This is a genomic window from Photorhabdus antumapuensis (assembly GCF_020387775.1).
GTDB lineage: Bacteria > Pseudomonadota > Gammaproteobacteria > Enterobacterales > Enterobacteriaceae > Photorhabdus > Photorhabdus antumapuensis.
In genome coordinates this window covers 21,831-79,501 of record NZ_JAHZMK010000009.1, presented here as the reverse complement: position 1 = coordinate 79,501, position 57,671 = coordinate 21,831, and the positions used below count along the sequence as shown (strand labels likewise).

Annotated in this window: 53 protein-coding genes, 1 tRNA gene and 4 pseudogenes (1 of these 58 only partly in view); 32 read left to right on the top strand and 26 right to left on the bottom strand. The window is 41.5% G+C overall.

The genetic code is table 11. From position 1 onward, the window contains the following. A protein-coding gene (gene ubiA / locus KZ793_RS02005; RefSeq protein WP_225813049.1) for a 4-hydroxybenzoate octaprenyltransferase crosses the window boundary here: on the top strand, window positions 1–216 show its final stretch. Its footprint begins 639 nt before the window's first position; 216 of the gene's 855 nt are visible here — the last part of the coding sequence; the start codon falls outside the window, past its left edge; its stop codon occupies window positions 214–216. 49 nt (window positions 217–265) lie between these two features. On the opposite strand, the gene plsB is transcribed toward ubiA, so the two are convergent. Beyond that, entirely contained in the window at window positions 266–2,722 is a 2,457-nt protein-coding gene (gene plsB / locus KZ793_RS02000; RefSeq protein ID WP_225813048.1) for a glycerol-3-phosphate 1-O-acyltransferase PlsB, read from the bottom strand. 129 nt (window positions 2,723–2,851) lie between these two features. On the opposite strand from plsB, the gene KZ793_RS01995 reads away from it, so the two are divergent. Beyond that, window positions 2,852–3,223 carry a diacylglycerol kinase gene (locus KZ793_RS01995; RefSeq protein WP_225813047.1) on the top strand — a complete coding sequence of 124 codons (372 nt, stop codon included), beginning with the start codon at window positions 2,852–2,854 and terminating at the stop codon, window positions 3,221–3,223. Window positions 3,224–3,342: 119 nt separating this feature from the next. Further along, window positions 3,343–3,948, top strand: coding sequence for a transcriptional repressor LexA (gene lexA, locus KZ793_RS01990; RefSeq protein WP_225813046.1), 606 nt, complete (start codon window positions 3,343–3,345; stop codon window positions 3,946–3,948). Between the two features lie 159 nt (window positions 3,949–4,107). On the opposite strand, the gene zur is transcribed toward lexA, so the two are convergent. After that, window positions 4,108–4,620: a zinc uptake transcriptional repressor Zur gene (gene zur, locus KZ793_RS01985; protein WP_225813045.1), complete on the bottom strand. Its 513-nt coding sequence runs from the start codon at window positions 4,618–4,620 to the stop codon at window positions 4,108–4,110. 344 nt (window positions 4,621–4,964) lie between these two features. Between zur and KZ793_RS01980 the strand changes: the two genes are divergently transcribed. Next, entirely contained in the window at window positions 4,965–6,107 is a 1,143-nt protein-coding gene (locus tag KZ793_RS01980) for a DUF1266 domain-containing protein (protein ID WP_225813044.1), read from the top strand. Between the two features lie 201 nt (window positions 6,108–6,308). Here the strand turns inward: KZ793_RS01980 and KZ793_RS01975 are convergent, their stop codons facing one another. Next, on the bottom strand, window positions 6,309–7,499 hold the full coding sequence (locus tag KZ793_RS01975; RefSeq protein WP_225813043.1) for a lactate oxidase: 1,191 nt from the start codon (window positions 7,497–7,499) through the stop codon (window positions 6,309–6,311). A 500-nt stretch (window positions 7,500–7,999) separates the two neighbouring features. On the opposite strand from KZ793_RS01975, the gene KZ793_RS01970 reads away from it, so the two are divergent. Both KZ793_RS01970 and KZ793_RS01965 read left to right on the top strand, forming a co-directional pair. Next, window positions 8,000–8,836: a gp53-like domain-containing protein gene (locus tag KZ793_RS01970; protein ID WP_225813042.1), complete on the top strand. Its 837-nt coding sequence runs from the start codon at window positions 8,000–8,002 to the stop codon at window positions 8,834–8,836. A gap of 2 nt (window positions 8,837–8,838) precedes the next feature. Continuing rightward, on the top strand, window positions 8,839–9,264 hold the full coding sequence (locus KZ793_RS01965) for a tail fiber assembly protein (RefSeq protein WP_225813041.1): 426 nt from the start codon (window positions 8,839–8,841) through the stop codon (window positions 9,262–9,264). A gap of 198 nt (window positions 9,265–9,462) precedes the next feature. Here the strand turns inward: KZ793_RS01965 and KZ793_RS01960 are convergent, their stop codons facing one another. Continuing rightward, window positions 9,463–9,780 carry a helix-turn-helix domain-containing protein gene (locus KZ793_RS01960; RefSeq protein WP_225813039.1) on the bottom strand — a complete coding sequence of 106 codons (318 nt, stop codon included), beginning with the start codon at window positions 9,778–9,780 and terminating at the stop codon, window positions 9,463–9,465. A 1-nt stretch (window position 9,781) separates the two neighbouring features. Then, a pseudogene (locus KZ793_RS22790) lies at window positions 9,782–9,901 on the bottom strand (type II toxin-antitoxin system RelE/ParE family toxin); the annotation flags it as partial. A 299-nt stretch (window positions 9,902–10,200) separates the two neighbouring features. Here KZ793_RS22790 and KZ793_RS01950 point away from each other — a divergent pair. From KZ793_RS01950 to dusA, 3 genes are all read left to right on the top strand, one after another. Next, complete coding sequence (locus tag KZ793_RS01950) at window positions 10,201–10,332, top strand: type II toxin-antitoxin system RelE/ParE family toxin (protein ID WP_225813081.1); 132 nt, start codon at window positions 10,201–10,203, stop codon at window positions 10,330–10,332. Next, window positions 10,329–10,613 carry a helix-turn-helix domain-containing protein gene (locus KZ793_RS01945; RefSeq protein ID WP_049582975.1) on the top strand — a complete coding sequence of 95 codons (285 nt, stop codon included), beginning with the start codon at window positions 10,329–10,331 and terminating at the stop codon, window positions 10,611–10,613. The genes KZ793_RS01950 and KZ793_RS01945 overlap by 4 nt, the downstream gene beginning before the upstream one ends. 289 nt (window positions 10,614–10,902) lie before the next feature. Continuing rightward, window positions 10,903–11,940, top strand: a complete 1,038-nt coding sequence (gene dusA / locus KZ793_RS01940) for a tRNA dihydrouridine(20/20a) synthase DusA (protein ID WP_225813037.1) — start codon at window positions 10,903–10,905, stop codon at window positions 11,938–11,940. Between the two features lie 287 nt (window positions 11,941–12,227). Here dusA and KZ793_RS01935 read toward each other — a convergent pair whose 3' ends face one another. The 3 genes from KZ793_RS01935 to KZ793_RS01925 all read right to left on the bottom strand — a co-directional run bounded on the left by KZ793_RS01935 (window position 12,228) and on the right by KZ793_RS01925 (window position 14,478). Beyond that, complete coding sequence (locus KZ793_RS01935) at window positions 12,228–13,445, bottom strand: serine hydrolase (protein ID WP_225813036.1); 1,218 nt, start codon at window positions 13,443–13,445, stop codon at window positions 12,228–12,230. A 334-nt stretch (window positions 13,446–13,779) separates the two neighbouring features. Then, on the bottom strand, window positions 13,780–13,998 hold the full coding sequence (locus tag KZ793_RS01930; protein ID WP_225813034.1) for a hypothetical protein: 219 nt from the start codon (window positions 13,996–13,998) through the stop codon (window positions 13,780–13,782). Window positions 13,999–14,151: 153 nt separating this feature from the next. Next, window positions 14,152–14,478, bottom strand: a complete 327-nt coding sequence (locus KZ793_RS01925; RefSeq protein ID WP_225813033.1) for a hypothetical protein — start codon at window positions 14,476–14,478, stop codon at window positions 14,152–14,154. Window positions 14,479–14,566: 88 nt separating this feature from the next. Between KZ793_RS01925 and KZ793_RS01920 the strand changes: the two genes are divergently transcribed. Beyond that, window positions 14,567–15,478, top strand: a complete 912-nt coding sequence (locus tag KZ793_RS01920) for a LysR family transcriptional regulator (protein WP_225813032.1) — start codon at window positions 14,567–14,569, stop codon at window positions 15,476–15,478. 557 nt (window positions 15,479–16,035) lie between these two features. Then, complete coding sequence (gene mrcB, locus KZ793_RS01915) at window positions 16,036–18,411, top strand: penicillin-binding protein 1B (protein ID WP_225813031.1); 2,376 nt, start codon at window positions 16,036–16,038, stop codon at window positions 18,409–18,411. A 277-nt stretch (window positions 18,412–18,688) separates the two neighbouring features. On the opposite strand, the gene KZ793_RS01910 is transcribed toward mrcB, so the two are convergent. Then, window positions 18,689–19,672, bottom strand: a complete 984-nt coding sequence (locus tag KZ793_RS01910) for a quinone oxidoreductase (RefSeq protein ID WP_225813030.1) — start codon at window positions 19,670–19,672, stop codon at window positions 18,689–18,691. Between the two features lie 169 nt (window positions 19,673–19,841). Here KZ793_RS01910 and dnaB point away from each other — a divergent pair, with 169 nt between their 5' ends. From dnaB to KZ793_RS01875, 7 genes are all read left to right on the top strand, one after another. Then, on the top strand, window positions 19,842–21,251 hold the full coding sequence (gene dnaB, locus KZ793_RS01905) for a replicative DNA helicase (RefSeq protein WP_011148449.1): 1,410 nt from the start codon (window positions 19,842–19,844) through the stop codon (window positions 21,249–21,251). A 39-nt stretch (window positions 21,252–21,290) separates the two neighbouring features. Beyond that, the gene (alr, locus tag KZ793_RS01900; RefSeq protein WP_225813029.1) at window positions 21,291–22,370 is read left to right on the top strand and encodes an alanine racemase; all 1,080 of its coding nucleotides are present in this window, start codon (window positions 21,291–21,293) and stop codon (window positions 22,368–22,370) included. A 53-nt stretch (window positions 22,371–22,423) separates the two neighbouring features. Beyond that, entirely contained in the window at window positions 22,424–23,623 is a 1,200-nt protein-coding gene (locus KZ793_RS01895) for an amino acid aminotransferase (protein WP_225813028.1), read from the top strand. 284 nt (window positions 23,624–23,907) lie between these two features. Next, window positions 23,908–25,722, top strand: coding sequence for a colicin-like bacteriocin tRNase domain-containing protein (locus KZ793_RS01890; RefSeq protein ID WP_225813027.1), 1,815 nt, complete (start codon window positions 23,908–23,910; stop codon window positions 25,720–25,722). Window positions 25,723–25,731: 9 nt separating this feature from the next. Further along, the gene (locus tag KZ793_RS01885; RefSeq protein ID WP_225813026.1) at window positions 25,732–25,986 is read left to right on the top strand and encodes a colicin E3-like toxin immunity protein; all 255 of its coding nucleotides are present in this window, start codon (window positions 25,732–25,734) and stop codon (window positions 25,984–25,986) included. A 704-nt stretch (window positions 25,987–26,690) separates the two neighbouring features. Continuing rightward, entirely contained in the window at window positions 26,691–27,782 is a 1,092-nt protein-coding gene (locus tag KZ793_RS01880; protein ID WP_225813024.1) for a PfkB family carbohydrate kinase, read from the top strand. Next, complete coding sequence (locus KZ793_RS01875; RefSeq protein ID WP_225813021.1) at window positions 27,779–28,717, top strand: pseudouridine-5'-phosphate glycosidase; 939 nt, start codon at window positions 27,779–27,781, stop codon at window positions 28,715–28,717. Before KZ793_RS01880 ends, KZ793_RS01875 begins: the two co-directional genes overlap by 4 nt. A gap of 119 nt (window positions 28,718–28,836) precedes the next feature. Here the strand turns inward: KZ793_RS01875 and uvrA are convergent, their stop codons facing one another. Further along, entirely contained in the window at window positions 28,837–31,671 is a 2,835-nt protein-coding gene (uvrA, locus tag KZ793_RS01870) for an excinuclease ABC subunit UvrA (protein WP_225813018.1), read from the bottom strand. Window positions 31,672–31,906: 235 nt separating this feature from the next. Here uvrA and KZ793_RS01865 point away from each other — a divergent pair, with 235 nt between their 5' ends. Both KZ793_RS01865 and KZ793_RS01860 read left to right on the top strand, forming a co-directional pair. Continuing rightward, window positions 31,907–32,437: a single-stranded DNA-binding protein gene (locus KZ793_RS01865; protein WP_225813017.1), complete on the top strand. Its 531-nt coding sequence runs from the start codon at window positions 31,907–31,909 to the stop codon at window positions 32,435–32,437. A gap of 1,100 nt (window positions 32,438–33,537) precedes the next feature. Further along, window positions 33,538–33,695 (top strand): annotated as a pseudogene (locus tag KZ793_RS01860) (IS3 family transposase); the annotation flags it as partial. Window positions 33,696–33,747: 52 nt separating this feature from the next. On the opposite strand, the gene KZ793_RS01855 reads toward KZ793_RS01860, so the two are convergent. Then, window positions 33,748–34,077, bottom strand: coding sequence for a hypothetical protein (locus KZ793_RS01855; protein ID WP_225813015.1), 330 nt, complete (start codon window positions 34,075–34,077; stop codon window positions 33,748–33,750). Between the two features lie 714 nt (window positions 34,078–34,791). Between KZ793_RS01855 and KZ793_RS01850 the strand changes: the two genes are divergently transcribed. Together KZ793_RS01850 and KZ793_RS01845 are read left to right on the top strand one after the other, a co-directional pair. After that, window positions 34,792–34,989 (top strand): hypothetical protein, encoded by a 198-nt coding sequence (locus KZ793_RS01850; RefSeq protein ID WP_225813013.1) that lies wholly within the window; start codon window positions 34,792–34,794, stop codon window positions 34,987–34,989. A gap of 721 nt (window positions 34,990–35,710) precedes the next feature. Then, a complete protein-coding gene (locus tag KZ793_RS01845; RefSeq protein ID WP_225813011.1) occupies window positions 35,711–37,144 on the top strand; it encodes a restriction endonuclease in 1,434 nt (477 codons plus the stop codon). A 23-nt stretch (window positions 37,145–37,167) separates the two neighbouring features. Here the strand turns inward: KZ793_RS01845 and KZ793_RS01840 are convergent, their stop codons facing one another. From KZ793_RS01840 to KZ793_RS01820, 5 genes and pseudogenes are all read right to left on the bottom strand, one after another. After that, window positions 37,168–38,043 (bottom strand): AvaI/BsoBI family type II restriction endonuclease, encoded by an 876-nt coding sequence (locus tag KZ793_RS01840; protein WP_225813009.1) that lies wholly within the window; start codon window positions 38,041–38,043, stop codon window positions 37,168–37,170. Between the two features lie 599 nt (window positions 38,044–38,642). After that, window positions 38,643–39,481: pseudogene (locus KZ793_RS01835) on the bottom strand (IS5 family transposase). A gap of 244 nt (window positions 39,482–39,725) precedes the next feature. After that, window positions 39,726–40,574 (bottom strand): S-formylglutathione hydrolase, encoded by an 849-nt coding sequence (fghA, locus tag KZ793_RS01830; RefSeq protein WP_225813007.1) that lies wholly within the window; start codon window positions 40,572–40,574, stop codon window positions 39,726–39,728. A 117-nt stretch (window positions 40,575–40,691) separates the two neighbouring features. Then, the gene (locus KZ793_RS01825) at window positions 40,692–41,801 is read right to left on the bottom strand and encodes an S-(hydroxymethyl)glutathione dehydrogenase/class III alcohol dehydrogenase (RefSeq protein WP_225813005.1); all 1,110 of its coding nucleotides are present in this window, start codon (window positions 41,799–41,801) and stop codon (window positions 40,692–40,694) included. A 508-nt stretch (window positions 41,802–42,309) separates the two neighbouring features. Continuing rightward, entirely contained in the window at window positions 42,310–42,639 is a 330-nt protein-coding gene (locus KZ793_RS01820) for a hypothetical protein (RefSeq protein WP_225813003.1), read from the bottom strand. Window positions 42,640–43,489: 850 nt separating this feature from the next. Between KZ793_RS01820 and KZ793_RS01815 the strand changes: the two genes are divergently transcribed. After that, a complete protein-coding gene (locus KZ793_RS01815; protein WP_225813001.1) occupies window positions 43,490–44,362 on the top strand; it encodes a phosphorothioated DNA-binding restriction endonuclease in 873 nt (290 codons plus the stop codon). Window positions 44,363–44,584: 222 nt separating this feature from the next. Here the strand turns inward: KZ793_RS01815 and KZ793_RS01810 are convergent, their stop codons facing one another. From KZ793_RS01810 to KZ793_RS01785, 7 genes are all read right to left on the bottom strand, one after another. Further along, window positions 44,585–45,400 carry a DUF6694 family lipoprotein gene (locus KZ793_RS01810; RefSeq protein WP_225812999.1) on the bottom strand — a complete coding sequence of 272 codons (816 nt, stop codon included), beginning with the start codon at window positions 45,398–45,400 and terminating at the stop codon, window positions 44,585–44,587. A gap of 310 nt (window positions 45,401–45,710) precedes the next feature. After that, a complete protein-coding gene (locus KZ793_RS01805) occupies window positions 45,711–45,929 on the bottom strand; it encodes a hypothetical protein (protein ID WP_225812998.1) in 219 nt (72 codons plus the stop codon). Then, window positions 45,929–46,294 (bottom strand): hypothetical protein, encoded by a 366-nt coding sequence (locus KZ793_RS01800; protein ID WP_225812994.1) that lies wholly within the window; start codon window positions 46,292–46,294, stop codon window positions 45,929–45,931. The genes KZ793_RS01805 and KZ793_RS01800 overlap by 1 nt, the downstream gene beginning before the upstream one ends. A 13-nt stretch (window positions 46,295–46,307) precedes the next feature. Next, window positions 46,308–46,487: a hypothetical protein gene (locus tag KZ793_RS01795; RefSeq protein WP_225812993.1), complete on the bottom strand. Its 180-nt coding sequence runs from the start codon at window positions 46,485–46,487 to the stop codon at window positions 46,308–46,310. Further along, window positions 46,480–46,653, bottom strand: coding sequence for a hypothetical protein (locus KZ793_RS01790; protein WP_225812990.1), 174 nt, complete (start codon window positions 46,651–46,653; stop codon window positions 46,480–46,482). Before KZ793_RS01790 ends, KZ793_RS01795 begins: the two co-directional genes overlap by 8 nt. Beyond that, a complete protein-coding gene (locus KZ793_RS22500; protein WP_255619125.1) occupies window positions 46,646–46,774 on the bottom strand; it encodes a hypothetical protein in 129 nt (42 codons plus the stop codon). Before KZ793_RS22500 ends, KZ793_RS01790 begins: the two co-directional genes overlap by 8 nt. A 407-nt stretch (window positions 46,775–47,181) precedes the next feature. Next, window positions 47,182–48,123: a hypothetical protein gene (locus KZ793_RS01785; protein ID WP_225812988.1), complete on the bottom strand. Its 942-nt coding sequence runs from the start codon at window positions 48,121–48,123 to the stop codon at window positions 47,182–47,184. 266 nt (window positions 48,124–48,389) lie between these two features. Between KZ793_RS01785 and KZ793_RS01780 the strand changes: the two are divergent. Then, window positions 48,390–48,485: pseudogene (locus KZ793_RS01780) on the top strand (ATP-dependent helicase); the annotation flags it as partial. A gap of 332 nt (window positions 48,486–48,817) precedes the next feature. On the opposite strand, the gene KZ793_RS01770 reads toward KZ793_RS01780, so the two are convergent. Then, window positions 48,818–48,894 (bottom strand) — tRNA-Arg (locus KZ793_RS01770). Window positions 48,895–49,090: 196 nt separating this feature from the next. On the opposite strand from KZ793_RS01770, the gene folD reads away from it, so the two are divergent. From folD to KZ793_RS01730, 8 genes are all read left to right on the top strand, one after another. Continuing rightward, window positions 49,091–49,966 (top strand): bifunctional methylenetetrahydrofolate dehydrogenase/methenyltetrahydrofolate cyclohydrolase FolD, encoded by an 876-nt coding sequence (gene folD / locus KZ793_RS01765; protein WP_225812986.1) that lies wholly within the window; start codon window positions 49,091–49,093, stop codon window positions 49,964–49,966. Further along, window positions 49,966–50,178, top strand: a complete 213-nt coding sequence (ybcJ, locus tag KZ793_RS01760; protein WP_118986624.1) for a ribosome-associated protein YbcJ — start codon at window positions 49,966–49,968, stop codon at window positions 50,176–50,178. Before folD ends, ybcJ begins: the two co-directional genes overlap by 1 nt. A gap of 760 nt (window positions 50,179–50,938) precedes the next feature. Further along, window positions 50,939–51,355: a DUF2170 family protein gene (locus KZ793_RS01755; RefSeq protein WP_225812984.1), complete on the top strand. Its 417-nt coding sequence runs from the start codon at window positions 50,939–50,941 to the stop codon at window positions 51,353–51,355. 20 nt (window positions 51,356–51,375) lie between these two features. Further along, on the top strand, window positions 51,376–52,059 hold the full coding sequence (locus tag KZ793_RS01750) for a PspA/IM30 family protein (RefSeq protein ID WP_225812982.1): 684 nt from the start codon (window positions 51,376–51,378) through the stop codon (window positions 52,057–52,059). 64 nt (window positions 52,060–52,123) lie between these two features. Next, the gene (locus KZ793_RS01745) at window positions 52,124–52,786 is read left to right on the top strand and encodes a YjfK family protein (protein ID WP_225812980.1); all 663 of its coding nucleotides are present in this window, start codon (window positions 52,124–52,126) and stop codon (window positions 52,784–52,786) included. Continuing rightward, window positions 52,787–53,224, top strand: a complete 438-nt coding sequence (locus tag KZ793_RS01740) for a DUF350 domain-containing protein (protein WP_225812978.1) — start codon at window positions 52,787–52,789, stop codon at window positions 53,222–53,224. Window positions 53,225–53,235: 11 nt separating this feature from the next. Then, window positions 53,236–54,117, top strand: a complete 882-nt coding sequence (locus KZ793_RS01735) for a DUF1190 domain-containing protein (protein ID WP_225812976.1) — start codon at window positions 53,236–53,238, stop codon at window positions 54,115–54,117. A 112-nt stretch (window positions 54,118–54,229) separates the two neighbouring features. Continuing rightward, on the top strand, window positions 54,230–55,396 hold the full coding sequence (locus tag KZ793_RS01730) for a glutathionylspermidine synthase family protein (protein WP_225812975.1): 1,167 nt from the start codon (window positions 54,230–54,232) through the stop codon (window positions 55,394–55,396). Window positions 55,397–55,555: 159 nt separating this feature from the next. Here KZ793_RS01730 and KZ793_RS01725 read toward each other — a convergent pair whose 3' ends face one another. Both KZ793_RS01725 and KZ793_RS01720 read right to left on the bottom strand, forming a co-directional pair. Further along, on the bottom strand, window positions 55,556–56,383 hold the full coding sequence (locus KZ793_RS01725; protein WP_225812972.1) for a nucleotidyltransferase domain-containing protein: 828 nt from the start codon (window positions 56,381–56,383) through the stop codon (window positions 55,556–55,558). A gap of 5 nt (window positions 56,384–56,388) precedes the next feature. Beyond that, window positions 56,389–57,615 carry an RtcB family protein gene (locus KZ793_RS01720; protein ID WP_317987435.1) on the bottom strand — a complete coding sequence of 409 codons (1,227 nt, stop codon included), beginning with the start codon at window positions 57,613–57,615 and terminating at the stop codon, window positions 56,389–56,391. Between the last annotated feature and the right edge of the window lie 56 nt (window positions 57,616–57,671).

The window sequence follows — 57,671 nt, the reverse complement described above, 5'->3', positions numbered from 1 at the left end:
TTACAACTCGCTATGTTACTGGTGCTGGTGCTGGTGGGTTATCTGATGAATCTGGGTGGTATCTACTATTGGTCATTGTTGCTTGCGGGCACGCTATTTATTTATCAGCAGAAACTGATTGCCGACCGGGAAAGAACACTGTGTTTCCAGGCATTCCTTAATAATAATTACGTTGGTCTGGTGCTATTCCTTGGCATCTTCTTTAGCTATGTCTGAAACATCTGGTGATAATGATGAATAACCATTATCACCAGTATTCAGAAGATTATCCTGCCTTAGCACTCTCTTCGGTATCGTTATGCTCTGGTGGCAAACTGACACTCTCGATAGTAAGACGAATCTCAGGTGACATCAGTTCACTTAATACCTGGTACAGCTCTTGGGTATTTGCTGTAATCGCATTACCACTGTCACTGATATAACCTTCTTCGCGCAGCGTATTTACCGACGTAGTAAATACTGCCTTATCAAAGAATTCAGGTGCGTTGATGCCATGCAATACAGATAAACGTTGCGCTAACATCCGACTCTCTTTTTCCAGCACTCCCCGGCTGACTACTGGGTTGGCGTTTAGTAAAGAGAGTGTGATGGCATAACGTTGCAGTGTTTCACGGATACCGGCTGCCAGCAATTGCAGGGGGCGGATACGCGCTGGATTAAGCACCAACATGCCATGCTCCTTGTTACAGATAAGGCACTGGCGGGTCAGTTCGTTGATCAGCGTATTAACCACTTCTGGCAGCTCTGCTTTGCTATAACGCATAAACAGCTCGGCTTTAAGTAGTGGATAAATGATCGCGACCTGGCTTAATAACGCTTCGCGGCTGATACGGCGATGATGAATAACGATACAGGCAATCAGTGATGGCAGTACTAATAGATGTTGAATATTGTTGCGGTAGTAGGTCATCAAAACTGCACGATCACGTGGCAGAATGATAATGTCGCCCATACTGTCTTTGTCTACCTCGAACTTATCCATTTGCAGAGCGTGTTCTAGCAACTCCTCCGCGGCTTTCTTTGGTACAGTGACATCGGCAGCGTAGGGCGCATTGTGCATGAGCTGTATATAACAATCCAGTTGCTCAAGCAGTTGCTCACGAGTGAGTGCTCGCTGACGTGACGCAAGCAGGGCAGTTGAACACAAGTTAATGGCGTTAGCCGCCGCCGTGTTGTTGATGTTTACCATAATCTTCTCAGACAGTTGACTGACTGTCGGATTGAACCATTCGGGGCGATGGAATTCTATTGGATCAATAGAATCGCGCCAGCTAGGAACATGATTATTAAGGTATTGGATCAACGGGATGGGTTCGCCAAAGTTCACGTAGCCTTGCCCCAGATTACGAAGTTTGCGCAAACCGCGTATCATCTGGAAAAAGCCCTCTTTCTCTTTGGTTGCACCACGCAGCTCTTTGGCGTAGGTGGCAACTTCCATCACATGCTCGTAGCCGATATAAATCGGGATAATAGTAATTGGGCGTGATTCGCCTCTCAACAGCGCCTGTAACGTCATGGACAGCGTACCCGTTTTGGGATCGAGTAGACGACCTGTCCTGGAGCGACCGCCTTCCATAAAGTATTCAACAGAATAACCGCGGGCAAATAATTCACCTAGATATTCCCGGAATATCGTGGCGTAGAGTTTATTACCCTTGAACGTGCGGCGGATGAAAAATGCACCAAGGCGGCGGAATATTGGCCCTGCTGGCCAAAAATTCAGGTTGATGCCAGCGGCGATATGGGGCGGTACTAAACCCTGATGATAGAGCACGTAGGAGAGCAGTAAATAATCCATGTGGCTACGGTGGCAGGGCGCATAAACCAGTTCGTGACCATCCTGTGCCAGACGGCGGATGCGTTCAGCATTGTGAACATTGATCCCTTGATACAGGCGGTTCCAGGTCCAACCTAGTACACGGCCTGACAGCCGTACCGTTTCATAAGAGAAATTCGCAGCAATCTCTTCCATCATGTTAATGGCATTCTGTCGGGCTTTCTCATGTGAGATTTTCTTGGTACGGGCCTCATCAGAGACTGCTTTTTCTATTGCTTTTGAAGCCAGCAATTTGTTAAACAGTTCTTGCCGAACTGGCAGGCGTGGGCCAACGGCTGCCAGGCGTTGACGTGAATAGTGCATTCGTGCCACACGAGCCAGCTTATGGGCAATAGTCTTGTCAGTGCCATGCTCAGTTGCCATATAGCGTAGAGATACTGTGTTTGAAAAACGTACAAAACTATCTCGGCCTAGCCAGAGAATGGCAAAGAACTTTTGGATACCATTGAGTAGCTGCAAGTGTGGGGTGCTCTGCCCTTCACGTCCGGGGGAACGGCCGAACATGACAGAAACTGGCAGCATTTGAATATCCAAATTTGGATTATTGCGATGCAGATCTAGATAAGCATGGAAAATTTTTACGGATTCCTGCTTTGGTGCACAATAGCGGAATACACGTGGGCCATTATCGATAAATACATAGCTGGGAAGTTCAGTGTCACCGATCTCCAGTGAATTTAATGGGTCCGGCAGATCCTGCTCAAGACATTGCTGACGTAATGCCAGTAAGTCTGCTTTAGAGTGATACGGCAGCACGTACAGAATCGGGCGTGTCGTATCGAGCCGCAATTCAGTAATAGGATCTGTGGGGATAAGTTTGCTCTTTACCAGTATTTTTAGTGGTAAATTCAATAATTTATAATATATTTTACGCCAACTTGACATAAATATCTTAAAGCCTCTTGTTAGCAACACGTTGCCAGCATATCAGAAACGGGGGTTGAGATCTGTTGTGTTAAGGCAATAATAAGAGTGGAAAGTGTCAAATAACCTCATATTTGGTGTGAATAATTTATGGCGAATCAATCCAAGGGCTTGGCCCGTATCATTAAAGCAATCGTATATTCGGTGAAGGGCATTAGGGCGACATGGCAAAATGAAGCGGCTTTCCGTCAGGAAATAATTTTAGCGATATTGGCTATGATGGTTGCATTTTATCTGGATATCGGCGCCATTGAGCGCATTTTACTGATTGGTTCAGTGATGCTGGTGTTGATTATGGAAATCCTGAACAGTGCTATTGAAGCAGTTGTTGACCGTATTGGCAGTGAGTTCCATGAATTGTCCGGTCGCGCGAAAGATATGGGATCGGCGGCTGTCTTTCTAACGATGATATTGTCATTAATTGTCTGGGGGACCATCCTTTGGCGCTATTTTATGGCCTGATTTGGTTTAATAGTTAGGTATTATATTATAATTGGCTGATTTTCTACCTTGGTAGGTTCCCAATCGTTATTTAGCTGTATATACTCACATATTGACTGTATAAACAAACAGGGGACGAAATGAAAGCACTTACCGCCAGGCAGCAGCAAGTTTATGACTTGGTGCGTGACCATATTTCGCAAACAGGTATGCCGCCAACGCGTGCTGAAATTGCAGCACGTCTTGGTTTTCGTTCACCTAACGCGGCTGAAGAGCATTTAAAAGCATTGGCTCGTAAAGGGGTGATAGAGATTGTTGCAGGGGCATCTAGGGGTATCCGTTTGCTGTTGGAAGAATCTGGTTTACCGTTAATTGGCCGTGTAGCCGCAGGTGAACCACTGTTGGCACAGGAGCATATTGAAAGTCATTATCAGGTTGATCCCGCACTGTTTAAGCCAAGTGCGGATTTCCTGTTGCGGGTCAGCGGAATGTCTATGAAAGATGTTGGGATTATGGATGGTGATCTGCTGGCTGTGCATAAAACACAAGATGTTCGCAATGGGCAGATTATTGTTGCCCGCATTGAAGATGAAGTGACGGTAAAACGTTTTAAACAGACTGGCAATAGAGTTGAATTGCTGGCAGAAAACCCCGAATTTAAGCCAATTGTGGTGGATTTGAGTGAACAGGGCCTGACAATTGAAGGATTGGCGGTTGGGGTGATTCGTAACGGCAACTGGTCCTGATAGTAAAATATCAAATTGTTGTTTTTGAGATTGTTAAAGAATTGCAATATTCCGGCAGAATCATGTTGTTGAATTTATCGTTGTGATTATCTTAAACGTGATTCTGCGGTTGTTTATTCCAGTCTGACTCTGTACCAAAAGTAAGTATCTACTTACTATCTATTTCTTTTTACTTCCTTCAATTCTGTGGTCATGCTGGCATTCATCTCGTTTAGTACAGGATTCGATCTCTTCACAAGGTGAACATAAGCCATGCGCTTCGATGACGGTATGACGTAAACTGAACCCGGCTGTTTTTGCTAACTGTTGGATGGCGGATTCAACGGTTCCACCATCTCGCTCTGTAACAGAACCACAACGGTCACAAATAAACATTGCTGAGGTGTGGCTTGGCTGTTCAATATGGTGACATAGGACATAACTGTTGGTGGATTCTATTTTATGAATAAAACCCTGTTCCAGCAGAAATTCCAGCGCCCGGTATACGGTAGGCGGTTTAGCCTGTGGTTCTGCTTCTCGTAGCAAATCCAGTAAATCATAAGCACTAATTGCCCCGGGTTGCTCTGAAATTAGACGCAGAGCCTCAAGCCGCTGCGGAGTAAAGCGGACTCCACGAGCCTGGCAAATAACTTCGGCCTGTTCCAGTAACTTTTTTTGGTTAATCAATTTCATTGCGCTCCTTACAACCAGTACGATGATAATATTGTGATGTTATACCCTTCATCTTTCAAGCTGCTGTTTTGTTGGCTGCTTTCACTCACCCCAGTCACATAGTTATCTATGCTCCTGGGGATTCGTTCACTTGCCGCCGCACTGCAACTCGAAATCTATTAGGTATATCATGTTTCTTCAATAGAAAATATTATCCAGCAAAGTTCCTTGCGATTGTCCCCTGATGGAGTTAATTTGGCTAAATTGGTACTCAGTAGCAAAAATAATGTTTCCTTGAAGTTTATGATAATACAGACAAGAATTATCGTATATGACAGATAATTTTCGGAAAGGAAGCATTTGTGATGAAAGAGCTTTTACAAAATCAGCCTCATTATAGACAGTTCCCTGTTAAAGGCTATCAGGTAATGAAGCATATTATCTATGAAAAAAGAAAGTTACCTTTTCTAAGTGCATTATATGCGTTGATTAATATTTTATTTGTAATTGCGGTATGTATGGGTATTGTATTATCTGTAGCAATTGTTTTATTTATAATAGGTAATGTATCTGTCCCTGATACCGACTATTTACTTCTGGCACAAGTAGGAGGTGTAGCATTATTTGGAGTAATGTTACTCTCGGTTATTATTTATCGCATTGTTAAGCGTCCTGAATGGGAACAACGGCGTTATTATCAACAAGCAGGTTTGTCTCTTTTACCAGAAGAGAAGCGTCAAGTATTACGGTTAAATATTGTTAGTGACTATTGGCTAGGTTTTTGGAGTGAAACGCTAGAGCACTATCCTCTACAGTCACGGGTTGCCCATGATAGCTATCGTTACTGTCTGCTTCCATTATCTCCGACCCAGGAACATCAATCCCAATTATACAGCGACTGGGGAATTATTGATGAAGAAGGGTATATGAAGATGCTAACGGGTTTATGGGAGGGGGTACATTCAAAACATTTTGCTGTTGATGTCGCTCTTAGTGATGGGAAAATGTTTAAAGTACTTGCCAAATTAGTTGAAGTAACACCTGACTATATTCATAAATGTTCCAAATCTATTAATGGACGTCCACCTGCATTAGTGTGGGGATTTGATTTGTGGCTTGCAATCGTTTTAAGTCGTAACTGTTTTTGTGCCGGTTATATCAGTGAAGAAGTCGCATGGAAAAATATGCTGAAAACGGCTGATTATATTTATGAAATCTTCGGTGGTTTTGATGAGTTTTATACTAACTTTCGGCTAGGCAATGCTTACTGGAGTAATGATTTTGACCGGGCTAAAGGGCGGCTGGAGCAATTTAATTATTATAAGTCACATTGTGACTGGCCAATTGCTAGTTTGCCGTGGCCTGAACCAAAAGGCGTTATTATGGAAAGGCAGATGATGACGGGTTTTTCTGCATTAGTGGAAGATGTTTTACGCGGCAACATGGAAGAACAACAAAGTTATGAATTTGATATTACCGAGCTGTCAGCGTCTCGTATACTCCATTAATATTTACATGAAATGTTTCCCCTTGAAGAACATTTCAAGGGGAAGTAAGTCATTAATAATAGGAAATAATGGTGCAAAGTGAGAGAACGGATTTTTCATTATGGGAGCTATTACTTCTAAAGCTAACATAATTTACCCCGTTTCCTGAAATCACCTGTTGCAAGTGAAACGGGGCCAATATTTGCTTTATCAGTTCATTGGTTAAATCAAACTAATAAATTTTCTCTCTATATCTTTAATGGCTGCGCATCCTGCCAGCTTCATGCTAAGTTTCAGCTCATCCTTAAGTAGGTTTAAAATGGAAGTTACGCCGGGTGCTCCACCCAATGCCAGCGCATACAAAATGGGTCTACCGATAGCGACAGCCTTGGCACCTAATGCGAGAGCTTTAAACACATGGGTACCGCGGCGGATGCCTCCGTCTAGATAGACTGGAATTTTAGATCCAACAGCTTCAACAATGCTTGGTAATGAAGCGATTGCTGCCGGGACAGTATCCAACTGTCGGCCACCGTGGTTAGAAACTTGGATCGCTGCGGCTCCGTGGTCAACACACTCTTTAGCATTTTCGGCAGATTGAATGCCTTTCACGATGATTGGAAGGCCCGATTCTTTGGCAAGAAACTCCAAATCATTGAAATCAAGATCCCGTTTAAATAGTGTTGTAATCTCTGATAATGCTGCCCCTACGGGAACGCCGGGGATATTAGGGAATGGCAGTGAGCGTGGGAAAACAAATTTATTACGTTTATCTGTTTCTCTGTTACCACTCCACTCTAAATCGACTGTAAAGACGATTGCGGTTGCCCCCATAGCTTTGGCTCGGCGTATCAGTTCACGGTTAATACCCATATCTTTGGTAAAATAAATTTGAAACCATTTGGGGCCGTTACTCACTTTTGCTATCTCTTCAAGAGATGAATTAGACAGAGTTTGTGCAGTAAACAGGGCACCGGCAGCGGCAGCGCCTCTCGCGGTTCCCAATTCAGCGGTCATATGAGCTAGCCCATGTGCTGCCATTGGGGGAATGAAAATAGGCATATCCACTTTACTGCCGAACAATTCGGTTGTTGTGTCAGGCTCTTTTACTCCTGCGAGATAGCGGGGAATAATTTGGAAATCGTCAAAGGCTCTGGTGTTTTCACGTAGAGTCCATTCATCACCTGAACCGCCGCTGATATAGCCAAATTGGGGCGCAGGAATCAATTTGCGTGCTTCTTCTTCCAAGTCATAAAGATTAATAATATCCAGGGATTTTTCTGCACTATTTGTTTTGTAGGTTCCTGTCAGTTTTATGTTAGCAGTTGCAGCGTTGGCTGAGGATACAGCGGATAGCGTACCGGCAGCAGCAAGACTTAATCCTCCAACTATGACGTCTCTTCTTGATGGCATATAATTCTTCCTTACTTAGTAGGTTTAATAAGTATTGACAATAGAATCTGTCCACATATTAAGAATAGACCTATTCTGAATAACTCAAGCTAATAAATCCTCAAGAATGTTTTTATAAGCTGATCAATCCTATTGGAACTGGCAGTTTTTTGTTGTGAGAGCAGCATCACAAAACTCAGATTAAAGTATGGTGGCTTATCTTATTTGCTTACCTGAGTTTTTGGGGAATAGTTAAAATAGAGGGACTTTCGGATGCTGAATGTAAATGAATAGCTTAGGTATAAATTTGGTTTCAGGTATTGATCTATTAATGGAATCAACTATAAGAAAATAATTAATTTCTCTAAGTTATAAAAATATTTCATCATTCCTTATCAGAAAAAGGCTATTATTGAAATGCAATCTAAAAATTATATACGATGATTAAGTGGATATTTTAGTTTTCATTAATTCAAAGTCTTATTTAATGAAAAAATAAATTTTTTCCTTAAGGAGAACTCATGAGTAACAAAAATGACTTCAAAGCTTTTTCTATTAGTCAGGATGCTAATGTTGTTTCTCAAGGAGAATATGAAGAAAGTCAGGAGTTGAATACGGGGATTCCCCCCAATATTATTTCTATTGGTTTATTAAATAAGGTCTTGCGTCAATCATCAACGATATCATCGGTGGTGGCTAATTTTATCTCTACACAATGTAGTGATGATGTTTTGGATGATGGCGATATAGACAAGCTCACCACCCAATTAAATATCGCTTTAGAGCAAAAAGCTTTAACAGAGATTCCAAGTGCTTCATTAACACAAAAAGGTGTTATTCAACTTACAGATGCACTTGGTGATAGTAATACGCTGGCAGTCACGCAAAAGCTTGTCCAGGAAATAATAACTTCGTTAAGTGAAAGTATTAATAGCAGAGTACCCAATATCCGGCAGGTAAATGGTAAGGCGTTGTCCGAGGATATTGATCTGGATGCCGTGGATATCGGGGTATACACAAAAGAAGAAGTAGACAATGAAGTTAATGCCAAAGGTAATAGGAATAGTGCCAGTAAAGCGATTAATGGTTGGTGGAGATGTGGAGATACAGGAGTTATCTATCAATGGGGGCGTACTAAGGTCATTGATGCTGGCCGTATAGAACGTATTCGATTGCCAATTAGTTTCTCCAATAGGCAATACTCCATCAATATTAATCCTATTCAAAGTAAATTAGGTCTTATGGGTGCGTCTGTTGGCTATGTAAATGTCATTGATGATTCATCTTTCGATTTATTAAATTCTTGGGTAAATGCCAAATGGGATAGCCCATTTTTTTGGATAGCGATAGGATATTAATTATGTATTATTACAGTGCAAAAACGAATGCATTCTACCCGGTAGAATTGAGAAAAAGCTATATTGCTGCTGGTTCATTGCCGGATGATATTATAGAAGTCAGTAATGATATTTATCAGGAATATGCTGCTAATAATGCGCCAGAAGGAAAACACCGTGTAGCAAATAAAAACGGTTTGCCGGAATGGGCAGATATTCCTCCGCCAACGAAAGATGAATTACGGCAATATGCTGAATATCAGAAGCAACAATTAATGGCTGAGGCAACAAATCAAATTGCACCACTGCAAGATGCTGTTGATTTAGGTATTGAGACTGAGGAAGAGAAAATGGCTTTATTGGCATGGAAAGAATACAGGGTAATACTGAATCGGATAGATGTTTCACAGGTAATGGATATTGATTGGCCGGAAAAACCAGAGAGATAGATAGACACAGTTTTTTTAATTCACCCCCCAAATTGACCTGTTTGATTTTTTGGGGGGATATTTGGTTTCAAATTTAATTCTTAATTATCTGCTGTAAGCTAATTTTATTTTTGTTATCTTTTATTTTTATCGTGATTATTTCTAAGTTTACGACAGGTAAAAAATAGCTCAGAAGATTGGGCTATTGTGAAAGTTGTATTAAGAAAAAACGACTTTAAGGCTACCGGGTGTCCGGCGTGGTTTCCCGATTACAATCTGAACGTCACGTCCTAGTTGATTTAGGCAATCTAGTATTTTTGCTTCGCTGATCCCCCGGAACTGCCCACGTAGCATGTTAGATAAGCGGGGTTGAGTCATGCCTAACAATTGAGCGGCTTTTTCTTGTGTTAGGCGACGGCTTTTAATGATATTGCCGATAGTAGTAGCAAGTTGTGCTTTGGCTTGCATTTCTTCGGCATCCTCCATACCGAGATCGGCATAAATGTTACCGTTACTGACTTCGATATTGTGGTTCATATTATGCTCCTTTGGAATGGTCTTCTGCGATTTTCAATCGTTCGCGAATTTTATCCATATCTGGCTTAGGTGTTGCTATCCCTGTCGATGATTTCTTCTGAAATACATGCAGAACATATACCCAATGGATTTCAAGATGCATCGCGACGGCAAGGGAGCGAATCCCCGGGAGCATAGATAACTATGTGGTCTGTGCAATATGTAGGGCATAACCGAAAATGTCCTGAACATCATAGGGAAGCGACAGGAGGTCTTTTTTACTACTTCCAACTCAATAAAGAGGTTTCATTACGCGAGATTCCGTGCATAGATTTATACCTATATGGATATAAATTAACATAATAGAAGGACAAGGTGTAGTCAAATTGAGGGAGAAAATAGGAACAATCAGGTAATCTCGAAAGAGTAGGAAATAAAGACATTGCCCGGTCACTGTATGCGTTTGCAAGAGGTCAGAATATCTATCTGCTACATGCATTCGTGAAGAAGACTGAGAAAACACCGGCAGCAGCTATTAAGACAGCCCATGCGAGGCTTAAGGAATTCAAATGAAACCAGTATCACTGAATGAATTGAAGGAGTTGATGTTGAATGACGCGGAGTCTATCGCTGCGTATAAGGAAGCCGACAAGGAATTGGAACTGATACAGATATTGTTTGAGATGCGTGAACGCTCTGGCATGTCAAAGACTGAGCTGGCAGAGAAAATCGGTATCAAACCATCAGGTATCAATAGGCTTGAAAAAAATCCTCTTGGCGCAAGTATGAAGACTTTGGAACGTTATGCAGCAGCGTGTGGCGCGGTTATTAACTTCAACGTTCAATATCAGTAAAAGGAATGGGACTTTGGTCCCGTTTATCCCTTAAAGCCGAAATAATTATACTAAAGTAGTAAACGTACTCCGCGCGTTCCCCAAAATATTCCTGATAGCAACCTGTACGGTTATACATTCAATCACCTGCAATACTTCTTTATGTCAATTGTCAACGATACCTGATAGTGCCATCAGTACGGAGACGTTTCTCTATGCTATAGTAGGCCATAATTTAATATTATTCTCTGTGTTAGGTCTCCTATTTATGGGGTACTGAGAATGTCAAAATAATCTAAAAAGTATAGCAATGCACCAAAATAAAGAAATTGAAAAAACTTTTAAATTCAGTGGGAAAGATAAAGAAATGGTTAAATATAGCCTTAACCGTTTCTCCGTTGCCCCGATGTTGGACTGGACAGACCGTCATTGCCGTTATTTCCATCGTTTATTAAGTCAGCAAACGCTGTTATATACCGAAATGGTGACAACCGGGGCGATTATTCATGGCAAAGGCGATTATCTGGCATACAGCGAAGAAGAACATCCGATAGCATTACAACTGGGTGGCAGTGATCCGCGGGCGTTGGCACAATGTGCGAAGATTGCTCAGGAACGGGGCTATGATGAAATTAACCTAAATGTCGGTTGCCCTTCTGACCGGGTACAAAATGGTCGTTTTGGTGCTTGCCTGATGGGGGATGCTGAACTGGTCGCTGATTGCGTCAAAGCCATGCAGGATGTGGTTAATGTGCCGGTGACAGTTAAAACCCGTATCGGTATTGATGAACAAGACAATTACCAATTCCTGTGTGATTTTATTGATACCGTTGTACAACGTAGTGACTGCAATATATTTACCATTCATGCCCGTAAAGCTTGGCTTTCTGGTTTGAGCCCAAAAGAAAATCGTGAGATTCCCCCGTTGGATTACCCACGAGTTTATCAATTGAAAAAAGATTTCCCTCAATTGATGATTGCTATTAATGGTGGTGTTAAATCGTTGGAAGAAGCGAAACAGCATCTACAACATGTAGATGGAATTATGATGGGGCGTGAAGCTTATCAGAATCCATCTATTCTGGCACAGGTTGATCATGAATTATTTGATGCTTCAATGCCGGTAGTTGATACTATTGCAGTGGTCAAAGCACTTTATCCTTATATAGAGCAAGAACTATCAAAAGGAACATATCTGGGTCATATTACCCGCCATATTTTAGGTATTTTTCAAGGAATTCCGGGGGCGCGTCAGTGGCGTCGTCATCTTAGTGAGAATGCACACAAATCGGGCGCGGATATTTCTGTTGTGGAACAGGCGTTAGCTATGGTGACTGAGCGGATGTAATATCCGCTCGTTTTACTGCTATAAGAATTCTATCCGTGGCACTTACAGCTCCTGGTCCAATGTCACCTAAGATACCAATTATTTTTTTCATTGTATCATTATGGAAAGTAAAATGGTTGAGACCTGAAGTTTAAAAATATTCTTTAGATCTCATACCGGGCCTTACATATGTGATTAAATATTAAATAACAGGCTTGAGGTATTTAAGATAATGATGATCTTAAATAGCCATCGAAAAAATTTTAAGCTAAGAAACGTAATGCATTGATGTAAATTCAAAAAAAGCATTAGCTATTTATGGAGCAAGGGAAGCAAATGCCAGACCATTGGTATATTTTCATCAAGACGAAATCCCACATACGGCTAATGAATCCACCTTCTTCAATCGTTTCCATTACAATAAGTGGTCTTTCCTCAATGGTTTTACTGCCAATCTTAAAAGTTATGGTGCCGACTACCTGGTCTTTCTTTATTGGGGCAGTAATCTGAGGGGTATTAAGAATATAGCTGGTTTTTAATTTTTTAAGTTGGTCACGAGGTATGGTAATAGAACCTTGTTTACCCACATTGAGTTTGACTTCTTTTTTATTTCCAAACCATATACGTTGAGTAATAAAAGTATCTTCAGATTTAATAGGTGTCACTGTTTCAAAGAAGCGAAATCCCCATGTCAGAAGTTTTTCTGATTCCTGGAAACGAACAGAATCCGTCTTTGCGCCCAGAATAATAGAAATTAAGCGCATATCACCCAAGGTTGCTGATGCAACTAAGTTATAACCGGCCTCAGAGGTAGTTCCGGTTTTCATGCCATCTATATTGAGGTTGCTGTTCCATAACAGTCGGTTACGATTGTATTGACGAATCTTATTAAATGTGAATTCTTTCTCTTTATGAATTGCATATTCATCCGGGACATCATGAATGAGGGAGCGAGCTAACAATGCCATGTCTCGTGCTGTACTAAATTGCCCAGGAGCATCTAAACCATGCACTGTTTTAAACGTTGTATTGTTAAGCCCCATTTTTTGTCCATAGCCGTTCATAAGACTTATGAATGCGTCCTGACTGCCAGCTATATAATCAGCTAGTGCAACACAGGCATCATTACCGGATTGAATAACAATTCCTTTGTTAAGGTCTTCCACTGAAACCCTGTCCCCAGGTTTAAGAAACATGACAGAAGACCCGCGTAGAACAGGATTGCCTGTAGCCCAAGCATTTTTATCAATGGTTACAGTATCGGTCAGATGAATTGTACCTAACTTAAGTGCTTGTCCTACAACATAACTGGTCATGAGTTTAGTTAGGCTCGCCGGATCTATCTTTTCATCCGCATTACCTTCTGCCAGAACTTTTCCACTGTTGTAGTCCATTAAGATCCAAGCTTGTGAGTCCACTTGTGGAGTAGCTAGAGCTTCTTCAGCTTGAATTAATGGAGCATTGAGAAACAGTAAAAATGTAGCCACAAACTGGACTTTCCATGTAAAAAAGGTGATATCTTTCATAAAAAAACCAAATGTCTATTATAAAATTATTAAGCCAATCTATTTTATTTGAACTTTAGAAAACGTTTAGTCCTGAAACTCTGGAAATTCAAACACGGCACGTCTATTCCATTTCTTGGTTTATTCCTTATAGCCAAAAACTATCGGATATGAATCTACCCATGAATTCTATTTACCTAAGTAGATTTATTTTATTGAACGGCTATTTAGATTAAAGTATATGATGTTATCGTTATAAAGTGCCAATAACTTATTTTCGAGATCATTACTGTATTTTCCCTGCATCGGATAATTTAAGCATATCCCCCCGTGAATATATACGTTTTAATAAAAACTAATGTGTTATACCTAAAATAACAGGGAAAACATTTTTATCTGGCCCTTTGTGACATTCAACCGCTTTCTTTTGATTGTAAATAAAATAATGTTTTTCATTTTCAGAATTTACAATCATCATATCTCCATTCATAAACTGATATACAAGTTTCTTTCCGTTCTTATTAAATAGTTTAGTGGGAGATGGTGATACAATAAAATCATCATCCCACTTCAAAGTCGTTATCCTATAATTTGTATGCATGACGGTCATTTCACTACGGCCTTGACAGTTTAAAGTATACTGCTTCATAGCGTTAACTGGACATGATCTGAAAATAAATAAAATAACGATATATTTCATAATGTTTTTGTCCATATGACTTGTTTTTTAAGAAAATATAGGGATTTTGATATCGTGTGATGCTTTTGTTCGTCTGGACAGCGCGGCTAGCGCCTTTACTTCCGGCCCCTTAAGATCGACAGCATTATTATAACAGTTAGCAAACTCTTGCCTCCCCTCTGGTTGTCTATATCCCATATAATTACCGAAAAAATTGCCTCTAGGATACCCGCCTAACGGAGACTCGGGCATAGCAACTAATTGTGCTCTGTTGTTGATTTTTTTATTTTTAAAATCAATGATATGAGGTAATTTGGCGACTTTCCATTCAGGAGATGTACCGATCGGAAGCGCAGCAACTGATATCTTGCTCATAGGTGTTTCCTTCTTCTCAAGATGTTTCTGATGCGTAATAGTGTAGATACGTCTAATATCAATCAATATTTGAAAAGGACTATCTGTTATGAATTATATTGATATTGAGAATATTGACCTCAATTTGCTCAGGGTGTTTGAGGCTTTGATCGAGGAAGGTGGGGCGAGTCGTGCCGCTATTCGGCTTGGATTAACGCAACCCGCGGTAAGCGCAGCTCTTGGGCGTTTAAGACGCGTATACTCCGACCCGCTGTTCGAACGGACGGGGCGCGGGCTACGTCCTACGGTTAGAGCTAATGAGTTAGCACCTCTCGTCGAAGAGGCACTGACGCAATGCCGACAGGCACTAGCTTTAACCACTGCTGGAAAAGAAATAAAGGGTCGCACGGTGACTGTGGGTTTATCAGATGACAGTGAAATTGCTTTAGGGCAAAAGATACTGAAAAAAGTTGACGAGCATCTCCCTGGTTTGCATATCATTTTTCGGCAAACTCATAGTGGCTTGGCTCAGGATATGTTGATGCGTCATCAAATTGACCTTGCTATCACCGCTGGTGGTTTATCATCTCACTTAGTTAAAAGTCACCGTTTAGGAAAGGGGAATTACTTGTGCATAGCCGACAAAAATACTTCGGTGCCGGTAACGGTGGATGATTACGCACAACGCCCTCATTTATTAGTTTCCTCAGGTGGGTTCGTAGGTGTGGTAGATGAAGCATTAAATGCTGTTGGCTATAAACGCAGTGTCAAGGTTTCTACTACACATTTTGCGGCAGTGCCATTTTTGCTGATTGAAACTGATTTAATCACTACGGTGCCATCACATGCAGCACGAGCAATGGAGAAGAGCACATCGCTACAAATATTCCCATGCCCCGTTAGCATGCCACCCTATGAACTCGAAATAGGCACACGAGTGGGGAGCAGACATGATAAAGTTCTGCATGAATTAAAATCTATTATAGTGAAGATATGTCAAACACCCGGTTTTTTGTCATGAGCATTGGTATGAATGCTACAGGCTTTATATATACCCGTTATCTTTCAAGTTGCCTCTTTGTTGGCTGCACTTACTCACCCCGGTCACATAGTTAGCTATGCTCCCGGGGATTCGCTCCCTTGCCGTCGCGATACATCTTGAAATCCATAGGTATATAGTCATTTCGTTGTTGAAAATATTTTTATGAGCATAAAATTGGCTATCTTGCTTCGAATAAATCGTGAGAGTTACGTGTAGTGAATCAATAACAAGATGGTTTGGATTTCTGATATAAATACGATTTATTTTAGTTATATTAATAACAAGATTGATTAATAGTGCTTGTGTTAGGTAACCTGTTCCATCTTAATCGTTGAATACTGAAATCTGCGCGTTATGAAAATTTTTAATATTGAGTTTTATCTTATTAGAGTGTGATTGGTTATTATATTTAAAATAATATTCTAGCTATGTTTTAGCGATTAATGATTTCTTCAAGTGGATTTATATGCAGTAACCAAGAGTGTTAAGACGTAACATTGAAGTTGCCTTTGAGTATACATTACGGGTTGGTTTATATGAAAGAAATTAATGCAACGGAACCTTTAGGAAGAAGAAAGAAGAAAAAAAATAAAAAGATAAAATTAAGTTTCCTTTTTAAGATTATATTAGCGGTTTTATTTTTAGTGTTCTGTTTTGCATTTCTCTACATATATAATTTGGCAGAAAGAATCGATACTATGATAAATGAGAGAGTAAGTAATGGATTCTGGGATATGCCAGCTCAGGTTTATGGCAAGACATATACGTTGAAGCTTGGGGAGTATAAAAACAAAGAAAATGTAATAAAGATATTAAATGGCGCCAGATACCATCACGTTGACTCGATAAGAAGTCCTGGTGATTTTCATGAAGATAGAGATAAGGTTTTTATTTACTTACGGGAATTCTCTTATCCAGACTATTTATCTAAGTCAGTTAAAGTGGAAGTTGAGTTTGACAAAAATAGAATTAAAAAGATAGTGAATTTAGATTTAGGATTGGCTGTTAATAACATACTCATTGAACCGAGGTTAGTGGAAGTTATATATTCACCCGGTGATGAACAACGGATATTTATGCCGTTGAAAAACTTCCCTAATGATATGATTAATATGTTGATTTCCACAGAGGATCGAGAGTTTTATAATCATCATGGTCTTAATCCTTATTCTATAGCCAGAGCCTTGTACAAAAATATTAAAGCTGGAAAGCGAATTCAGGGTGGCAGTACGATAACACAGCAGGTTGTGAAAAATATGTTCTTGTCCCGGGATAGGACAATGAGTCGTAAGTTGACTGAGGCTATTATGTCTTTGGTCTTGGAGTTTAAGTTTAACAAGGATAAAATTCTTGAGCTTTATCTGAATGAAATCTATCTGGGACAGAACAGTTCGTTCGGGATTTATGGGTTTCCACTTGCTAGCGTTTATTATTTTGGTAGGCCAATCAATGAAATATCTTTAGAGCAGCAAGCATTATTAATAGGGATGGCTAAAGGAGCTTCATTGTATAACCCGTGGACTAAACCGACAGTAGCTATGGAGAGACGTAATCTCGTTTTAAAGTTGTCATCGGAGAGTGGAGTTATTAATAAAGACGACTACTTATCTTCAATGAAAGAAGGTCTCAATGTCCAGGAAAAAGGTTCTGTTTTCACTAAACATCCTTCTTTCATTAGCATGTTAAAAAAAGAGATTAGGAATAATAAAAATGTTGTCCTCAATGATTTGTCCGGAGCAAGAGTGTTTTCCACTTTTGATCCTGTGTCACAAGAAGATGCAGAGAATACAGTAAAAAAAACCATGCCAATGTTAGATAAGAAAACAGGTTTAAAAGATTTGCAATCTGTAATTTTAGTTGTTGATAGAAAGTCGGGGGCGCTATTGGCTGTTGTGGGAGATAGAAATGTAGACTATAACGGGTTCAACAGAGCTTCAGATACTAAAAGACAAGTCGGTTCACTGATTAAGCCGGCAGTCTACCTGTCTGCACTAACTTCTCCTTACCGTTTTAATTTAAATACTTGGATTGAGGATGAACCTCTCAGTATAGATGTTGGTGAAAAAAACTCGTGGTCGCCAAAAAACCCTACAAGAACGTACAGGGGGCGAGTAATGCTTTTAGATGCTCTTGCTCATTCTATTAATGTAGCTACAGTAAATTTGGGTATGTCTGTAGGAATTGATAATGTCGCAAAAACACTAAAATCAATAGGAATTCCTTCTGATAGAATAGTAATGGTTCCATCTATGCTGTTAGGCACACTTGATATGGCGCCAGTAGAGCTTGTTGAAGGGATTCAGACGATATCTAATCTTGGAAAGCATACGGGTGTTTACACGTTAATTTCAATTCAAGACAGATATGGGAAAGAAATTTACCATAGAACCGAGATTCCAGCACAAGTCGTTCCAGAAGAAGCTGCTTGGCTCACGCTTTATGCTATGCAGGAGTCTGTTCGCTCAGGCACATCAAAAAGATTAGGGGCTGGATTTAAAAAATATGCTCTTGCAGGGAAAACGGGATCTTCCAGTGGCTTGCGCGATAGCTGGTTTACTGGGATTGATGGAGAAAAAGTAGTGCTTTCTTGGATTGGAAGGGATAATAACGAGCCAACTAAATTATGGGGGGCTAGCGGTTCTTTACTTCTTACTAAAGCATTTTTTGAAATTAATGGAGTGGGTAAGCTAGAGCCTGTGAAGCCAAACGATATATATATGGTTGGGGTTGATGCTCAAGGTGATATTTATTGTAAAGAAAACCTTTCAGGGGATAGCGTGATTGGCGGGGAGACACGCGAAATACCTATCTGGGGCAATGATCTCAATACGATTTGTAATACACCACCACAATTTCTTCCTGTTTCATTTAAAAAATCTTACTCTGATGAAAGTTTAGATGCTCTTTTTTAGATATCAGCAGAGCATTCAGAACATTTTCATGTTACTGAGTGGAAGTAGAATGTAGGGTAGTATAGAACTCCGCTTATTTTTTTAAGTTGATTTAATAAGTTGATTTTTATTTTAATATCTGAGGTGTGATACCCCTATCACGAGGGGTATTGTTCGGTTTTATCTTTCATATATTCAGCCAGCATTGCCCTCCGGTCTAAAGTTATTCGTGCAGGCAATTGCGGCATAATGAGGTTTTAGACTTGTTGATTTGGTTAATAACCCGCTCATCTTACCGTTAAGGGATCAGTAAACTTGATCCTTGCGTTGCCCGGCTTTCTAGAATCTGATGTGCCCTTGTCGCTTCACTTAGCGGGAACTTCTGATCTTCTGGGACATCCACATTAATTTTGCCGCTGGCAATCAGATCAAACAGTTCTTTACTCGCCTCATCTAACTCTTCGCGAGTTGAAATATAGCCGGCGATAGAAGGGCGGGTAACAAACAGTGAGCCTTTCTGATTTAAAATCCCCAAATCGACACCGGTAACTGGTCCGGATGCATTGCCAAAGCTAACCATCAACCCGTGGCGTTTCAGGCAATCCAGTGAATCCAGCCAGGTCGATTTACCAACAGAATCATAAACTACGTCGACTTTTTCACCGTTGGTGATTTCATAAACTCGTTCGACAATATTTTCACGGTTATAGTTAATGACCTGCCATGCACCGGCATCTTTAGCGCGTTGTGCTTTCTCATCAGAGCCAACCGTTCCGATCAGTTTTGCACCCAAAGCTTTTGCCCATTGGCAAGCAATCAATCCAACGCCACCGGCGGCGGCATGGAACAAAAAGGGTTCGCCTGACTGGATTTTGTAGGTACGGCGCAGAAGATAGTAGACTGTTAGCCCTTTTAGAAAAGAAGCCGCCGCTTGTTCAAAAGAGATGGTATCCGGCAGAACAGCGACTTTGTTTTCTGGGACATTATGCACTTCACTGTAAGCGCCTAAAGTTGATTGCGCATAAACTACACGGTCACCCACTTTTATGGTAGTGACAGCAGAACCCACTTTGGTGACTATGCCTGCGGCTTCAGTGCCCAAGCCGCTTGGTAATTGTGCTGGTGGGTATAGCCCGCTACGAATATAAGTGTCGATGTAATTGATTCCAATCGCTCTGTTTTCTATTTGCACTTCATCGTCAGCAGGAACTCTGGGGGTGAATTCACAATATTGCAGGACTTCGGGGGCACCGGTAGCGGAAAATGTGATCTGTTTTGCCATGACTCAGCCTCATAAATGTAGGGGAATGTTTGCATGTAGTAGTTGAACTGATTGTAAACGGGCTTGAATGTGTCAGAAATAATTACAAACTATATGTAATTACTCAAGGCACTTCATAGCGTATACTCATGTGCTGTTGCAGATTTATCAGTAGATTATTGCGGGATTCATGGCGGGGAAAAAATCAACTCACAACAAAATGGCTGAACCGAAAGATCGCCAAATGGAAGGGCTGAAACTTCCGCCACACTCTCTGGAAGCAGAGCAGTCCGTGTTAGGCGGTTTAATGTTAGATAACGAACGGTGGGATAATGTTTCCGAACGTGTTACTAGCAATGATTTTTTCAGCCGTCCACATCGGCGCATTTTTGCTGAAATGCAGCGGTTGCTGGAGATGGGCAACCCCATTGACCTGATTACATTATCGGAATCCCTTGAGCAGAGTGGGGAGCTGAATAATGTAGGGGGTTTTGCTTATCTGGCCGAATTATCCAAAAATACGCCAAGTGCGGCTAATATTAATGCTTATGCGGATATTGTTCGCGAACGTGCGGTTGTCCGCGAGATGATCGCCGTCGCAAATGAAATTGCAGATGCCGGTTATGATCCTCAAGGCAGGAGCAGTGAAGAATTATTGGATCTAGCCGAATCGCGGGTGTTCCAGATCGCTGAAAATCGTGCCAGTAAAGATGAAGGGCCGAAAGGAATAGAACAGATCCTTGAAGAGACCGTTGAGCGGATTGAGCAACTTTATCAACGCCCTCATGATGGTGTAACCGGTGTTTCAACCGGTTATCAGGATCTGGATAAGAAAACCGCAGGCTTACAAAAATCAGATTTGATCATTGTGGCTGCGCGTCCTTCTATGGGTAAAACCACTTTTGCCATGAACCTGTGTGAAAACGCAGCCATGATGCAGGATAAGCCGGTTCTGATCTTCAGTCTTGAGATGCCCGGCAACCAGATCATGATGCGTATGCTGGCATCCCTTTCACGGGTGGATCAAACCCGTATCCGTACCGGTCAACTTGATGATGAGGATTGGGCGCGGATCTCCAGTACGATGGGGATATTGCTGGAAAAACGCAATATGTATATTGACGATTCATCTGGCCTGACGCCTACCGAAGTCCGTTCCCGCGCTCGGCGTGTCTTCCGTGAAAATGGCGGATTAAGCCTGATCATGATCGACTACCTGCAATTAATGCGGGTTCCGGCCTTATCCGATAATCGTACTTTGGAAATTGCAGAGATTTCCCGTTCATTAAAAGCCTTGGCTAAAGAGCTTCAAGTGCCGGTGGTTGCGCTTTCTCAGCTCAACCGTAGCCTTGAACAACGGGCAGATAAGCGCCCGGTTAACTCTGACTTACGTGAATCCGGCTCAATTGAGCAGGATGCCGACCTCATTATGTTTATCTATCGTGACGAGGTTTACCATGAGAATAGCGACATGAAAGGTGTGGCTGAAATCATTCTTGGTAAGCAGCGTAACGGCCCAATCGGTACCGTTCGCCTAACGTTTAATGGTCAATGGTCGCGGTTTGATAACTATGCCGGGCCAAGTTATGACGACGAATAAGTATTAACCACCAAAGAATTAATAAATTTAAGGAATAGAATGAAAGCGGCAACCGCAGTTATTGACCGCCGCGCTCTGCGACATAACTTGCAACGGGTAAGGGAGATAGCCCCTAAAAGCAATCTGATTGCAGTTGTGAAAGCAAACGCTTATGGCCACGGTTTACTGGAGACAGCACATACGCTGGACGACGCCGATTGTTTCGGTGTAGCGCGAATTGGTGAAGCATTGACGTTGCGTCATGGTGGTATCGTCAAACCGATTCTGTTATTGGAAGGATGCTTTGATGCGGCTGACCTACCAGTACTGGTTGCTAACCATATTGAAACTGTGGTTCACAGCATTGAACAGTTGGAAGCACTGGAGCAGGCTAAGTTATCTCACCCGGTAAAAGTGTGGATGAAACTAGATAGCGGGATGCATCGTTTAGGTGTGCGGCCGGAAGATGCCGAAGAATTTTATCAACGGCTAAGTCGTTGCCAAAATGTACAGCAGCCCGTCAATATTGTCAGCCATTTTGGTAGGGCTGATGAACCAACGGTAGACACCACTTGCCAGCAGATAGCCTGTTTTCAGGCTTTCTGTGCTGACAAACCGGGAGAGAAATCTATTGATGCATCGGGAGGTATCCTATTATGGCCGGAAGTCCATCAAGATTGGGTGCGTCCTGGGCTGATGATGTATGGTGTATCACCATTATCTGATAAAACGGCAGCAGATTTTAACCTGATCCCAGCGATGACGTTAAAGTCGAGCTTAATTGCTGTTCGTAAGCATAAAGCTGGTGAGTCGGTTGGCTATGGTGGGACCTGGGTCAGTGAACGTGATACTTGTCTTGGGGTTGTGGCTATCGGTTATGGTGATGGTTACCCGCGCAGTGCGTCTTCGGGAACACCAATATATATTAATGGCCGTGAAGTGCCGATTGCTGGCCGTGTCTCGATGGATATGATCTCTGTTGATTTGGGGCCAGATGCGACAGATAAAGTGGGTGATGAAGTCGTGCTCTGGGGAGATGTGCTGCCAGTGGAACGGGTTGCTGAATGCACCGGTATCATTACTTATGAGCTGGTGACCAAACTCACTTCCAGAGTGGTAATGGAATACCTGGACGAATGATGTTGTAGGTTATATTGTTTATTAAATAACTAACTGATAAGGAGTAGAGCCTGATGTTCCAGAATGTTGATGCTTATGCTGGTGATCCGATTCTTTCGCTGGCTGAAGAATTTAAAAAAGATCCTCGTGCGGAAAAAATTAATCTGAGCATCGGGCTATATTACGATGAGCAGGGTGTGACTCCGCAATTGCAGGCGGTAGCTACCGCAGAAGAACAAATTAGAGCGTTGTCACAGACTGCTTCTCTTTATCTGCCCATGGAGGGATTGGAATCATATCGTCTTGCGGTTCAGGAACTGTTATTTGGTAAAGATCATCCGGTGTTGAAACAGCGGATGGTGGCAACGATTCAATCATTAGGCGGTTCTGGCGCTCTTAAAATTGGTGCTGACTTTTTGCATCGCTATTTCCCTGATTCAGAAGTGTGGTGCAGTGATCCAACTTGGGAAAACCACGCAGCTATTTTTGCGGGGGCGGGTATTAAGGTGAACTATTACCCTTATTTTGATACACAAACCAAAGGGATAAAATTCAATGAAATGCTGGAAACATTCAGGAAGTTGCCGGCAAAAAGCATTATTGTGATGCACCCTTGTTGCCATAACCCAACCGGATCGGATTTGACCTATGATCAATGGGATCAAGTTGTTCAGATTGTTAAAGAGAGAGAATTACTGCCATTCCTTGATATTGCTTATCAGGGGCTTGCGGATGGTATGGAAAAAGATGCTTATGCCATTCGTGCTATGGAGACAGCTGGTTTGCCTTGTCTGGTGAGCAACTCCTTCTCCAAGATATTTTCTATGTATGGTGAGCGCGTGGGTGGCTTGTCTGTCATTTGTGATGATGAACAGACCAAAGAACGGGTATTGGGGCAGTTGAAAGCGGGTGTGCGTCGCGTCTACTCTAGCCCACCGAGTTTTGGTGCACAGGTTGTGGCTAAGGTGCTGACTGATCCCACTTTAAAAGCACAATGGTTGACAGAAGTTGAACATATGCGCTTGCGTATTTTGGAAATGCGTATGGTGCTGGTGGATGTTTTGAAAACCGCATTACCGGAGAAAAACTTTGAGTATTTTCTGAAACAGCGCGGGATGTTCAGTTATACCGGTTTTAGCCAGAAACAGGTGGATCGCTTGCGCCAAGAATTTGCTGTTTATCTGGTTGGTAATGGTCGAGTCTGTATGGCGGGTGTTAACCATCGTAATGTTGCACGTATTGCTGAAACATTTGCGACGGTAAATAAATCATAAATTTTAATGTAAATGATTTGCTATCGATGATAATGATCGACAATTTTGTAAAATAGCAGTACATCCCTTCTTAGAAGCGCACCATAATATGGTGCGCTCGCTTTATGCTTCAATTAATTTATTTTTAATGTTTTTATTCTTATGTTTTTTCAGCTCGCAATTATTAGTGAAACTAGTAACTGATATCACTAATCTTAAATAGCGTTTACTATTACATAAATAATGATAATCATTATTACTTGAGATAAATCTGTTTTTGCTCTAATTTTCTGTTTGCATATACAGTGATTCTGTGTGCTTTTTATTTGATAAAAGAGGAGAATACGATGGGTGAGGGAGATAGAAAGGACCATGACCATAATATGCAGATGGTAAGTAGTAAAGGAGGGGACGGAGAGGCTCTAGCTAATCATGACACAATGACTGTGACATCAGATCGCAGTTCTGATCGAGGATGGGGAGGTGGCGGTGGAAACTCAGGAAATAATGAACGGATTGACCGTACAGGAAAAAATAAGGGGGTGAATTTATCCTTGTTTCCAGAGGCACAGGCATCAGCGGCTATCGGCGCTCAGCCGATGAACATTGCTCTAATTGATGGGCTGTGGGGATTTACATTATTCCAAAAGCAGATAGCTGGCACTGTGAGTTCAATATTAGCACGATTGGCAAGTGTTGCATTGGACGCTGCACCCTACGCAGGACGTTTTGCTGGTGTGGCAGTAGGAGCTATGTGGCCGAAGAGTTTAGACGTACCTGAAGATGCAAAGTTTAAGACAGAACGGCAGAGGATGATTATTCAGGCAATGCAAGCCAGTCAGGTTACAAAAATGCCAGTATCTAAGCTAGCTACAATGTCCAGTGTAGTCACTGATATTCAAGTACAGGATGTCATTGAGAAAGATAAGCAGACATTGGCAATTGTTAGAACACCGACTAAAGCTGTGAATGTGCCTGTAGTTAAAGCGGAAAAAACTAAACGACAGAATGTTTTTACCGCAAAAGTGGTTCCGGGTATGCCTCCAGTGCATATCAGAATAAGTGATCCTCCAAGAAGAAATATATTTAGTAGAAAAGAGGTGACACCTGTAGCTAATGTGCCAGTCACATCATATACACCCACGCCGGTTAAAAATACGGTAGATGCAATTGTCCATTTTCCGGTGGGTTCAAATGCCGAGCCAGTGTATGTTTCAGTGACGACAGTACTGAAACCGGAAGAAATGAAAAAACAGGCCGCAGAAGCGAAGCGGCAACAGGAAAAGTGGGAGAAAGAACATCCTGTTGAAGCGGCGGAACGGCGACTATATGAAGCAGAGCAGGTATTAAAACCACTTGATAAAATTTATCAGGAAAAGCTGAAGATATTAAATCAAGTAAAAAATACTCCGGAAGGAAAAGCGTTGGCAGATCCTGTAAAAAATCCACTTGTTTATACAAAGGATATTGAGATAGATGGGAAGAAACTTAAAGTAGAGATAAAAACGGATGACAAAAAAGGTTTGGATATTCTTTTAAAAGAAGGAGTAAAAGCATACATATCTGCTATGACGCTTTCAGATTTTAAGAAATTACAGGATATTAAAGATCCTAAAGAATCTCTAATACAAACGAGTGCAGCACTTTTAAAAGCAATATACTATGAACGTTTTGGTCGTCGGTTGCTAGACGCTTGGAAGAAAATAAATCCAGTGCAAAGGGAATTTAACATTGCAATGGAAAACCGTAAAAAAGCGGAACAAGCAAAAAGTGAGGCAGAAAAGAACCGGGATAAGGCCAGAAAGGAAGATAAAGACAGGAAAAGTAAAATAACTAAAGAGTATGGACATCGTTATCATGATGCTCCAGAAACGGAAGATATTAAAGGATTTAGTGATTTAAAGGAAACTCGTCCCAAAACACCACGGCAAGGAGGGGGAGGGCTAAGAAAGCGCTGGATCGGAGAAAAAGGCCGCAAGATTTATGAATGGGACTATCAAGAAGGGGAATTGGAAGGTTATAGAGCCAGTGATGGGCAGCACATCGGTTCTTTTGATCCCAATACGGGGAAACCATTAAAATCAGCTAATCCAAAACGAAACATAAAGAAATATTTGTGAGGTAGAAAAATGGGATTAAAGTTAAGACTTGAGTGGTTTGATAAAAAAACAGATTATCTTGTAGGGAAAGAAAACTCAAAGGATTTTGATGATGATGGTTCTATTATTGAAAAACTGGGTTTAGAGATTGATAAGACAATTAATCAAGGAGTTTTTGAGGTACGAGATGGATGGACTCAAGTTATTCAGCCTTATTTTGTTCATCATATTGACTTAAAAAAATATGATTATTTTGTTGGATTTGCTTACCGAGATAAATGGTAGTTATTTGTTCTGACTTAAACCTTACTAACGTAAGAGGTCCAAAAAATCAGATAGATACCAAGAGCTGAGTTCTATATTTCACAGAACTCAGTTCTTTTAGTTTATTTTAATTTCGCGAAAGGAGCAATTGGGGTATTAACAGATAATCATCAAGATAATAGAATGCTAGATAAATTAGGCTGTAACTATATCAATTCATTAATTAACTATAAATGAGAGGTTAATATATGCAGAGAACAATTCATCGTGTTAATATACAGATATAAATTACAGACTCGATAATCAAGCTTTGGTGAATTTAGCACTTTGCCAAAAATATTATCATCTGAGTGGGGTTCAGCTCTTGTTATTTATTGTGAAATAAATCAAATTTTCATGAAACGTGTTTCAAATGGTAAAAAACGATCCTGACTATTTCAAGGTATACCCAAACATTTGTTAGGCTTAGATAAGATTTTGCTTATTACTTTGTTTTATTAAATCTATTTCCAGAGTGAGAGGCTGATTCATTATCAATGTATTGGGATAAACTTTTTTCGTCAGGGTTTAACTTGATGGAGATCACATAAAACAGGGTTAAAACTTGGCAATCCATTCTTACGATCATTCTCCCAACTTTGTTGTAAAATAAAAAATCCTGCTTTACTGTTTTGTTTTTAACACATAAAACAAACGTGTGTTTAAGAACAAACAAGTGTCCAAAAATGACGAATCGGGAAAAACAAATATTGCAACTTCTGAGACGAGATCCGTTAATTCCACAGCAGGAAATTGCCGATATTTTAGGTATAAGTCGCTCGGGTGTTGCTGGTCATATTATGAATTTAATGAATAAAGGATATATAAAAGGGAAAGGTTATATTTTATCTGACCACAATTATGTAGTAGCGGTTGGCTCTATTAATATGGATGTTTGTGGTTATGCATCGAATAAACTCATTTATCAAGATTCTAATCCAGGAAAAATAAAATGCACCCCTGGTGGTGTAGGCAGAAATATTGCCCAAAATATCGCGTTATTAGGTAAAGAATGTCATCTTATTTCTGTTGTTGGTGATGATTTCTATGGTAGTACTTTACTGGATCAGGCCCGATGCGCGGGTGTTAATATCGACTACTGCTATAAGCTTTATGGTGAAAATACCTCGACATATGTCTCCTTATTAGATCAGGGCGGTGAGATGTTGGTTGCCATCAACGACATGCATATTTTGGAAAAACTGACGCCATCGTTGTTAGCGAGTCATTGTGATCTTATTCAGCACGCCGGCGTATTGGTTATTGATTGCAATTTATCTGAAGAAGCTTTGGTTTGGCTGTTGACTAATGCCGGAACAGTGCCGGTATTTGTGGATACAGTATCCGCATTTAAAGCCCCGAAGATTAAAAACTGGCTTTCCTATATCCACACCTTAAAACCTAATTATCTAGAGGCGGAAGCACTGAGTGGAATGAAAATCACCCAACCTACCGATGTTCCGGCAGTAGCGCGGTGGTTTCACGATCAAGGTGTGCAGCGGTTGGTGCTCAGCATGGGCGTAGAGGGGGTCTACTTTAGTGAAAGTGATGGCGTGGCGGGGTGGTCACTTCCCATCAGTATCAAGATTGTCAATGTAACAGGTGCCGGTGACGCCATGATGGCCGGGCTGGTGAACTGCTGGCTGGAAGATATGACGCTGGCAGAGAGTGTCCGTTTTGCTCAAGGATGCTCTGCACTCACGCTCTCTTGTGAATTTACCAATAATCCAAATCTGTCAGATGGCAGTGTCCAAAAACTGTTGGAATTACGATCATGAAAAATCATGCTATTAGCAATAAATATTTGGATATTTCCCCAGAAGTTACAGAGGCTTTAGTGAATAACCGACCAGTTGTAGCGTTGGAATCGACCATTATTGCTCATGGAATGCCTTATCCACAAAATGTAAAGACTGCGCTACAAGTTGAGCAAAAGATCAGGGAAAATGGTGCTATTCCTGCAACAATTGCTGTTATCAATGGAATTATGAAAGCAGGTCTGTCGTATGAAGAAATAGAGTTTTTGGGCAGAGAAGGTGACAAGATAACTAAAGTCAGTCGTCGTGATTTACCCTTTGTTATCGCGGTTGGAAAAAATGGGGCGACGACGGTTGCTTCTACCATGATTATTGCTGCAATGGCCGGAATTAGAATTTTTGCTACCGGCGGTATTGGTGGTGTGCACCGTGGAGCGGAACAGACTTTTGATATTTCAGCCGATTTGCAGGAATTAGCGAAAACCAGTGTCGCGGTAGTCTGTGCTGGTGCTAAATCCATTCTGGATCTTGGCCTGACGACAGAATATCTTGAAACTCACGGTGTACCATTAATTGGTTATCAGACTCACGCTTTGCCGGCGTTTTTCTGTCGTACCAGTCCATTTCCCGTCAATATTCGTCTGGATTCCCCAGAACAGATAGCTCAGGCGATGGCAGTAAAATGGGATACTGGATTACAGGGCGGTTTGGTGATTGCCAATCCTATCCCTGAGCCATACGCCATGCCGGAAGCGGAGATCAACGTTGCTATCGAACGGGCAGTACGAGAATCCATAGAACAGAGAGTAAATGGAAAAGCGTGTACACCGTTTTTGTTATCCAGAGTGGCTGAGTTAACCGGAGGGGATAGCCTGTCTGCCAATATTCAGTTGGTACTTAATAACGCTGAACTGGCAGCGAAAATTGCTTGTCATTATTGGGAAAGCCGTGGGTAAAGCAACTCGTTATGCTTTGAGCCTTATCCTCAAGTTGGTTAATAGATGGGTTCTGCCTCAAAGGATTGAAAGGTCGTTGTCAGAAATAAAAGGGGCTTAAATTGCCCCTTGTTTGCGAATTATGCTTTTTTCTTCAATATGGGCTTTAGGAAACGTGCAGTATGTGATTTCTCACATTCGGTGATTTCCTCTGGTGTACCAGAAATCAGAATTTCACCGCCGCCGCTACCTCCTTCGGGGCCAAGATCCACGATCCAGTCAGCAGTTTTAATCACATCAAGGTTATGCTCAATAACCACAATGGTATTTCCTTGATCGCGTAATTGATGCAGAACGGCTAATAGTTGCTGAATATCAGCAAAATGCAAACCTGTTGTTGGCTCATCAAGAATATATAACGTCTGTCCAGTTCCGCGTTTGGATAGTTCACGCGCCAGTTTTACTCGCTGTGCTTCACCGCCTGATAACGTTGTTGCTGATTGACCCAGACGGATGTACGAAAGGCCAACATCCATTAGGGTTTGCAGTTTACGGGCCAGAGCAGGAACTGCATCAAAGAACTCACGCGCTTCTTCGATCGTCATATTCAATACTTCATTGATATTCTTGCCCTTATATTTTACTTCCAGTGTTTCACGGTTATAACGCTTACTTTTGCACTGATCACAAGGGACATAAATATCAGGCAGGAAATGCATTTCTACCTTAATAACACCATCACCTTGGCAAGCTTCACAGCGCCCACCTTTAACGTTAAAACTGAATCGTCCAGGTGTATAACCACGGGTGCGTGATTCAGGTACGCCAGCGAACAATTCACGGACGGGTGTGAATACGCCGGTATAAGTTGCCGGGTTAGAGCGGGGAGTTCGGCCAATCGGGCTCTGGTCAATATCAATCACTTTATCGAAGTGCTCTAACCCTTGAATATCGATATAAGGCGCAGGGGTGATATTGGTCGCGCCATTTAACTGACGTTGGGCAATGGGGAACAGCGTATCATTGATTAGCGTCGATTTACCGGAACCAGAAACCCCGGTAATACAAGTAAATAACCCAACTGGCAGATTGAACGTCACATTTTTCAGGTTATTACCTTTCGCTCCAATCAGTTTCAGCACCTTTTTCGGATCAGCCGGGATACGCTTTGCTGGGATAGCAATTTCCCGTTTACCACTCAGGAATTGGCCGGTCAGTGACTCTTTGCTCACCATGATATCTTTAACTGTACCTTCCGCGACGATTTCACCGCCATGCACACCTGCACCGGGGCCGATATCAATGATATGGTCAGCCGCCCGGATGGCATCTTCATCATGCTCAACTACAATCACGGTATTTCCCAGATTGCGCAAGTGGATTAGCGTTTCCAGCAGGCGTTCATTATCCCGCTGATGCAACCCGATAGAAGGTTCATCAAGTACATACATCACTCCCACTAAACCTGCACCAATCTGGCTGGCAAGGCGGATACGTTGGGCTTCGCCACCGGACAAAGTTTCGGCAGAACGGGAGAGAGTGAGATAATTCAGACCAACATTAACCAAGAATTTCAGACGGTCGCGGATCTCTTTCAGTACTTTTTCAGCAATTTGCGCGCGTTGACCGCTGAGTTTAATGTTTTGGAAAAAATCCATTGCATGGCCGATACTAAAATCTGAGATCTCCGGCAGAGTGGTATTCTCAATAAATACGTAACGGGCTTCTTTACGTAAGCGGGTTCCGTGGCAGGAAATACACGAACGATTACTGATATATTTTGCCAGTTCCTCTCGAACGGCAGTGGATTCCGTCTCTTTATAACGGCGTTCCATATTATGCAGTACACCTTCGAACGGATGGTGGCGTACTGTGGTATCGCCGCGGTCATTGGTGTATTTAAATTCGATGGATTGTTTACCGGAACCGTACAACACCACTTTCTGAATATCGGCGCTGAGGGAATTGAAGGGTACTTCGATATCGAATTTATAATGTTCTGCCAATGAACATAGCATCTGGAAATAGTAGAAATTGCGGCGATCCCAGCCACGAATTGCCCCACCGGCCAGGGAGATATCACCATTCTGAATGACTCTATCAGGATCAAAAAATTGCTGAATGCCTAAACCATCACAAGTTGGGCAAGCCCCGGCTGGATTGTTGAAAGAGAACAGGCGAGGTTCCAATTCACTCATGCTATAGCCACATGCAGGACACGCAAAGTTAGCAGAGAAAATCAGCTCTTCGGCTGTATTATCATCGATATTGGCGACAATAGCGGTACCGCCTGAAAGTTCCAGTGCTGTTTCAAAAGATTCCGCCAGGCGTTGTGCCAGATCGGCACGAACTTTAAAGCGATCAATGACCACTTCAATGGTGTGTTTTTTCTGTAATTCTAGCCTTGGCGGATCGGATAGATCACAGACTTCACCATCAATACGGGCGCGGATATAACCTTGTGCTGCCAGATTATCCAACAATTTAGTGTGTTCACCTTTTCGCTCTTTGACGACTGGTGCCAGCAACATCAGGCGATGACCTTCTGGCAGAGTTAGCACATTATCTACCATCTGGCTAACAGTCTGTGCCGTCAATGGAATATCGTGATCTGGGCAACATGGTTCACCTACGCGGGCAAACAGCAAACGCAGATAATCATGAATTTCAGTAATTGTCCCCACGGTTGAACGTGGGTTATGGGAAGTAGATTTTTGCTCAATGGAAATGGCCGGGGATAATCCTTCAATATGGTCAACATCGGGTTTCTCCATCAGTGACAGAAACTGGCGCGCATAAGCTGAAAGTGATTCCACATAACGACGTTGCCCTTCTGCGTAAAGCGTATCGAATGCCAGAGAAGACTTACCTGATCCGGACAAGCCGGTGATAACGATCAGCTTGTCTCGGGGAATTATCAGATTGATATTTTTGAGATTGTGGGTACGTGCGCCCCGAACTTCGATGTTATCCATGAACCATTTCCCGGATTATTCATACGTGCATAACTAATAATAAGTGAGTTATTATTACACAGAGTTGACTGATTAGATATACAGTATTTAAGTGAAATAATGTAATAAGTACAGTATGAAGTACGGTGAGCTTCGCAAAGTCTGCTTTAAAGCGGCTGCGTTTCATTTTTAGCGTCGCATGTTAAACTGCGTTGTTTGATAATTGTAGAAATTCATTTCATCAGGAGTATTCCCAATGGCCAGCAGAGGCATAAACAAAGTTATTTTAATCGGTAACCTGGGGCAAGACCCGGAAGTCCGCTATATGCCAAACGGCGGTGCAGTGACTAACATTACTCTGGCGACTTCTGAAAGCTGGCGCGATAAACAAACCGGTGAGATGAAAGAGAAGACTGAATGGCACCGGGTTGTTTTGTTTGGCAAACTGGCGGAAGTCGCGGGTGAATACCTGCGTAAGGGTTCGCAGGTTTATATTGAAGGTGCTCTGCAAACCCGTAAATGGCAGGATCAGAACGGTCAGGAGCGTTACACCACGGAAGTGGTGGTAAACATGGGTGGTACCATGCAAATGTTGGGTGGTCGTGCTGGTGGTAGTTCTCAGGATACCCAACCGCAAGGTGGCGGTTGGGGACAGCCTCAGCAGCCACAACCACAGCAACAATCTCAGCAGTTCAGCGGTGGTGGAGCTCCTGCTCGTCCAGCTCAATCCTCTGTTCCACAAAGCAATGAACCACCAATGGATTTTGACGATGACATTCCGTTTTGATTTTGATTTTTTTCTTTTTAAAACAAGTTGTTGTCATATTTCCGTGTGATAACCATAGGCTGTTGGAATGCCTATTGCAAGCCTGACTAATCCTTACTCAGTAATGGGTTTGAACCTCGAAAGAGGGAGGGGAGTGTAGCATGTCAGGAAAAGGCTGGTTGCGGGGAAATAACCTACTTTGCGCCAGTCATTGCAAGCCTTGTATGGTTAAGCTTGATGGTTAAATCGTGTTTTATAGTGGGTTGGGGGATATCTTTGACTAATGGTTATTTAGGAGTCATACCAGTATTTATAGCGATTATTGTTAGAAGGTTGCTATATCCAACAATATTGGCACCTGCTCGGTGAGAGTGGTAATTGAACGTAAATGAAACCTAAGTGGGAAGTATCTTGCTTACAAAGAAACGCGGGATTACTAAGTTGGTTAGATTATTAACCAATAGGGTAACGGAGACTCTATAGTACCTAATGTAGCTCTGTAATAGAGTGGCAATTGGCTAATCAATCTAAAAGATATACATAAGTCGATAAGTAATTATTGGTGAAATGATATTCGTAAGGGGGAAGGGAGTCAGTTGGATAAATACTAACAGGTGCGAGGTTCGATACCCAACAGTTTACCTAAGAGTGAAAGTGTAAAGAAATTAAATTAATGCCCTTATTTATAAGGGCTTTTTTATTGCGTAGCAATGGCGTATAGGTGGAAGGTGACTAAAACATGGGAGCAACGCTAGATAGACGTGTTACTAGGTTCGGAATGTGCAAGTATGAACTGCACCCCAAATGTTGGACACCAATCTATACATAGGGGAGCAGTTTTTACGGGATATTTTAAGTTAGCTATTGTCCGTTATTATTGGGTTGGATATGGAGTAGAGAAAACTACAGCTAGAGAATCTTAATATCCCTGTTTCCACAACCATCGGTTTATGGATTAAGATTTTCCAAACGAAAGGGGATGAAGCTCTGTATGTGGCAAATTGTGGACATCAATCTAAAATGCCATTATCTAAACAACTTCAATTTCAGAAACCCGTCGATGAGCCCTTGCCAGAAGAAATGAAAAAGAAACTCCGTTATTTATGTACATCTCTTTGGTCTTTGGCCTCTTAAAGTCAGAATTATTTAGCTTAAGGAAATTTGAGAATATTGACCATCTAACGGTGGAATTGGAAGAATACATTCACTATCGGATTAGAGAAAATAAAAAGGTCTGAGTCCCATTGAGTACAGAACTCAGACTGTAATAGCCGCTTAATTAAACTGCCCAAGTTTATGGAGTCAGTTCGAAAATGGAGAGCTTATATGTATTATGAAATATCGATCAAGCCAAGATCATTGCTTAATGTCGTACCACTGATATCGTAGCTGGCAAGCACTTGGCTTCCTTTTTTGTATAAAAAAGCTTTACGGGCTTCATTATCATTTCCCCATACTACAAATACATGCATAAAAACTATTGAGCCATCAGGAACTCCAAGATCGCCAGGGTCAACAGTATCTGTTAATCCAAGAGTAATATCATTACTTTGCTTACTTAAATGCTTTTCACCATCGCCATCCATATAACTAAATTGGATTCTAGCAACAAATCCACCTGAATTTTTAAGACTCATCTTTCCAATTTCTTGCAATGTCATCACAGTCTCCTTCTGAGAAAAAATTAATAACATTCAGCTATTCAACTACATAAGTCGTCTAAGATGTGTTAAATAATAAAATAAATCTTAACAGGTGAGATAAATAACACATTAAAACCACTATAACAAATAATTATTATAGGTATTCTATGAAAAAATAAAAGCTATCTTGATAAGCACCAAGAATAAATGATTTCCTTTCGTTAGATATTTAGAATGGTTACTATTTCTATTTTCAATCCAATGAGATATTTATTTTCATATAATAACACCTTTATTGTTTTAATTGGTAATAATTTCAATTTATAATATTTTTCGGTTTACCATAGTAATTAAGACATAATTACACTGTGAGTAATTAATTTCGTGTTTCTTTAATAACTCATTAGATATTTTGCCATCTTGATTTTTTCTCAGTCGATTATCTAATTGATTTATGACAATAATTTACTCTTAGGTAAATACTTAATTAAAGTCTGTGCATGCGTATAATAAATACAAATGACTTTATCTTATACTATAAGATAATTTTTTGATTTAAAAATAATTTATTGGGTGTTTTGTACCCCAATGTCTTACATAGGAGATTATTAAGTTTATTTATGACGAATTTCATTTCCTATTTTTGTTACCGATGAAAAGTCTGTTTCCTAATATCATCTGCCCTTTTTAGCTGTTCAAGTAACTCTTCATAAAGTTGTTGCAGGCTTTGGCATGCAATACCAGTTAATCCGTTGTTACATCGTTAAACGCGACAGGCAATTCTTGTTGCAAGGCAGTCAAATACTGAGGAAAAACGATACCCTATTCCATGATCAACCCTCTAAATGGATGTTCCAGCAAAACGAATATAGCTATTTAATTTTGGCGCAATTGACGCTGTTGTGGAGCGTCCATCATATCACTGCATAGACGTGTTTTAGTAGCCTTGTCTCATTGCAAGATGTCTAACAGGTCGATGACTATTCACTTCTAAATTTGAATATTCCGATAAAGTTACTCTTAAATAGTTGTATTAACATGTATCATGGTCTTTTTGAATGTGGTTAATTGGGCTTTTGATTTCCGCATTCTTTCTTGATCTGCTTTTTACTGAAACAGGGTTATATCAATCATTTAAACTGAATGTTGAAATTAGAGTTGAGCACTTGAAGCTTAACGGTTAAAAGGGAACTGACAACGTGTTACACTTTCAGTTCAAAGTCGGTTTGAATGGTTAATGTGGCTCGTTTGGGTTTAGTAGACTCCCTCTTTTCGTCGTCCACCATAGTAATCTATAACAATTGAATAGCCATCATTGAGCGAACTAAAGATGTTTGAAATTCATCCAATCAATTGTTATCTCTACTATTCCCATATGAGGTTAATCGTTGGAGAATCAGCTTCTGATAGTAAATCGGGGGCAGTTTTTCACCTAAGAGCCAGCTCTGAAGTGTTCTATGTGGGACACCGAAAAGCACATCACACATCATTTTTTGTGTAAGCTCCAGTTTTTCTTGGTGTTCTTTGAGCTCTTTACTGAAATTCGGCTTTAAAGTCATAGTATCTTTTTTCAAATTAATAATTGACCAATGCGCACTGGGTGCGTATTATTGAATTTAATATATGATACCTGAAGTAGGTCACGCATACCATGTCAACAGCTGTCGAAGAATACACTATTCACTATACTGATGCGAATAACTGCATAGAAAAATTGCAGGATAAATACCGAGAAAAACTTCTTGTGAACCAAGACTTAAATAGGAAAATGGTCAGCTTTCAAGCTAATAAGAGTGAGCCTATTTTCCGTTGGTTTTATTATAGAGAAGGTTTTTCAAAGCAATTAATAGAATATATTTTAGATAGTCTAGGTGCTCGAACGGGGCAAACATTGTTAGACCCATTTGCTGGTACTGGTGCAGCTCCTTTTGTTGCAGAAACGTATAAGCAGATGAATGGAGTAGCGGTGGAATTGATGCCTGTTGGTGCTTTTTTTATTCAATGCAGGAATGCATTTGCACAATTGTCTTCGGAAGATATTATCGATTATGCAAAAAGAGCATTAAATAGCCGTAAAGAATGGTTGTCAATTAAACCGGAATGGACCTTTGGTCATCTTAGAATTACTAAAGATGCATTTTCTCAAGAATCGGAACTCGAATTATGTAAGTATAAAAGTTGGTCGTCCCAGCAGATTGATGAAAATTTTCGTTTATTTCTGGATTTTGTAGCGTTTTCTATTCTTGAAAAATTCAGTTTTACTCGCAAAGATGGACAATATTTACGTTGGGATTATCGCTCTCCGAGATTTTTCAATAAAGAGAAAAAAACTAATTTCAACAAAGGAACGATTTATTCTTTTTTTGAAGCCCTGAGTGATAAATTGAAAAACATTATTGATGATCTCAACCACGCTGAAGACTTATTTGAAGAAAGTTGCAGATTGGAAAATAACCAAATTAAAATTTTTCAAGGGTCTGTATTAGAGAAGATAGATGAACTTGCAGATGAATCTGTAGATATCGTAATAACATCGCCGCCATACTGTAACCGTTATGATTACACAAGAACTTATGCTCTTGAGCTCGCTTATCTTGGGATAGGTGAAGATGAGCTACGAGAGCTTCGTCAAACACTGCTGACTTGTACTGTAGAAAATAAGCCGAAGCAATTTGAATGGATTGAAAGTTCACTTAAAAATACAGTTGATACTGCTTTTTCTAAGCAAGAGTGTTTACAAAAAATTATCGCATTTTTGGAGGATGAAGCTAAGAGGGGAGCCCTAAATAATAAAGGCATAAAAACGATGGTCGAAGGGTACTTCTATGACTCTGCTATTCACTTAGCTCAAGTGGCTAGAAAAATGAAAAAAGGGGCTAAATATGTCATGGTTAATGATAATGTACGTTACAATGGCTTGGAAGTACCGGTTGATCTGCTTCTAAGTGAGATCGCTTCAGAATTTGGATTAAAAACAGATGTAATATGGGTGCTTCCTAAAGGAAAAGGCAACAGCTCGCAACAAATGAAAAAACATGGGAGAAGCGAGCTGAGGAAGTGTATTTACATTTGGGAGAAAGAGTAATCGTAATAGCTGATGCTATCCGACTATGAAATTATGATATCAATAACTTCATTAAATTGGTCAATATAGTTTATGTTAGCTGCACCGGAAAGCCAGCCCGACTGCAATAGACTAAATATTTCAGTCGACATGGCTGTTTCTATTGCTGCTCCGAGAAAAACGAATTTAGGCATATTGATACCCTGACTTTCGAAGGAGACAGCTATTCTTTCCAGTGCAGTTTTTGCTGTTTTCCAGTGTTCGTCGGCTCCGGCTGGATCTATTCCGCCTTTTAGCTCTCCGCAACATAAATAATCTTCAGGGTTTTCGAGGTTACCAGTTGCAGCAGATGTGCCTTTAACCACTATTATGTCTACAGATTTACCAATAAATTGTGGTTTTTTATCGAAAATTACTCTTCTATCATTCCAGTAAATAGTAACTGTCTTGTTGGAGGTATTAAATAACCTACTTGGTCTGATGCCTATCTGTCCTAATCTAGTAACGATTGCTTCTGTAAGTTTTTCTTGGGCAGACTGACCGACAATATTACGCATTGTACCACCTAACGAGTCGCCTGAAGTCAAGAAATACTTTCCTACTAGTGAGTTTACATATTCCAGATCTTGTAATTTTTCAAACTCGATAAGATTAGTGATAATTTCATCTTGAGCTTCTCTAGTTAAGTGGGATAGGCTTTTTTTCGATAACATACAAGACGCAATGACAACATCAGTGATTATTTTGTCTCGACGTATATCTTCGATAGATTTAATTTGGCTTGCTGCTTTTATGAAATAATTTGCGTTTGAAAAAAAAGCCTTTGTTCTATTGACTTTTTCGTTAGCCTGCCAAGAAAAACCATTTACAGTAGCTTCTTTTGTTGTGACTAGATCACTAGCCTTTGTAACTGTTCTCATTTTAATCTAAACCATTTTTTGTTGGACTTATGAAGTTAGTTATACCTGAGATCTGGTATAAGATTTTTATGAATCATAACTTAATGGTTTTAATGAATATTTACAACAAGGTTGCTTGGGCTGATTAAGAACTTTGTATGTTTATAGTAGTTAACTATCCAAACAGTTAAAATCAATCGTTCCGTGTTACAGCTTAGCGCAATAGCACGGTGAGCCTAAGCTAGGGGGAGACCTTGTAAATAATTCTGTGGTGCGACACAAGGCTGCTCCTGTGATTGTTTCAGCTAATAAGTTGTATTTTAAGAGCGGTGAAACCTGCTGTTTCACCAGCCGTTCTCCACCCGGTTGTGCGTTGAAAGTAATTTCAGGGTGCAGAGCATCGGGAACAACGTAGCTGCGGGTGGTGAAGGAGCAAGGGATAAGGGGATGGTCAGCAAAAGTGAAGTAATGTTTATGTGACCAAAGCGGCTGTCAGCTTTCAGCCAAAAGGCACGAAGGAATCCTCCCACACATAGTCGAATTACAATTCGACCCTATCACAAACGGAATTAGCTAAAGAATTATGATCACTAAGGTGTGCTCTAGGCTGTGTCCTTCAATTAAATAATGACCTTAAGAAATAAACGGATACAACCTAATTTCACCATAGCTATATAGTTTCTTGCTGTCTTTTCATAACGGGTGGCGATGCGACGATGCTCTTTGAGTCGACCAAAACATCTTTCCACAACATTTCTTCTTCGATACGTTTCATGGTCGAATTTAACCCGTCCATCTGACCGGGCTTTTTCGTTTGATTTATAGGGAATTATCACTTTTATTCCCTGACTTTTTAACCAATTACGTAATGCATGACTGGAGTAACCTTTATCAGCAATCACTGCTTTTGAACGACGTTTCATAAAACCGTTTTTACGCTGAATACCAAGACTATCCAACAGACGTACTGCATATTGACTTTCGTGACATTGACCTGCACTGAGTACCACATTCAGTGGGTGTCCTTTTCCATCGATAGCCAGATGGATTTTGGAACCCTAACCACCCTGAGAGCGACCCAGGCCATGGTCTCCGGTGATATCGGGATGTTTTTTTGGGGGCCAGCCGCACAATGTGCCGCACGAATGTTACTGCCATCCAGTGATATGGCTGACCAATCAACTCAATCTTGCTCATCCAGTATTGATAATAACTTATTGAAAAGGAGATTAATTATTCCTGATTTTGACCACCGATTAAAGCGGTTATAGACGGTCTTCCAGGAACCATAACGTTCGGGCAAATCTCGCCAAGGGGCACCGGAACATAGCACCCAAAACATGCCGTTGGTAACCCGGCGGTGTTCAACATAAGGATGTCCCGCCCGTTGAGAATGTCCAGGGGGTAATAAGGGGAGCAGTAACTCCCATGCTTCATCAGGAAGGTCGTAACGAGCCATAACATGTTTTGTCCGAAAGGTCAGAGCCAGATGATTATCCTATCTCAATCTATTGCGGGACACAGCCTAGTTTTATAGTCTCGATTTTGAGTACATTGGAATGAATGCCTTACTCTCGTACGTTATCTGATCAAATGCGGAGTCGAACTGATTCAGGGTGTGTTTAACAATAGAGCTCAATGTCAATTAATATTTATAACTATCTGTTTTTATTATGGTATTTTTGTCTGGATTCGAATGTAATTCATTGATTATCAGAACAAGTTCCCTTCAATACGTTGGCATGATACGCGATATGCTCGCCGATAAAACTGGCGACAAAATAGTAGCTATGATCATAACCAGCGCGCAAGTTCAGTGTGTAGGGATGTCCAGTATTTTCGCATACATCTTTTAGCAGCTCAGGACGTAGTTGTTCTTCAAGAAACGGATCATCAGTACCGATATCAATTAACATATGCAATGGCTCGGTGCTATTAGCCAGCAGCTCGACTGTATCATAGGCTTTCCATGTGTCACGGACCTCTCCCAGATAAGCGCGAAAAGCTTTTTTTCCCCAAGGAACCTGAGAGGGAGCAATAATCGGTGAAAAGGCCGATACACTGCGGTAACGATCCGGATTACGCAGCGCGATTGTCAGTGCGCCGTGGCCGCCCATAGAGTGACCACTAATGGCCCGAGCGGCTGTTACTGGGAAGTGTGCTTCGATCAGTTCTGGTAGCTCTGACACCATATAATCATACATGCGATAGTGCGGCACCCAGGGCTCCTGTGTTGCGTTGAGGTAAAAACTGGCTCCCTGGCCCAAATCATAAGCGTCATCATCCGCAACTTTCTCACCACGTGGACTGGTATCTGGGGCGACAAGGACAATACCCTGTTCGGCAGCGTAACGTTGAGCACCTGCTTTCATAATGAAATTCTGCTCATTGCATGTTAGTCCTGAGAGCCAGTACAGCACCGGTAATTTCTGATGTTCAGCCTGAGGGGGAAGATAGACAGCAAAATTCATGGCGCAGCCAAGCACGGTCGAGTCGTGCTGATAAACATCTTGCCATCCCCCAAAACAAGCGTGGCGTTCAATCCTCTCCATTCTTTTTCCTCTCTGTAAAACGTATAGGTTCACTCATTTCACGGTGAATCCGAACAGCGTTTTCGGTTTTGTTAAAACCGCCTGTCACAGCACGGCTTTTAACTCCCGTAAAACCGCTTAGTAATGGATGACTGTGCGAATGGATTTTCCCTCATGCATCAGTTCGAATGCTTCATTGATGCACTCAAGCGGCAAAGTGTGAGTGACAAAAGGTTTTAACTCAATTTCACCTTGCATTGCCTCTTCCACCATTTTGGGCAACTGACTGCGGCCTTTGACACCGCCAAAAGCAGTGCCTCGCCACGAACGACCAGTGACCAGTTGGAATGGTCGGGTTGAGATTTCCTGACCAGCACCAGCCACACCAATAATCACTGATTGCCCCCAGCCACGGTGCGCACTTTCGAGCGCGGCACGCATAACATTGACATTACCAATACACTCGAAGGTGTGATCCGCTCCCCATTCCGTCATCTCGATAATAACTTGCTGGATAGGTTTGTCGTAATCATTTGGGTTCAGGCAGTCGGTTGCACCGAACTGTCTTGCCAGCTCAAATTTTGCCGGATTTGTATCGATGGCAATGATCCTGCCAGCTTTTGCCTGACGAGCTCCTTGGATCACGGCAAGGCCAATTCCGCCGAGCCCAAAAACGGCAACGGAGTCATCAGGCTGCACTTTAGCGGTATTGTGCACGGCTCCAATGCCGGTAGTGACACCACAGCCCAGTAGGCACACTTCTTCATGATTTGCTTCCGGGTTGATTTTTGCCAGTGATACTTCGGCTACGATTGTGTATTCGCTGAATGTGGAGCACCCCATATAATGATAAATAGGCTGTCCTTTATAGGAAAAACGGGTTGTGCCATCCGGCATTACCCCTTTCCCCTGAGTTGCCCGCACAGCCACACACAAGTTGGTTTTTCCTGATTTGCAGAACAGGCACTCTCCGCATTCTGCGGTATAAAGAGGGATAACATGGTCACCGGGTTTGACGCTGGTGACGCCTTCGCCAACCTCAACGACTACGCCTGCGCCTTCATGCCCGAGTATGACAGGAAAAACGCCCTCTGGATCATCTCCTGACAGAGTGAAGGCATCCGTATGACACACGCCGGTATGACTGATTTTGACCAACACTTCACCGGCTTGGGGCGGGGCTACATCGATTTCAACAATTTCAAGGGGGCGGCCCGGTCCGAATGCAACAGCAGCTCTTGATTTCATAAGCTCTCCTTCTGAATAGACAGTGCTACGCGTTTGCGAATACAGATTAATAAAGTCAATCGAGTTGTCAGCGAAGATATCTTTGTAATAATTTGTTAAGAAAATGACTTCGCATCTGTAGGAATGATACAAAAATTTTAACATTAATACGTGTTTTTAAGATAACTTATCAGAAATAATTGGGAAAACTATGATTTGTCATGGTTATAGATGTCCTTTCAGGAAAAGGCTGGTTGCGGGAAAATAAACTATTTTGCGCCAACCATTGCAAATCCCATAATATCCAACCTAGTTCTACTGGTTGGTAAAGTATCGGTTAGATAATAAAGCTATTGGGAGTTATTCGCTAATAAGCCAGAAGTGTCTACTGGAATAAGAGGGAGTCCAATGCTTCCTCAGGGTTAAATTTCTAGTTTTATCAGGTGTGCTGTAATTGAAGGGATAAGATGTGAAATGCAATTAATTTATAAAAAAGGCCCTCATAAATGAAATGGAGGGCCTATATGTATTACGAAACATCGATCAAGCCGAGATCATTGCTTAATGTCGTGCCACTGATAACATAACTCGCAGTCGATTGACTTCCTTTTTTGTATAAAAAAGTTTGACGAGCTTCATTATCATTTCCCCATACTACAGACACATGCATAAAAATCATTGCTCCGTCAGGAACACCAAGATCACCTGGATCAGCAGTTTTTGTTGCTCCAAGATTAATATCATTACCTTTATTACTTAAATGCTTTTCACCGTCGCCATCCATATAACTAAATTGGATTCTAGCAATAAATCCACCTGAGTTTTTAAGACTCATCTTTCCAACTTCTTGTAATGTCATAATAGTCTCCTTTTGGGATTTTGAGAAAGATACTAATAACATTCAGTTATTCAACTAGATAAATGGTTTAAGATGTGTTAGAGAAAAAATAAATCTTAATAAATGAAAATAAGTAGCACATTAAAACCACCAGGGAAAATAATTATAATGTGTATTTTGAGAAAAATACACATTATCTTGATAGCCATAGGAATATGTGATTTTTTCGTTAGATATTTAATATAGTTATCTTTTTTCTTTATAATGCCAATCTAATTAGATATTTGTTTTGATTAGTAATAATTTCAATTTATAATGTTTCGTAACTTCGTATAGTAGTTGAAATATAATTACGCTGTGGGTAAATAAATTTGTATTCATTTAAATAATTTATTGGAGGAGAGGATAAGTTAATAATTGATTGTGAAAATTTTGAGTTTAGTAAAAATATCATTATAAATAAAATATCCTTGCTAGAATGTGATTGGATAACAGTTATTATATCTGTTATTTCTGAAAGAGAAAAATTACATGGGTTTTTATGGCGTATTAATGTAACCATAACTTTGTTCCTCCTATGAATCTAAAGAAATATATTTCTGGTGAATCAATTAAAACGGAAATAAGAAAAGTGTTAAAAGGAAATGAAAGTCAAATTCCTATATTTATCGAGATATTCTAACAATCCAAAATTATTAAAATATCTGGATGCTGGTGAGTTAGTTGAATTTTGAGATACTGGTATTTTACCTATTTTGTATTTTCTTTTCCTGTCTGAATTGACTGTTCAATATTCAGCAGTAACTGAGTATTGAACTCATCCACTTTTGCGAGCATGATCGCAGTTCATTCACTACTTTAGCTAATAGTCATGACCTCACCTATAACATTACAAGCAGCGATATCAAAACTCACCGTCTGGCGTAAAGGCGATCAACGCGCACCACATAAGCCACTACTGCTGTTGTATGTGTTGTCTGAGTACAAAAAAGGGCATGGTCAACTGTTTAATTACGGTGATGAAATCCACCAACCACTATTACAATTACTCACTGATTTCGGTCCCAGTCGCAAAGAACACTATCCTGCAATGCCTTTCTGGCGTTTACGGAGAGATGGCTTTTGGGAACTGAAAAATGCAGAACACTGCACTCCGCGCTTGGGAAGTAAGGAACCGCCAAAACGAGAGCTGATTGAGCATCAGGTTGCCGGAGGTTTTGATTCAGCCAGTTTCCAGTTACTGCGCCGTCGGCCTGCACTTGTTGATAAACTGGCACAACAGATCTTTAATGAACATTTCCCGGAAAGCGTTCAGGTAAGTCTGGCTGAGCGACTCGGTTTTGATATTAATAAGAAGTTAAATAGCCGTGATCCACGTTTTCGTGATGTGGTTTTACGTGCTTATCACTACCGCTGCGCTGTTTGTGGTTATGATTTACGTCTGGATGGCTCACTGGTCGGTCTGGAAGCCGCCCACATCAAATGGAAACAGTTCGGCGGTCCCTGCCTTGTGGAGAATGGTCTGGCGCTTTGCACACTTCATCATTCCGCTTTTGACAGAGGTGCAATTGGCATAGACGAGAATCTGAAGATTAAAATCTCTGATGGGGTTAATCGTAGCCCGGTTGTTGAGCAATTGTTCTGGGCCAGAGATGGTGAAAGCCTTTATCTGCCACGTAATCGTCAGTATTATCCGGCAGATAAATTTATTGAATGGCACCAGACGCAGGTGTTTAAGGCATAAATAAAGTCGATTTGTGTTGTAGGTACCAATCGTCTAAACATCTTGATGTTTCCCTACAGCCCTCATATACGGCAACAAACAGATGTATCGGAGAAAGGCGAGCATAACGTTATGTTGCTGGGTTTCAGACAAAGATTGGCAAGGCGTGCGATAGCGCATGGTTGCGCCAGGGAAACATTCCGTAAAATAACCCACCTGGCGGTGGGCTAGTTCAGTCCATTTTTAGTGGGTATCCTCAGGATATTTCGCTTTGAGTTCTGCGAGTCTAGAGGCATCTTCATCATTGAATGAGGTATCACCAAAAATTGAATTACCCTCAGCATCATCTAGTTGAATGACTGTTACGGTAAAAACAGCATCCGCGGGAGCATCAATTGTCCCCCAATCTGAGAATTGGTTTGGAGCCAAATCCCAATCAGCCTTCTCACTTGGCTCAAGGCCACCTGAAATTTGGTAACTGAATGAGTTGCTAAACCAAGGTACTTCTCTATCGGGACTGGCAATAACGCCTTTAAAGTAAGCTGTGGAGATAGACTTTGTAGTCCCGTTCTCCACACTTAATGATATGACCGGCTGATCTCTGCCATATTGTTGTTTTTCAAAATAGAACCGAGATCTTGTCACCTTGAAAGCTTTCAGTTGCTCAAGGTTTTTATTTGAGACTTGCTGTTTCTCTTCTAGCTCTTTTATCTCCTGCAGAGCTTGTTCTTTTTCCTTTGCGGCTCGTTCCTTCTTGACTGTATCAGCGTAGGTAATCACTTCATCTCCAGTCTTACCTGCCAAAGAATCTTTCATTTTGTCCTCAAGTATGGATGAGTTATCATTCATTCCTCCCTGTATAAGGTCCTGCATACTTATTTGGCTAAATGCGGCAATCATAAGAGCATCATCAAACTGAGATCTCTTATCTTCGGGTAAAGATTCTCTAACCTTTTGAATTGACTCTTTCATTGATTCATCACTTGACGCATCAATCTTCGGTTTGTCGCAACCAGACAGAGCTAGCGCCAAAAGAATGGTAATCGCTACTTTTTTCATATTTATCTCCATCCCCAAAAGTTGTCGTGCAGACTAATCCTAAGGCCAATCGAGAGCCTTTGGAAAAAGTATAGTTATCCGAACCTATAAGCACCAATCATCTATCAGTATGGGAGAGGAGGTAGCGCCAGAGTAGGATTTATCTTAATCGGAAATGGTAACTCATGTGGTTGTAAGGGGTTTTCCCTGATGTCTTTTCTCCAGCCAGCTTCTGAAACCTTCCTTATTAATGTGCTTTTCTTTCAGATAACTCCAACCTTTCGGTCAATCTATTGAGATGAGCGTTGTTAGTGATATTAAGCTCTCATAGTTATTTATTTCTCTCATGGTGTTCTTGTAGGTGGATGGAAACTGTTTTATCTAGCGCCTCAATAACATCAAAAACGATGCTGTATGCTGCTGTAATAGCCCCTGAGCATTCTTCGTTCTCATCGGTGTTAGGTAGGCTATCCGTAACCAAAGAAAGCATAGAGCGTACTTTCTTTAATTGCGCTGTCTGTTGTTCGATTTCAATAAAATCGATAGTCATTATCTGCCTCCTTTTCGGGCTAGTTCTTCGACCAGCCAATAGGCAACATTACCGGTTAATTTGCTAAGCAAGGAGTAAATAGCTTCAAGCTCAGGCTCAGTCATTTCATGTGGGTAACTTTCCAACATTCGGCAAATGATTTCTGCTTGGCATGCTTTCTCAGCCACTTCAGGGAGAGTGATTTCATGGCTCATGCTTGGTTCCTCCATCTGAAGTGCGGTTGCATCTGGTAGGCCGTCCAGAATGGTTATCACTGAATCAACCATGTCCGGCACGTTACCGTCGTCAGTGGTTAGAGCTTTCATCCAGACAGACAGCACCGTCTGCGCTTGCTGTACTCGGCTAATTACTTCCTCAAGGGACATATTTGACAGTGGGTCATGCTGCTACCTCCCGCGCGTAATTGAGGAGAACATGGGTAAAGCCATCTTGCTCCGCCTTCTGTAATGCGTTTGCGGTGGTATGTTTGTTGGTGGAAGAAATGACCTGATAGCTGATGCCCACTGCCAGTCCACGTTTATTGACGTCATAACCTTTGATCTGAAAATAGTTACGCATCGCTACCTCTTTTGAAATCATGTGCCTTACGGGCGGTATCTTCGATGATGCTGAGCAGTTCCATTTGAACCATACGTTCTTCTTCATTGCTCGTCAGAAACTGAGCAGCAGCGGCTAGGCATTCAATTTTGTTCATCGCGTCAACGAGGTCAAGAGAATTATGCATGACGTAACTCCCGAGCTAGTGGGCGGACGGCAAAGGGTAGGATGAAATGAGGCGCCAGAACGCGGCTGGCTTCTGGTTTGGTAGAAGTCCTAACAGAGACACGGTAAGGTTTGATCGTCATGTCAGCGCGTGACAGGGCCAGAATATGATACTCAAATTTAGGGTGAGATTGGGTTGGGATTAAACACCTAGCCTTTAAAAAAGGGATGGATGTGGAATGCCTTCACTTTTACTCATCAAACACTCCGGTTATCAGTAGGTATTGCCAGATGTTTTAATATACTTTGATTACTAAATCAATTGTATAACCTAATTCTTTGTTATATGAGTAGCTTACTCAGTGGCATAAATTTACTATATAAATAGTTTTAAAATAAAACTGTCGTTATCAATAAAGTCTTTGATAACAGTAAAACTTTGGAAGATTTCACTATTCATTATCATTCTATCCTATCTTATGTTACAGATGGATCATTTAGACATCACTAAAATCATAAATATCTGCTATGTTCTCTGAAAAGTTTATATTCATGTTCTATGCCGGTAATCCGTTAAAAGGAAATCTTTATATTTACCTGGTAAAAGTGCAACTTCTCCCCAATTAAGCTCTTTTGTCCAATATCCAGTCCCAACGGAAGTAATAGAGGCATAAAAAACAATGATACGATTTTCTGCTCTCCCAGAAACTATTCTTCTGGGTTCAGCGACTTTATTCCAGACTCTAACTCTGAAATCTGCATAATGTTTCGGAATATTAAGTTTTAACCAAACTGTAGAATGATTAGTGTGTTTATCTATCTTCGTTATTTCACCAAAATAGAAGTTTGGGATTTCAACTTCATCGTGTATATCGTTAACATCTTTCAATGAATCGCAAAAAAGGTAACGATTAGAATATCCGGTTTCATCAACAATAAAGATCTCTCTATAATAATTATTTCTGAAGTTGGCACAGAGAGATTGAACACTGGTTATTTTGCTTGGGAGTTTAAAAGTCTGGCCATTATGTCTTGATACAGGAACGTCGACTATTCGCCCCTCTTTGCTTTCGAAGTGTGTCTCAAACGGTTCTTCGTCACTATCATAAGGTTCACGGAGATTGTTTTCGGGTCTCTCCTGCATAAATCCATCGATAATGATCAATTCTTCATCTTCAATCGCTTTCTTGGCTTCTTCCTCACTTGAGTACCGTTTGCCAGTAACAGCACCACTTCTTAAAAGGCAGAAAGGTGCATCTGGAGTTGGCAAATGTCTGAAAAGAGCGTTACGCCCATCAGACATAACGGAAGATTCAGGATCCGAAGGTACCCTTATGAGAGGTTCGTAGCATTGAGGACAAATCAAGTGCTCCTTCATAACTAACTGATAATCAAGAGGTTCAACCTCATTACGTACAAGCTGAGCAATACCATGAATACGTTTATCCCAGTTAGGATCATAATAAGCGTAAGCTATGCGACGACCAGTCATACGAAGAAATCCTCTATTGTTGTAAGTCTCCGATGCTATAATGAATAACAAAATAAAATGTGAAATGAAATAAGTTTTAAGTATCTTCTGATTGAATGTATGAATTTTATGGCATTGGATCCTACGTTGTTATTAGCATTGAAATAATTTAGTTGGTAGGTAAAAGTTACTTTATTTTTTACAAAGCTGTTAAGAAAGCGAAATATTTATTTGTTTGTTAAGTAATCATTAAACAACTATAAGTTTTACTTGTGACTTTTTAGACCGCGATTGAAAAAATGGATGAAATAGTGATGGAACGGCGCAATTCAAAACGTGAAATACAGGATATTTTATTAGAAGCAATGGAAAAGAGAATATGAATTTATCGGATGTGAGGTGTGATCAGTAAGATTATTCATCCTACTAAAATAGCAACCAAAATTATTATGTCAGGAATAATATAGTGGCTACCAGATATTGATCTGAAAGAGATGTCCGAGCTAACAGGAAAAAGCTATCCGACTCTATGACGAACGTGGATAAAAAAGGAAAGAATTCCCCAAGCCAGAAAAAACTTTAGGTGGAACATTTCTTGGATGGCCTGAAAATGTATATGAGGCATGGGTAAAAGAATAAAACTCTAACAGCACCCGTTAGAACACCCGCTTTCCTAACAACACTTGCAGAAGTGCAGGTAACTCTTTGATTTTCTTGGCGCGCCCTACAGGATTCGAACCTGTGACCTACGGCTTAGAAGGCCGTTGCTCTATCCAGCTGAGCTAAGGGCGCATCTTGAGAGATGAGCTGCATCGGTAATGCTCTGATGCGGGGAGAGATTATACGGTGACAAACCCTTGAGTCAATGGCTTTTCTGCTTATAAATCTTCATCTGGCTATTTTCTGATTATCAATAAAACTGACAGCACGTTTATGTTCTGACAAAATAGGCTGTATCCCAATGTTTGATTTATGGATTTATTCGTACATGCCAGCAAAAATTATTGACGGGAAAACGATTGCGCAGACAATCAGAAGTGAAGTCGCAGTGCGTGTTCAACAACGTGTTGCTGCGGGAAGACGCGCTCCTGGTCTTGCCGTTGTGTTAGTCGGCGAAAACCCTGCTTCTCAAATTTATGTCGCAAGCAAACGCCGTGCCTGTGAGGAAGTCGGGTTTGTTTCCCGTTCCTATGACCTGCCAGATACCACCAGCGAAGCAGAATTGTTGAATCTTATCGATCAGCTTAATAATGATTCAGAAATTGATGGAATTTTAGTTCAGCTCCCTTTACCTGCCGGTATTGATAACGTCAAAGTTCTGGAACGTATCCAGCCTGATAAGGATGTTGATGGCTTCCATCCCTATAATATTGGTCGTTTGTGTCAACGTGCTCCAAAGCTGCGCCCCTGTACTCCGCGTGGTATCGCAACGTTGCTTGAGCGTTGCGGAATCAACACTTATGGGTTGAATGCGGTCGTTATCGGTGCTTCAAATATTGTTGGTCGCCCAATGAGCCTGGAGTTGTTATTGGCTGGCTGCACCACCACGGTGACTCATCGTTTTACTAAAGATTTACGCTACCATGTGGAGCACGCAGATTTGCTCATTGTGGCTGTTGGTAAACCAAACTTTATCCCTGGTGAGTGGGTTAAACCCGGCGCTATTGTTATTGATGTCGGAATTAATCGCTTGGAAGATGGAAAAGTCATTGGTGATGTTGATTTTGAAACCGCATCAGAGCGTGCAAGCTGGATCTCTCCGGTTCCTGGAGGGGTTGGCCCAATGACAGTCGCTACTCTTATCCAGAATACCTTGCAAGCCTGCGAGGAATACCACGATGTGGAAAAAATTGAAGGTTGTTAATGGAAATTTTTTATTTAGAAGGCCATCCTCATGTGGCGCTGTGTGATCTGTTGAAGTTTCAAGGGTGGAGTGAAAGCGGTGCTAGCGCTAAAGCGGTTATTGCTGAAGGTCTGGTTGAAGTGAATGGTCAGATAGAAACCCGTAAACGTTATAAAGCTATAACCGGGCAGGTTGTTACCTTTAATGGTAAATCTGTTCACATTAAAGAATGATTAAAATGGGCTCCCTTAAAAATGAAGGGAGCCGTAGATTGTGGGTAAAGTCCTAGCTTTTTGACTGAGGCTGACTGAAAAAGTGTTTAATCGGTATGTTTGGCAAGTGGGTTAAAGCGCGATTAAGCTTGATTTGATTTAGGGATTTATAGGTTGAATACCTTTGGATAAATCCGATAGGTTATTGCGGTTAGTCAACCGAAGTATCTGTCGTTAAAAAGTACCTCGATGAAAAATAATGAAAATGTAAAAAGGTTATGATGGTAAATAAGAATCGAACCTTAAACTTAATGTACAAGTTAATCTCTGGTAAATGTAGAAAGCGCTAATAAGTAGAAAAGCTTTTTTATGTCGGAAATAAACGGGATGATGAAAAATATTTTAGCTTCGATATTAGCTGCAATAAACGGATAACCAAAATGGATACTTTCATTAACCTAAGTTGATTTTACTGGAAATTTTTATTTTACCTCGTAATGCTCTATTTATCTTGTTCACGGTTATACGTTTAAGCTGTAGGTAATCAACCTTAGTATAAGCGTGGTTTTAATCATCCAGCGGGTTGAGTTTTACATGCGAGCTCTCTTATGGTGTTCTGCGCCGGTGGCATTTAGGTATTAAAAGCTCACTTAGCAAATGGTATAAAATTTTAATCCTGTTCGGTGAATATGCAGTATTTAAGGTGTTGTGCGTTTTTAATTCAATATTTATTGAAAAATGTTTAATCTGATGATAATTTAAACTTAATGTACTGATTTTAATGATAAAACAAACCAGTGGAGTAGATAGTTTGGAATTAAATCAAGTGATTAAAGTGCTTAATGAATCTGGTAACAACTGGACTGTAGAGCAAATAGGTGAATGTCTTGCAATTACTAACGAAGATGGAATTAAAGCACATCTGGCTATTTGTGGCAGACAAATTACAGTGGAAGCATTACTGTTTTCGGAAGAGAATGTTTTAGATCCCGCTTCCTTAAATCAGTTTATTTTAGAAACGCACAAGATGATTCCTCTGACTTCAGTTGGAATAACTAAAGTAGATGGTCAATCTTACTATACCGCTTTTGGTTCATTGTCATCAGAATCAAAACAGGAAAGCGTTGTTATCGAAGTCTCTACGTTGTTTACCAACATCACTGAACTTCTTGATGCGTATTCTGAGTTCCTAAAATAATAATATAGAGGGAAATATCAATGAATGTATGGAAAAAGCTTTTTAAGGCCATCAAAGGAACGGTAAATAACGCGGCAGAAGCTGTTGCTGATGGTAACGCACTGACGATTCTTGATCAGGAAATCCGTGAAGCAAAAGCAGAAATCCGCCGTGCGGATGAAAGTCTGGTTAGCATTATTGCTAAACGAAAAATGGCAGAGAAAAGGGTTGCGGATATCAAAAACAGTATCGCAGAGTACGAGGGTTATGCTCGCTCTGCTGCGGGTAAAGGTGATAATGGGCTTGCTCTGGAGTGTGCTCAGAAAGTTGCAACCTTGCGTGACGAACTGGAAAGAGAACAAGGGTTGTTTGAATCATTCCAGAAGGCTGAAACGACACACCGACACAATGTGCAAGAAGCGAAGAAGAAGGTGTCTCAGCTTGAGAACCAAGTTGATTTGGTTAAGGCAACTGAACAGGTGCAGAAAGCCCAGGCCGCGACTCAAAGCTCTGTTGTTGGCGCTTCTTCAAAAACATCTACCGCCCTTGATTCCCTTGAACGTATCAAATCACGTCAGGCTGAGAAAGCGGCTCAGTTCGAGGCTCAGCAAGAGCTCCACGATAGTATGACTTCTAGCGATCTGGATAAAAAGCTTAAAGAGGCAGGCATAACTTCAAACTCTGCGTCAGCAGAAGATGAACTGGCACGTATTCTTGGCAAGTAAATACTGAGTTGTTAAATCGAGATCCTGCTTTTTAAAGTGGGATCTTCCTATTAAGAGATATTCTATGTTTTCCAAAATCGCAGATGCGTTTAAGAACGCATTCGGGGGTAAGGCAGTTGTACCTGTTGCTCCAAGGGTGCCAGAAGTATTAGGTTTGCGTATTGGTGGTGCACTTGAGATAGACCCGTTGATGCTAAAACTGATTGAGTCTGACCTAACGATCGAAAATGCGGCTTCAACTCAGCTTATATGTTCCGTTGGTGTTGTTGATTTAGGTGATAACGTACGTTTGGTTCGTTATTACACCGATGACGAAGGTTACCTTCAACTGCTGCAAGAAGGTGAGGGGGATGACGGCGTGAAGGAAGTGAGCCTGTGGTACTTTTACGAAACTAAACCGATCGATTCACAAGCTCAATGGGATACGCTGATTGAAAACGGTATCGTTACACCAAGCAGGCGATATGATCTCGATGGTACCCAGTTCTCTCAGTTATGGGACAACATTAAGCCTGTGGCTGTTACCGAGAAAACTTACAGTAAAGAGGGTCACATAACCGAAACTGATCAGTTTGTGATGGTGTATACGCGTCAGATTGCTCATAACAGAACAGAAGAACTTCAGGTGGTGGGAGAAGAAAAAGTTGTAGGGAGTCACTTGGATAGATTGATGGTATTGAGCACCGGTATTCAACTTAACCAAACTGATTTTAAAGTGGTGGCATAAATGATCACATTGGAAAATGAAGAACAGGCTTTCACTCAATTTATGCATGGTGTAGGCAATTTTGGTTTGTGTTTTGGTCTGGCGCTGGTTTTTTTCATCGTTTTCAAATTCATCTATACAATAATTACTCCGCATGATGAGTGGAAACTTATCAAGCAAGAGAAAAACACAGCCGCTGCGATATCGCTTGGTGGTGCGCTGGTCGGTTACAGCATCGCCATTGCAAGTGCAGCAAGCAACTCTGTCGGTGTCATTGATTTCGTGATGTGGAGTGTTGTTGCGCTGTTGGCGCAGATTGCTGGTTTCTTCATGGTTCGCATATTTATGATGCCAAAGATTGTATCCCGCATCGAGAATAATGAGGTTCCTGCTGCGGTTGTGCTGGCAGCGGTGTCAATTTCTGTTGGTCTTTTAAACGCAGCCTGCATGACTTACTGATTAGGGATTGTATGACGAACGCGAATAAAAAGCGCAGAATGCGCAGCGCAGCCATTGACATTGAGAGTAAGCGTAGATATTGGCGTGGTTTTTCATTCACGTCATTGATGCTCAGTGTGGGTTCACTCGTTGGTTGCGGTCAATCGGCGGATGAGCTGTCAATTCATGTTTATAAGGATTTGGCGTCTTGTCAGAATAATCCGAAGAATACGATCGCTGCTCAATGTGAAGCCACATACCAAGCGGTATTACGCGAAGCAGAGCGTACTTCGCAGAAATTTCGCCAGAAAGCCATGTGTGAGCTTGAATACGGTGAGTGTGAAGCAATGCCGGGGCAAGTGGGTTATCGACCGAAGATGGCCGCCTTTATGATGGCGGAGGTGAAGCCAGAACAGTTTAACAAGTACGATATTGCTGAAAAGTATCGCAATGTGTTCTACCAGCCACTATTTACTTCAATATCAGGTTATAGCGACTTGTACGGTAAGCTTTTTTTCGCTGATGGTAAGGTCATTGGCGCCTATTCTGATATTGGCAATATCCAGTACGAGATGAACCGACGTTATTTGCATCCGCTGGAGACGGTTCGCCTGCCAATGGAGAAACGAGAAGTTTCTCAAGGTGGAGCAAATGTCGTTGCAGGTATAAACCCTATACTGAGCTCCCGATCAACGGCTTATATTACATCTGGGATCGTTGATGAAATCGGTGATTACTCAGCGCGTAAGCATAAAGAGAGAATGTATCGAGAGCGCTTGATACGTGAAAAGGAACAAAAGTTTAAAAGCAGCGATTCCCGTTATTCTGGTTACGATAGCAAGCCAATTGTTACTACCAAGTCTTCTGGTGGTTTTGGTTCAACATCTTCCGCTAAATACAGTTGGGGGGGTTAACCGGCATTTAATTTGAAGGCCGGTGCCTTGTATAAAGCTATTATTGCCGCATTGAGCGCTTGCGCGATGATTTTTGCCAAGATTCAACTAAGAATGATTAAGGGTTAACGTTATGCTTCAAATCCCAACAACACCTCGTCATGATTGGAAAGTGCGAGCAAAAGAATTTGGGTTTGGTTTCCATACAATCGATAATGAACCGTACTGGACGGAAGACCGTTACTATCAGTTTACTCTCAAGCAGATTGAAGAACATATTGAAGATCCGACAGCGGAAATCCACCAGTTGAGCCTTCAAGCGGTAGAGCAAGTGGTCAACAGTGATGAATTGATGGCTAAATTCCAAATTCCAGAAGCAATATGGTCACTGGTTCGTGCATCCTGGCAGCGTAAAGATCCAAGCCTCTATAGCCGCCTTGATTTTGCTTATGATGGTAAAAACCCAGCGAAGTTATTGGAAATTAATTCAGATACGCCGACCTCTATTTATGAACATGGTTTTTTTAGCTGGCTGTGGCTGGAAGATAAGGTTAACCGTGGTGAGTTGCCTCATGCTGCTGATCAGTTCAACTTGCTACAGGAGTTGCTTGTTAATCGCTTCTGTGAACTGAAACCCTTTTTGCCATTCAACACGCTTCATTTTGCCTGCTGTAAGGGTACGGAAGAAGACAAGGGCTCGGTTGATTACATGGCTGATTGTGCCAAGGATGCCGGTATTCATACCGAGTTTGTTTACATTGAAGACATTGGACTTAGCGAGTGTGGTAAGTTTACGGATAGTAATAGCAAGATTATAGACTCTATGTTCAAGTTGTACCCGTGGGAGTTCATGTTTCGTGAAGAATATGCTCAACACTTGGTTACGGCGGGTGTTAACTGGTTTGAGCCAATGTGGAAATGCATCACCTCGAATAAGTCAATTTTGCCATTGCTTTGGGAGATGTTTCCAGGACACCCAAATCTGCTTGAAGCTTATTTTGCCGATGATCCGCAAGCCAAGCGCCTAACTCATTATGTTATGAAGCCGATATTCAGCCGTGAGGGCGCGAATATTAGTATTTATAAAGATGGCAAAGTGGTTGAAAAAGTAGATGGTCCTTACGGCGAGGAGGGTTACATTGTGCAGCAGTACACCCCATTGCCAAAGATTGGTAATAGCCATGTTCTTATCGGTAGTTGGCTCGTTAATGATACGCCCGCGGGTCTATCGGTCAGGGAAGATATTGGCAGGATCACGAAGGATACATCACGATTTGTGCCTCATATTATTTTAGGTTAATGATTCTAGAATATTCTGACTGTCTGTTTCTTCTGCGTAAATTTCCAGCCTAAAATCGGGAATTGATATATTTATTTCTGGAGCAGGGTAGAAGACCCTGCTTTCTGGCTTTTAATAAACATCCAACTTGATTGCTGAAATGTCATGTTTGTATGATTTTCATCCGTTTTTTAACCTGTATTCTCCTTCTTCTTTATCATTGTGAAGTACTGTGTGCATCAGAAGTAGATCCAATTCGGTATCTGGGAGGTGTTTTTTGTCTTTGAGTTCGCAGCGGGAAACTGAATCATCCAATTCGCGGCAGATAAAGTTATGAATGCGTTTAAAACGTGGGCTATACTCCGTTTCGTCAGCGTTACGCTTGATGGCAAGCAGAGTCTGTATTTCCTGCATCAGCGCCGTGTCTGTAACAGTTCCTGCCAGCAGGGTGTCGAAGCGCATCGGGGGTACGCCTTTACCCGCTTCGATCCAACGTACCGCCAGCAATGGGCGTAGTACATAAAGGTATTTTTTCAGCCGAATTTTCTCGCCTTGCAGATAACCCCGAAAGTTTTTCTTTGCCATTGACAGATAGTGATATCGCGCTCTGTTGTTGGAGAAATAGTCTGGTAATAGGGTACGTAGTGACGCCATAAACTCCACGTCTTCGTGGTAGATTACTGGTGAGTCTGCCCACTCCATCAGTGTCGGGTTGGCTCGTTTCAGCAACCCTAAAGTTTTACGCAGTTCCCAACCACAGATATCCAGCTCGTTGCTGATCGGTAGTTCAATGACATCCCGAGAGGGATCGACGCGTAAGTACCATGATGGCGTATGTACATAAATAAAACGTACATCGTAATCACTGTTTGTCGAGGCAAATCCCCAACCGCGGCTACCTGATTCACAGGCGTAGAGTATTCGTATTTGCAGCTCTGTCTCAAGTTGCGCCAGTTTTTGGCATATGTGTTGCTTCATGATGTCACTGATACCAAATTTCTCTTTCATTTTGATTATCCTTTTACGCAAACCACTTGACGCAGGGTGTGAACGATTTCTACTAGTGAAGACTGAGCGGCCATTACGGCCTCAATGTCTTTGTAGGCCATCGGAATTTCATCGATGACGTCGCTGTCCTTGCGGCATTCCACGTGTGCCGTGGCACGCTTCTGATCCTCTATTGTGAAGCGTTTTTTCGCTGCCGTGCGGCTTAATACTCGTCCTGCACCGTGACTGCATGAGCAGAAACTCTCTTTGTTTCCCAGACCGCGTACGATAAAGCTTTTTGCACCCATTGATCCAGGAATGATGCCTATGACGCCTTGGTGTGCCGCGACCGCGCCTTTGCGTGTTACTAACACGTTTTGGCCGAAGTGCTGCTCCTGTTGCACATAATTGTGGTGACAATTTACCGCTTCCATCGTGGCGGTGAACGGTTTTGATATTACTGTCGCCAGTGCTGCCAGTGTATGTTGCATCATGATTTCACGATTATGGCGGGCGAAGTTTTGTGCCCAACCGACCGCTTCCATATAATCAGCAAAGTGACGGCTGCCTTCCTCAAAATAGGCCAGATTACGATCAGGCAGGTTAGCGATATGTTGTTTCATGTCCTGTTGGGCAAGGGTGATAAATAGATTACCAATAGCATTTCCTACACCACGTGAGCCGCTATGCAGCATTACCCATACCCGGTCAGATTCATCCAGACACAGCTCAATGAAGTGATTACCGGTACCTAGTGTCCCTAGGTGTTGATAGTTATTGGTTTTCAGTAACTGTGGATATTTATCGGTTAGCCGTTTAAACCCGGTCTGTAACACGTTCCAATGGTGATTGACGGTTTCTGGTGGTTGCTGCCAGGCACCTTTATCCTTACCGCTATGGTTTGCCGTGCGTCCGTGTGGCACGGCGATTTCAATAGCATGGCGGATAGCATATAGGGTATCCGGTAAATCTTTGGCATTCAATGAGGTACGTACTGCCATCATGCCACAGCCGATATCTACGCCTACCGCGGCTGGAATAATCGCCCCACGAGTCGGGATAACACTGCCGATGGTAGAACCTTTACCAAGATGTACATCAGGCATAACGGCTAAATGGCTGAATATAAAAGGCATTTTTGCCGTATTCAACAGTTGTTCACGAGCCTCCGCTTCTACCGGTACACCATGAGTCCACATTTTTACTGGTGCACTGTTTGGCGCGGTCATTAACTCGTAATCGTTTGTTATCACATTGTTCTCCTGGTTACTTAGTCGTCACTATTATTATATACCCGTCATCTTTCAAG

Bases quoted from the DNA above. Each gene is read 5' to 3' on its own strand.
- plsB (WP_225813048.1), bottom strand. From the start codon at position 2,722: ATGTCAAGTTGGCGTAAAATATATTATAAATTATTGAATTTACCACTA.
- KZ793_RS01995 (WP_225813047.1), top strand. From the start codon at position 2,852: ATGGCGAATCAATCCAAGGGCTTGGCCCGTATCATTAAAGCAATCGTA.
- lexA (WP_225813046.1), top strand. From the start codon at position 3,343: ATGAAAGCACTTACCGCCAGGCAGCAGCAAGTTTATGACTTGGTGCGT.
- zur (WP_225813045.1), bottom strand. From the start codon at position 4,620: ATGAAATTGATTAACCAAAAAAAGTTACTGGAACAGGCCGAAGTTATT.
- KZ793_RS01980 (WP_225813044.1), top strand. From the start codon at position 4,965: ATGAAAGAGCTTTTACAAAATCAGCCTCATTATAGACAGTTCCCTGTT.
- KZ793_RS01975 (WP_225813043.1), bottom strand. From the start codon at position 7,499: ATGCCATCAAGAAGAGACGTCATAGTTGGAGGATTAAGTCTTGCTGCT.
- KZ793_RS01970 (WP_225813042.1), top strand. From the start codon at position 8,000: ATGAGTAACAAAAATGACTTCAAAGCTTTTTCTATTAGTCAGGATGCT.
- KZ793_RS01965 (WP_225813041.1), top strand. From the start codon at position 8,839: ATGTATTATTACAGTGCAAAAACGAATGCATTCTACCCGGTAGAATTG.
- KZ793_RS01960 (WP_225813039.1), bottom strand. From the start codon at position 9,780: ATGAACCACAATATCGAAGTCAGTAACGGTAACATTTATGCCGATCTC.
- KZ793_RS01945 (WP_049582975.1), top strand. From the start codon at position 10,329: ATGAAACCAGTATCACTGAATGAATTGAAGGAGTTGATGTTGAATGAC.
- dusA (WP_225813037.1), top strand. From the start codon at position 10,903: ATGCACCAAAATAAAGAAATTGAAAAAACTTTTAAATTCAGTGGGAAA.
- KZ793_RS01935 (WP_225813036.1), bottom strand. From the start codon at position 13,445: ATGAAAGATATCACCTTTTTTACATGGAAAGTCCAGTTTGTGGCTACA.
- KZ793_RS01925 (WP_225813033.1), bottom strand. From the start codon at position 14,478: ATGAGCAAGATATCAGTTGCTGCGCTTCCGATCGGTACATCTCCTGAA.
- KZ793_RS01920 (WP_225813032.1), top strand. From the start codon at position 14,567: ATGAATTATATTGATATTGAGAATATTGACCTCAATTTGCTCAGGGTG.
- mrcB (WP_225813031.1), top strand. From the start codon at position 16,036: ATGAAAGAAATTAATGCAACGGAACCTTTAGGAAGAAGAAAGAAGAAA.
- KZ793_RS01910 (WP_225813030.1), bottom strand. From the start codon at position 19,672: ATGGCAAAACAGATCACATTTTCCGCTACCGGTGCCCCCGAAGTCCTG.
- dnaB (WP_011148449.1), top strand. From the start codon at position 19,842: ATGGCGGGGAAAAAATCAACTCACAACAAAATGGCTGAACCGAAAGAT.
- alr (WP_225813029.1), top strand. From the start codon at position 21,291: ATGAAAGCGGCAACCGCAGTTATTGACCGCCGCGCTCTGCGACATAAC.
- KZ793_RS01895 (WP_225813028.1), top strand. From the start codon at position 22,424: ATGTTCCAGAATGTTGATGCTTATGCTGGTGATCCGATTCTTTCGCTG.
- KZ793_RS01885 (WP_225813026.1), top strand. From the start codon at position 25,732: ATGGGATTAAAGTTAAGACTTGAGTGGTTTGATAAAAAAACAGATTAT.
- KZ793_RS01880 (WP_225813024.1), top strand. From the start codon at position 26,691: ATGACGAATCGGGAAAAACAAATATTGCAACTTCTGAGACGAGATCCG.
- KZ793_RS01875 (WP_225813021.1), top strand. From the start codon at position 27,779: ATGAAAAATCATGCTATTAGCAATAAATATTTGGATATTTCCCCAGAA.
- uvrA (WP_225813018.1), bottom strand. From the start codon at position 31,671: ATGGATAACATCGAAGTTCGGGGCGCACGTACCCACAATCTCAAAAAT.
- KZ793_RS01865 (WP_225813017.1), top strand. From the start codon at position 31,907: ATGGCCAGCAGAGGCATAAACAAAGTTATTTTAATCGGTAACCTGGGG.
- KZ793_RS01855 (WP_225813015.1), bottom strand. From the start codon at position 34,077: ATGACATTGCAAGAAATTGGAAAGATGAGTCTTAAAAATTCAGGTGGA.
- KZ793_RS01850 (WP_225813013.1), top strand. From the start codon at position 34,792: ATGCAATACCAGTTAATCCGTTGTTACATCGTTAAACGCGACAGGCAA.
- KZ793_RS01845 (WP_225813011.1), top strand. From the start codon at position 35,711: ATGTCAACAGCTGTCGAAGAATACACTATTCACTATACTGATGCGAAT.
- KZ793_RS01840 (WP_225813009.1), bottom strand. From the start codon at position 38,043: ATGAGAACAGTTACAAAGGCTAGTGATCTAGTCACAACAAAAGAAGCT.
- fghA (WP_225813007.1), bottom strand. From the start codon at position 40,574: ATGGAGAGGATTGAACGCCACGCTTGTTTTGGGGGATGGCAAGATGTT.
- KZ793_RS01825 (WP_225813005.1), bottom strand. From the start codon at position 41,801: ATGAAATCAAGAGCTGCTGTTGCATTCGGACCGGGCCGCCCCCTTGAA.
- KZ793_RS01820 (WP_225813003.1), bottom strand. From the start codon at position 42,639: ATGACATTACAAGAAGTTGGAAAGATGAGTCTTAAAAACTCAGGTGGA.
- KZ793_RS01815 (WP_225813001.1), top strand. From the start codon at position 43,490: ATGACCTCACCTATAACATTACAAGCAGCGATATCAAAACTCACCGTC.
- KZ793_RS01810 (WP_225812999.1), bottom strand. From the start codon at position 45,400: ATGAAAAAAGTAGCGATTACCATTCTTTTGGCGCTAGCTCTGTCTGGT.
- KZ793_RS01805 (WP_225812998.1), bottom strand. From the start codon at position 45,929: ATGACTATCGATTTTATTGAAATCGAACAACAGACAGCGCAATTAAAG.
- KZ793_RS01800 (WP_225812994.1), bottom strand. From the start codon at position 46,294: ATGTCCCTTGAGGAAGTAATTAGCCGAGTACAGCAAGCGCAGACGGTG.
- KZ793_RS01795 (WP_225812993.1), bottom strand. From the start codon at position 46,487: ATGCGTAACTATTTTCAGATCAAAGGTTATGACGTCAATAAACGTGGA.
- KZ793_RS01790 (WP_225812990.1), bottom strand. From the start codon at position 46,653: ATGCATAATTCTCTTGACCTCGTTGACGCGATGAACAAAATTGAATGC.
- KZ793_RS22500 (WP_255619125.1), bottom strand. From the start codon at position 46,774: ATGACGATCAAACCTTACCGTGTCTCTGTTAGGACTTCTACCAAACCA.
- KZ793_RS01785 (WP_225812988.1), bottom strand. From the start codon at position 48,123: ATGACTGGTCGTCGCATAGCTTACGCTTATTATGATCCTAACTGGGAT.
- folD (WP_225812986.1), top strand. From the start codon at position 49,091: ATGCCAGCAAAAATTATTGACGGGAAAACGATTGCGCAGACAATCAGA.
- ybcJ (WP_118986624.1), top strand. From the start codon at position 49,966: ATGGAAATTTTTTATTTAGAAGGCCATCCTCATGTGGCGCTGTGTGAT.
- KZ793_RS01755 (WP_225812984.1), top strand. From the start codon at position 50,939: ATGATAAAACAAACCAGTGGAGTAGATAGTTTGGAATTAAATCAAGTG.
- KZ793_RS01750 (WP_225812982.1), top strand. From the start codon at position 51,376: ATGAATGTATGGAAAAAGCTTTTTAAGGCCATCAAAGGAACGGTAAAT.
- KZ793_RS01745 (WP_225812980.1), top strand. From the start codon at position 52,124: ATGTTTTCCAAAATCGCAGATGCGTTTAAGAACGCATTCGGGGGTAAG.
- KZ793_RS01740 (WP_225812978.1), top strand. From the start codon at position 52,787: ATGATCACATTGGAAAATGAAGAACAGGCTTTCACTCAATTTATGCAT.
- KZ793_RS01735 (WP_225812976.1), top strand. From the start codon at position 53,236: ATGACGAACGCGAATAAAAAGCGCAGAATGCGCAGCGCAGCCATTGAC.
- KZ793_RS01730 (WP_225812975.1), top strand. From the start codon at position 54,230: ATGCTTCAAATCCCAACAACACCTCGTCATGATTGGAAAGTGCGAGCA.
- KZ793_RS01725 (WP_225812972.1), bottom strand. From the start codon at position 56,383: ATGAAAGAGAAATTTGGTATCAGTGACATCATGAAGCAACACATATGC.